The 57,671-nt window shown below is 48.6% G+C and carries 55 protein-coding genes, 1 pseudogene and 1 riboswitch (1 of these 57 running past the window's edge); of the genes and pseudogenes, 34 read left to right on the top strand and 22 right to left on the bottom strand.

The genetic code is table 11. The annotated features are described in order from the left end of the window. The 11 genes from cobD to CXK86_RS16110 all read left to right on the top strand — a co-directional run. On the top strand, positions 1 to 406 hold the final stretch of the coding sequence (gene cobD, locus CXK86_RS16160) for a threonine-phosphate decarboxylase CobD (RefSeq protein ID WP_076251572.1). It extends 746 nt beyond the left edge of the window; 406 of the gene's 1,152 nt are visible here — the last part of the coding sequence; the start codon falls outside the window, past its left edge; the stop codon is at positions 404 to 406. Further along, positions 403 to 1,233: an adenosylcobinamide amidohydrolase gene (locus CXK86_RS16155; protein WP_076251574.1), complete on the top strand. Its 831-nt coding sequence runs from the start codon at positions 403 to 405 to the stop codon at positions 1,231 to 1,233. The genes cobD and CXK86_RS16155 overlap by 4 nt, the downstream gene beginning before the upstream one ends. 44 nt (positions 1,234 to 1,277) lie before the next feature. After that, complete coding sequence (gene cbiB, locus CXK86_RS16150) at positions 1,278 to 2,258, top strand: adenosylcobinamide-phosphate synthase CbiB (protein WP_076251747.1); 981 nt, start codon at positions 1,278 to 1,280, stop codon at positions 2,256 to 2,258. Continuing rightward, on the top strand, positions 2,249 to 2,935 hold the full coding sequence (locus CXK86_RS16145) for a histidine phosphatase family protein (protein WP_083684496.1): 687 nt from the start codon (positions 2,249 to 2,251) through the stop codon (positions 2,933 to 2,935). Before cbiB ends, CXK86_RS16145 begins: the two co-directional genes overlap by 10 nt. Before the next feature lie 146 nt (positions 2,936 to 3,081). Then, positions 3,082 to 3,230: riboswitch (cobalamin riboswitch) on the top strand. Positions 3,231 to 3,642: 412 nt separating this feature from the next. Beyond that, a complete protein-coding gene (locus CXK86_RS16140; protein WP_047842049.1) occupies positions 3,643 to 4,641 on the top strand; it encodes an ABC transporter substrate-binding protein in 999 nt (332 codons plus the stop codon). Then, positions 4,638 to 5,684 (top strand): FecCD family ABC transporter permease, encoded by a 1,047-nt coding sequence (locus CXK86_RS16135; protein ID WP_076251575.1) that lies wholly within the window; start codon positions 4,638 to 4,640, stop codon positions 5,682 to 5,684. The genes CXK86_RS16140 and CXK86_RS16135 overlap by 4 nt, the downstream gene beginning before the upstream one ends. After that, complete coding sequence (locus CXK86_RS16130; RefSeq protein WP_076251577.1) at positions 5,681 to 6,493, top strand: ABC transporter ATP-binding protein; 813 nt, start codon at positions 5,681 to 5,683, stop codon at positions 6,491 to 6,493. The genes CXK86_RS16135 and CXK86_RS16130 overlap by 4 nt, the downstream gene beginning before the upstream one ends. A gap of 45 nt (positions 6,494 to 6,538) precedes the next feature. Further along, positions 6,539 to 7,660 carry a nicotinate-nucleotide--dimethylbenzimidazole phosphoribosyltransferase gene (cobT, locus tag CXK86_RS16125; RefSeq protein WP_076251752.1) on the top strand — a complete coding sequence of 374 codons (1,122 nt, stop codon included), beginning with the start codon at positions 6,539 to 6,541 and terminating at the stop codon, positions 7,658 to 7,660. Then, positions 7,657 to 8,217 (top strand): bifunctional adenosylcobinamide kinase/adenosylcobinamide-phosphate guanylyltransferase, encoded by a 561-nt coding sequence (cobU, locus tag CXK86_RS16120; RefSeq protein ID WP_076251579.1) that lies wholly within the window; start codon positions 7,657 to 7,659, stop codon positions 8,215 to 8,217. The genes cobT and cobU overlap by 4 nt, the downstream gene beginning before the upstream one ends. Next, positions 8,214 to 9,104 (top strand): adenosylcobinamide-GDP ribazoletransferase, encoded by an 891-nt coding sequence (cobS, locus tag CXK86_RS16115; RefSeq protein ID WP_076251581.1) that lies wholly within the window; start codon positions 8,214 to 8,216, stop codon positions 9,102 to 9,104. The genes cobU and cobS overlap by 4 nt, the downstream gene beginning before the upstream one ends. 126 nt (positions 9,105 to 9,230) lie before the next feature. Continuing rightward, positions 9,231 to 10,775: a cobyric acid synthase gene (locus CXK86_RS16110; protein ID WP_257467903.1), complete on the top strand. Its 1,545-nt coding sequence runs from the start codon at positions 9,231 to 9,233 to the stop codon at positions 10,773 to 10,775. 126 nt (positions 10,776 to 10,901) lie between these two features. On the opposite strand, the gene CXK86_RS16105 is transcribed toward CXK86_RS16110, so the two are convergent. Next, positions 10,902 to 12,602, bottom strand: coding sequence for a methyl-accepting chemotaxis protein (locus CXK86_RS16105; protein WP_076251586.1), 1,701 nt, complete (start codon positions 12,600 to 12,602; stop codon positions 10,902 to 10,904). Positions 12,603 to 12,954: 352 nt separating this feature from the next. Here CXK86_RS16105 and CXK86_RS16100 point away from each other — a divergent pair, with 352 nt between their 5' ends. The 3 genes from CXK86_RS16100 to CXK86_RS16090 all read left to right on the top strand — a co-directional run bounded on the left by CXK86_RS16100 (position 12,955) and on the right by CXK86_RS16090 (position 15,965). Further along, the gene (locus CXK86_RS16100) at positions 12,955 to 14,352 is read left to right on the top strand and encodes an L-cystine transporter (protein WP_076251589.1); all 1,398 of its coding nucleotides are present in this window, start codon (positions 12,955 to 12,957) and stop codon (positions 14,350 to 14,352) included. Positions 14,353 to 14,726: 374 nt separating this feature from the next. Continuing rightward, positions 14,727 to 15,410 (top strand): queuosine precursor transporter, encoded by a 684-nt coding sequence (locus CXK86_RS16095; RefSeq protein ID WP_076251591.1) that lies wholly within the window; start codon positions 14,727 to 14,729, stop codon positions 15,408 to 15,410. Positions 15,411 to 15,611: 201 nt separating this feature from the next. Continuing rightward, positions 15,612 to 15,965 carry a hypothetical protein gene (locus CXK86_RS16090; RefSeq protein ID WP_036610715.1) on the top strand — a complete coding sequence of 118 codons (354 nt, stop codon included), beginning with the start codon at positions 15,612 to 15,614 and terminating at the stop codon, positions 15,963 to 15,965. 291 nt (positions 15,966 to 16,256) lie between these two features. Here the strand turns inward: CXK86_RS16090 and CXK86_RS16085 are convergent, their stop codons facing one another. Then, complete coding sequence (locus tag CXK86_RS16085) at positions 16,257 to 17,345, bottom strand: M24 family metallopeptidase (RefSeq protein WP_076251593.1); 1,089 nt, start codon at positions 17,343 to 17,345, stop codon at positions 16,257 to 16,259. A gap of 262 nt (positions 17,346 to 17,607) precedes the next feature. Here CXK86_RS16085 and CXK86_RS16080 point away from each other — a divergent pair, with 262 nt between their 5' ends. Then, positions 17,608 to 18,828: a PQQ-dependent sugar dehydrogenase gene (locus CXK86_RS16080; RefSeq protein WP_076251595.1), complete on the top strand. Its 1,221-nt coding sequence runs from the start codon at positions 17,608 to 17,610 to the stop codon at positions 18,826 to 18,828. Between the two features lie 570 nt (positions 18,829 to 19,398). Here the strand turns inward: CXK86_RS16080 and CXK86_RS16075 are convergent. Then, on the bottom strand, positions 19,399 to 20,130 hold the full coding sequence (locus CXK86_RS16075) for an MBL fold metallo-hydrolase (protein WP_076251596.1): 732 nt from the start codon (positions 20,128 to 20,130) through the stop codon (positions 19,399 to 19,401). Between the two features lie 56 nt (positions 20,131 to 20,186). After that, positions 20,187 to 20,729, bottom strand: coding sequence for a hypothetical protein (locus tag CXK86_RS16070; RefSeq protein WP_036610708.1), 543 nt, complete (start codon positions 20,727 to 20,729; stop codon positions 20,187 to 20,189). Positions 20,730 to 20,833: 104 nt separating this feature from the next. Here CXK86_RS16070 and CXK86_RS16065 point away from each other — a divergent pair, with 104 nt between their 5' ends. Then, the gene (locus tag CXK86_RS16065) at positions 20,834 to 21,697 is read left to right on the top strand and encodes an SDR family oxidoreductase (protein ID WP_076251598.1); all 864 of its coding nucleotides are present in this window, start codon (positions 20,834 to 20,836) and stop codon (positions 21,695 to 21,697) included. 47 nt (positions 21,698 to 21,744) lie between these two features. Here the strand turns inward: CXK86_RS16065 and thrS are convergent, their stop codons facing one another. The 3 genes from thrS to CXK86_RS16050 form a co-directional block, all read right to left on the bottom strand. Beyond that, positions 21,745 to 23,745 (bottom strand): threonine--tRNA ligase, encoded by a 2,001-nt coding sequence (gene thrS / locus CXK86_RS16060; RefSeq protein ID WP_256720038.1) that lies wholly within the window; start codon positions 23,743 to 23,745, stop codon positions 21,745 to 21,747. A gap of 472 nt (positions 23,746 to 24,217) precedes the next feature. Then, positions 24,218 to 25,978 carry a sensor histidine kinase gene (locus CXK86_RS16055; RefSeq protein WP_076251600.1) on the bottom strand — a complete coding sequence of 587 codons (1,761 nt, stop codon included), beginning with the start codon at positions 25,976 to 25,978 and terminating at the stop codon, positions 24,218 to 24,220. After that, positions 25,975 to 26,736: a response regulator transcription factor gene (locus CXK86_RS16050; protein ID WP_076251601.1), complete on the bottom strand. Its 762-nt coding sequence runs from the start codon at positions 26,734 to 26,736 to the stop codon at positions 25,975 to 25,977. The genes CXK86_RS16055 and CXK86_RS16050 overlap by 4 nt, the downstream gene beginning before the upstream one ends. A 382-nt stretch (positions 26,737 to 27,118) precedes the next feature. Here CXK86_RS16050 and CXK86_RS16045 point away from each other — a divergent pair, with 382 nt between their 5' ends. Together CXK86_RS16045 and CXK86_RS16040 are read left to right on the top strand one after the other, a co-directional pair. Then, complete coding sequence (locus tag CXK86_RS16045; protein WP_179087874.1) at positions 27,119 to 28,219, top strand: M23 family metallopeptidase; 1,101 nt, start codon at positions 27,119 to 27,121, stop codon at positions 28,217 to 28,219. A gap of 132 nt (positions 28,220 to 28,351) precedes the next feature. After that, positions 28,352 to 28,855: a GNAT family N-acetyltransferase gene (locus tag CXK86_RS16040; RefSeq protein ID WP_036610704.1), complete on the top strand. Its 504-nt coding sequence runs from the start codon at positions 28,352 to 28,354 to the stop codon at positions 28,853 to 28,855. Between the two features lie 116 nt (positions 28,856 to 28,971). Here the strand turns inward: CXK86_RS16040 and CXK86_RS16035 are convergent, their stop codons facing one another. After that, positions 28,972 to 29,463: a DinB family protein gene (locus CXK86_RS16035; protein ID WP_076251602.1), complete on the bottom strand. Its 492-nt coding sequence runs from the start codon at positions 29,461 to 29,463 to the stop codon at positions 28,972 to 28,974. A 287-nt stretch (positions 29,464 to 29,750) separates the two neighbouring features. Between CXK86_RS16035 and CXK86_RS16030 the strand changes: the two genes are divergently transcribed. The 10 genes from CXK86_RS16030 to CXK86_RS15985 all read left to right on the top strand — a co-directional run bounded on the left by CXK86_RS16030 (position 29,751) and on the right by CXK86_RS15985 (position 39,705). Beyond that, positions 29,751 to 30,170, top strand: coding sequence for a hypothetical protein (locus CXK86_RS16030; RefSeq protein ID WP_076251604.1), 420 nt, complete (start codon positions 29,751 to 29,753; stop codon positions 30,168 to 30,170). Beyond that, on the top strand, positions 30,167 to 31,456 hold the full coding sequence (locus CXK86_RS16025) for an ammonium transporter (protein WP_036610695.1): 1,290 nt from the start codon (positions 30,167 to 30,169) through the stop codon (positions 31,454 to 31,456). Before CXK86_RS16030 ends, CXK86_RS16025 begins: the two co-directional genes overlap by 4 nt. Positions 31,457 to 31,797: 341 nt before the next feature. Beyond that, positions 31,798 to 32,730, top strand: coding sequence for a DUF1963 domain-containing protein (locus CXK86_RS16020; protein ID WP_101314090.1), 933 nt, complete (start codon positions 31,798 to 31,800; stop codon positions 32,728 to 32,730). 174 nt (positions 32,731 to 32,904) lie between these two features. Beyond that, a complete protein-coding gene (locus CXK86_RS16015) occupies positions 32,905 to 33,363 on the top strand; it encodes a DinB family protein (RefSeq protein ID WP_051449640.1) in 459 nt (152 codons plus the stop codon). Between the two features lie 107 nt (positions 33,364 to 33,470). Beyond that, positions 33,471 to 34,424 carry an aminoglycoside phosphotransferase family protein gene (locus tag CXK86_RS16010; RefSeq protein WP_101314089.1) on the top strand — a complete coding sequence of 318 codons (954 nt, stop codon included), beginning with the start codon at positions 33,471 to 33,473 and terminating at the stop codon, positions 34,422 to 34,424. Positions 34,425 to 34,453: 29 nt separating this feature from the next. Beyond that, positions 34,454 to 35,158: a response regulator transcription factor gene (locus CXK86_RS16005; protein ID WP_026081203.1), complete on the top strand. Its 705-nt coding sequence runs from the start codon at positions 34,454 to 34,456 to the stop codon at positions 35,156 to 35,158. Positions 35,159 to 35,213: 55 nt separating this feature from the next. Then, positions 35,214 to 36,347, top strand: a complete 1,134-nt coding sequence (locus tag CXK86_RS16000) for a sensor histidine kinase (protein WP_101314088.1) — start codon at positions 35,214 to 35,216, stop codon at positions 36,345 to 36,347. Between the two features lie 99 nt (positions 36,348 to 36,446). Then, entirely contained in the window at positions 36,447 to 37,187 is a 741-nt protein-coding gene (locus tag CXK86_RS15995) for a hypothetical protein (protein WP_101314087.1), read from the top strand. After that, positions 37,181 to 39,049, top strand: a complete 1,869-nt coding sequence (locus CXK86_RS15990) for a transglycosylase domain-containing protein (protein ID WP_101314086.1) — start codon at positions 37,181 to 37,183, stop codon at positions 39,047 to 39,049. Before CXK86_RS15995 ends, CXK86_RS15990 begins: the two co-directional genes overlap by 7 nt. Before the next feature lie 110 nt (positions 39,050 to 39,159). Then, positions 39,160 to 39,705, top strand: a complete 546-nt coding sequence (locus CXK86_RS15985; protein ID WP_051449641.1) for a DUF2569 domain-containing protein — start codon at positions 39,160 to 39,162, stop codon at positions 39,703 to 39,705. Positions 39,706 to 39,833: 128 nt separating this feature from the next. Here the strand turns inward: CXK86_RS15985 and CXK86_RS15980 are convergent, their stop codons facing one another. From CXK86_RS15980 to CXK86_RS15920, 13 genes and pseudogenes are all read right to left on the bottom strand, one after another. After that, positions 39,834 to 40,292 (bottom strand): threonine/serine exporter family protein, encoded by a 459-nt coding sequence (locus tag CXK86_RS15980; RefSeq protein WP_076251620.1) that lies wholly within the window; start codon positions 40,290 to 40,292, stop codon positions 39,834 to 39,836. 18 nt (positions 40,293 to 40,310) lie between these two features. Further along, positions 40,311 to 41,072 carry a threonine/serine exporter family protein gene (locus tag CXK86_RS15975; RefSeq protein ID WP_036669533.1) on the bottom strand — a complete coding sequence of 254 codons (762 nt, stop codon included), beginning with the start codon at positions 41,070 to 41,072 and terminating at the stop codon, positions 40,311 to 40,313. Between the two features lie 235 nt (positions 41,073 to 41,307). Continuing rightward, a complete protein-coding gene (locus CXK86_RS15970) occupies positions 41,308 to 41,613 on the bottom strand; it encodes a hypothetical protein (protein ID WP_036669286.1) in 306 nt (101 codons plus the stop codon). Positions 41,614 to 41,677: 64 nt separating this feature from the next. Beyond that, positions 41,678 to 42,721: a S66 family peptidase gene (locus tag CXK86_RS15965; RefSeq protein WP_076251622.1), complete on the bottom strand. Its 1,044-nt coding sequence runs from the start codon at positions 42,719 to 42,721 to the stop codon at positions 41,678 to 41,680. Between the two features lie 97 nt (positions 42,722 to 42,818). Next, positions 42,819 to 44,156: a DUF4179 domain-containing protein gene (locus CXK86_RS15960; protein ID WP_076251624.1), complete on the bottom strand. Its 1,338-nt coding sequence runs from the start codon at positions 44,154 to 44,156 to the stop codon at positions 42,819 to 42,821. Beyond that, complete coding sequence (locus CXK86_RS15955) at positions 44,153 to 44,668, bottom strand: sigma-70 family RNA polymerase sigma factor (RefSeq protein WP_256720040.1); 516 nt, start codon at positions 44,666 to 44,668, stop codon at positions 44,153 to 44,155. The genes CXK86_RS15960 and CXK86_RS15955 overlap by 4 nt, the downstream gene beginning before the upstream one ends. Before the next feature lie 217 nt (positions 44,669 to 44,885). Continuing rightward, positions 44,886 to 45,413, bottom strand: a complete 528-nt coding sequence (locus CXK86_RS15950) for an ankyrin repeat domain-containing protein (protein WP_076251628.1) — start codon at positions 45,411 to 45,413, stop codon at positions 44,886 to 44,888. A gap of 33 nt (positions 45,414 to 45,446) precedes the next feature. Continuing rightward, positions 45,447 to 45,902: an NUDIX domain-containing protein gene (locus CXK86_RS15945; RefSeq protein ID WP_036669535.1), complete on the bottom strand. Its 456-nt coding sequence runs from the start codon at positions 45,900 to 45,902 to the stop codon at positions 45,447 to 45,449. A gap of 159 nt (positions 45,903 to 46,061) precedes the next feature. Continuing rightward, positions 46,062 to 46,550, bottom strand: a pseudogene (locus CXK86_RS15940) (GNAT family N-acetyltransferase); the annotation flags it as partial. 148 nt (positions 46,551 to 46,698) lie between these two features. Further along, entirely contained in the window at positions 46,699 to 47,109 is a 411-nt protein-coding gene (gene flgB, locus CXK86_RS15935) for a flagellar basal body rod protein FlgB (protein WP_036610664.1), read from the bottom strand. A 183-nt stretch (positions 47,110 to 47,292) separates the two neighbouring features. Further along, on the bottom strand, positions 47,293 to 48,108 hold the full coding sequence (gene speD, locus CXK86_RS15930) for an adenosylmethionine decarboxylase (protein WP_036610662.1): 816 nt from the start codon (positions 48,106 to 48,108) through the stop codon (positions 47,293 to 47,295). Positions 48,109 to 48,265: 157 nt separating this feature from the next. Further along, positions 48,266 to 48,844: an SLOG family protein gene (locus CXK86_RS15925; RefSeq protein ID WP_076251630.1), complete on the bottom strand. Its 579-nt coding sequence runs from the start codon at positions 48,842 to 48,844 to the stop codon at positions 48,266 to 48,268. Positions 48,845 to 48,880: 36 nt separating this feature from the next. After that, the gene (locus tag CXK86_RS15920) at positions 48,881 to 50,029 is read right to left on the bottom strand and encodes an RluA family pseudouridine synthase (protein WP_101314085.1); all 1,149 of its coding nucleotides are present in this window, start codon (positions 50,027 to 50,029) and stop codon (positions 48,881 to 48,883) included. A gap of 190 nt (positions 50,030 to 50,219) precedes the next feature. Between CXK86_RS15920 and CXK86_RS15915 the strand changes: the two genes are divergently transcribed. After that, positions 50,220 to 50,627: a hypothetical protein gene (locus CXK86_RS15915; protein ID WP_076251631.1), complete on the top strand. Its 408-nt coding sequence runs from the start codon at positions 50,220 to 50,222 to the stop codon at positions 50,625 to 50,627. Between the two features lie 217 nt (positions 50,628 to 50,844). On the opposite strand, the gene CXK86_RS15910 is transcribed toward CXK86_RS15915, so the two are convergent. After that, positions 50,845 to 51,555 (bottom strand): GT-D fold domain-containing glycosyltransferase, encoded by a 711-nt coding sequence (locus CXK86_RS15910; protein ID WP_076251633.1) that lies wholly within the window; start codon positions 51,553 to 51,555, stop codon positions 50,845 to 50,847. A 312-nt stretch (positions 51,556 to 51,867) separates the two neighbouring features. Here CXK86_RS15910 and CXK86_RS15905 point away from each other — a divergent pair, with 312 nt between their 5' ends. From CXK86_RS15905 to CXK86_RS15885, 5 genes are all read left to right on the top strand, one after another. Next, complete coding sequence (locus CXK86_RS15905; protein WP_076251635.1) at positions 51,868 to 52,557, top strand: glycosyltransferase; 690 nt, start codon at positions 51,868 to 51,870, stop codon at positions 52,555 to 52,557. Between the two features lie 18 nt (positions 52,558 to 52,575). After that, a complete protein-coding gene (locus CXK86_RS15900; protein ID WP_101314084.1) occupies positions 52,576 to 53,565 on the top strand; it encodes an SDR family NAD(P)-dependent oxidoreductase in 990 nt (329 codons plus the stop codon). 75 nt (positions 53,566 to 53,640) lie between these two features. Further along, entirely contained in the window at positions 53,641 to 55,044 is a 1,404-nt protein-coding gene (locus CXK86_RS15895; protein WP_101314083.1) for a nucleotide sugar dehydrogenase, read from the top strand. Further along, a complete protein-coding gene (locus CXK86_RS15890; RefSeq protein WP_101314082.1) occupies positions 55,031 to 55,777 on the top strand; it encodes a class I SAM-dependent methyltransferase in 747 nt (248 codons plus the stop codon). Before CXK86_RS15895 ends, CXK86_RS15890 begins: the two co-directional genes overlap by 14 nt. A gap of 451 nt (positions 55,778 to 56,228) precedes the next feature. Further along, the gene (locus CXK86_RS15885) at positions 56,229 to 57,359 is read left to right on the top strand and encodes a glycosyltransferase family 2 protein (RefSeq protein WP_076251644.1); all 1,131 of its coding nucleotides are present in this window, start codon (positions 56,229 to 56,231) and stop codon (positions 57,357 to 57,359) included. Positions 57,360 to 57,671: the final 312 nt, after the last annotated feature.

The raw sequence follows: 57,671 nt of genomic DNA, 5'->3' as shown, positions 1-57,671 counted from the left end.
GAGTGTCAACGGTCTGGCGCTCATGGCAGGGGAAGCCTGTCTGCGCAGTGGAGAACGGTACGAACAGGAGACCATGTCACAGATCACGCGGGAACGGGGGCGTCTCATCGAAGGGCTGAAGGCGTACGGATGTACGGTGACACCGGGAGAGGCGAATTTTATTTTGGCACGTGTGCCGGCCCCTTGGACAGCGGCATCAATGCAGGAGGCGCTGGGCCGAAGAGGCATTCTGATTCGTAGCTGTGCCATGTATCCGGGGCTTGACAAAGGGCATGTACGTTTCGCGGTCAAGGATGCAGATGCCAATGCTACATTACTGGAAGGGCTGGGCAGCGTGCTGGAAACCAAGGGATATCCGAATGTCGATCAGACGAAAGATGAGGAACAGGGAGGGAAGCGGCAATGACACTCCCGTTTTATAACTACTTTACGAATGGAGAAACAGAAGAGAATGAATATGCTTCCTCTTCCTGGCCGGGACTGAAGATATCCGCACATGAACGACATATCAAAGCTCAGAGCCCAAGGTCTGCCCAAGCGCTGTCGAGTGCGGTATATGGCGGCGGGATGCTTGAACTGGATCGCATATTTAACATCTATGTGGACAGGCATTACCGCTGTGATGATCCGCCGCGTGATATCGAACAAGCGCTGAATGAATGGCATGAGCCACGCGATCAATGTGCCGGATTATTGACGGCCGTAAGGCTGGAGCATAGCTCCATTCAGGAATATACAAGTGAGGAATTTGGCCTTCTGTGCTGCACCACTGCGGGTGTATCAAATGCCGCACGAGCGGGATCGGAGAGAACGGTATTTGATGCGGCGGGAAATAAGACGATGTCTTCCGGCAGGAAGCGCTCTGCTCCTTCAGCACGGAATCTGACGATGCCATCCTATGTCCCGGGTACAATTAACATCATGCTCTGGTTGAATGGACGCATGACCACCGGGGCGATGGTGAATGCAGTACAGACGGCGGTGGAAGCCAAAGCGGCCGCGCTGGCGGATGCGGGTGTTCTGGATTCGGAGAACGGGTTGCCCGCTACCGGCACCACAACCGACGCCATTGTGATTGCGGTAGGTCAGGCAGTGGAGGAACCTCAGCCGATGATCACTTATGCCGGGACAGCGACTACGGCAGGGGCGGCGATTGGCAGATTGGTATACGACACGGTGACAGAGAGCCTTCGGGCCGGACTGTTATGGAAAGAGAGGGTCAGGAACAAATGACTTTTGAGCTGGAGCATCTATGGACCTGGCCGTTCTGGACAGGCATGGCGGGAGCCTGGATTATTATACTAGCGTACCTGTTGGACCGATGTATCGGAGATCCGCGCTGGATTCCCCACCCCGTGATTGGCATGGGAAAAGGCATCTCGGCGTTGGAGCGTGTTATTCGCTCGCGTGTGATCACAGATTCGGGACTGAAGAGAGCCGGGCTGTTGTTCCCGATGGTGATTGCGGGGGGGTCTTTTGCCATCACATGGGGACTCGTATATCTGCTTGGGCTAATCGACCCTGTCATTGCAACAGTAGCTGAAGTGGTGCTCATAGCAACGACCATTGCTTCAAAAGGACTGAAGGATGCAGGCATGGAAGTATATCGTCATCTGAAGCAGCAGGATTGGCCGGCGGCCAGACGTTCACTGGGCATGATTGTTGGACGTGATACGGCGCATCTGGATGAACCCGAGGTTGTGCGGGGAACGGTAGAGACAGTTGCCGAAAATATCGTTGATGCCATTGTATCGCCTTTATTCTATGCGCTCATTGGAGGAGCTCCACTAGCCATGGCTTATCGCGCCGTCAACACGTTGGATTCCATGGTCGGATATAAAAATGACAAGTATCTGCATCTTGGCTGGGCCTCGGCCCGTCTGGATGATGTGGCGAACTGGATACCTGCCCGGCTGACCGCGATTCTGTTAATCGTGGGTGCCTGGGTCATGAAGCTGGACGCCAAAGGAGCAGCACGCATGGTTGCACGGGATGCAAGACTACATCCAAGTCCGAATAGCGGTTTTCCCGAATCAGCGGTGGCTGGAGCACTGGGCATCCGGCTTGGCGGACATAACGTGTATCACGGCGTTGCTTCATTTCGTGCCTACATGGGTGAAGCCACACGGCCGATGGAAGCCGAGGATATTGTGCAAACGTCACGTCTGATGTTCTGGTCGGCAGGGGCTTTTGTGGTACTATGCGTGTTCATAACGCTGGGTGTGTGGCTGGCAGGAGGGACGTTGTTATGGCCGTAAATGAAGAGAATGCAGGCAATGAAGTACATAGGGATCAACCCGGGCCGCTGAAACGAAACATTCTGTGGGTCCGTCATGGGACAACGTTGTGGAATGTGGAAAAAAGATACCTGGGGCATACCGACATCGGTCTGCTGCCAAATGCCAAAGAAGAGCTGGCTCCGCTTCATGAACAATTGAGCGGTGTTTCGTGGAATGAGGTATATTGCAGTGATCTACTTCGCTGCCGACAGACGCTGGAACAGATTCTTCCTGATGCCATCGGACAGGTGAAGTTCGACTCGCGCCTGCGCGAGAATGATTTTGGACAGTGGGAAGGGCTGACGTATGAGCAACTCAAGGATAACCCTGAATACCGAAACTGGATTGATGCGCCGCAGGAGGTCACTCCGCCCGGAGGGGAGTCGTGGCAGGAGTTTACCGGACGGTTAGATTCCTTTCTTCGAGAGATGTTGTTGGAGGGGCGTTCTTCGATGCACGTTGATGAGGGGCGCGAGTCAACCATAGTTGTGGTTACGCATGGTGGTGTCATCCGGTATGCCTTGTCCCGTCTGATTGCCGGGCTTGGGTTCTGGGATACACATGTAGTACCGGGACAGGCGATTCAGGTTCAGCTTGATCAACAGGGGAATCAGTGGTTTGGCAGCAGAGTGACTTTTCCGCCGATCGGGTTGTAAGGATGTACAATATACCCTATAATCACAACAGAAGTGTGACTTCAGCATGGATACAGATACGCTGCAGGTGTGAAGCCTGAACGAGTATGTAGCATGCAGAAATTACACGACAATGGTTTACCATATCAGCGACCAAGGGTCCCGCGTGTGAAGGCTGTTTTCATGGCAAATTAGTATGAGTCATGAACACACAAGGGTGAAATGGGGAAGCCGGTGCAAATCCGGCACGGTCCCGCCACTGTAAAACAGGATGATTCCTGTAAGTCAGGTTACCTGCCCTGGACGTACAAACCGGTGTTCCTTCGAGGAAAGGACAGCGTTTCGGGCTATTCTATGCGCATGGACAACCCTTGGTTGAACATGTACAGATCGCCATATGCGAGACGTCATCCCTGATCCTGGACGTATGGATTGGGGATTTTTTATTGTTCATGTAAGATGAACCGAGACCAATTTTACACGAGGTCACTCCGATTGCAGTACCATCTTCCGATCGCTGTTATCCCCAGATTTTTTGATTCCCTTTTTTGAAAGGGAAAATCCGGTGATAAAGGCGAACACTTCGTTTCTTCAGATTGGTTCTGCACTCTCCGTTAGCGTGTAAATATTGCAGTTCAAACCTTACACAGGAACACCAAGGCATGGGGAGTAAGAGTTTGAGCACGATGCAAGAAAATAGTACAAATAGAGAAGGGGAGAATAACAGAATGAATTTCAAGAATTGGAAAAACGTAGCGTCCCTGCTAAGTGCAGCGGCACTCGCACTGGCTTTGGCCGGATGTGGCAATGCAACAACAAACGAGGGCACAGGTACTTCACAGCAACCGGCACAGGAGCAGTCCCAAGGCCAGGCGCAGACGGACCTCAAAACACAATATCCACTTACCGTTACGGATGCAACGGGTGAATCGTTCACCTTTGAAAAGGCACCGGCCAAAATCGTATCCGTGTCTCCGGCTGAGACGGAATCCCTGTTTGCCCTTGGTTTGGACGACCAGATCGTTGGTGTATCCGACTATGATGATTATCCGGAAGCGGCAACAACCAAAGCTAAAATGGGCGGTATCACCAAGCCCAATGAAGAGTCTATTATTGCAGCTGAAGCCGACATTGTCTTCACAGGTATCTCCATGAGCGAAGATGCAGTGAAGAAACTGCGTGAACTGGGCATTACCATTTTTAAAACGGATCCTAAATCCATTGACGATGTGATGAACAATATCGAAACCTTCGGTAAAATCACCGATCATCAGGAAAAAGCACAAGAAATCATCACACAGATGAAACAGGACGTGACGGATGTAACCGAAGCGGTGAAGGCAGTTAAACCGGAAGAGAAGAAAAAAGTATACGTTGAATTCTCCCCGGGCTGGACTGTGGGTAAAGGCGAATTCATGGATGAACTCATCACTGTAGCTGGTGGTAGCAATATTGCTTCGGACAAAGAGGGTTGGTATGAAATTAATGAAGAGAACGTGATTGCCTCCAACCCGGATGTGATCCTGTATGCCAACGATGTAATTGATGAAAACTCCAAAACACTGGATCAGATCATCAAGGCGCGCAGCGGCTGGGATCAAATTACGGCTGTGAAAAATGACGCGGTTATTGGCCTGGATGCCAACCTGCTGAGCCGTCCGGGTCCACGTGTAACTCAAGGGTTGAAAGAAGTAGCCAAAGCGATCTACCCTGACTTGTTCCAATGAGTAAAAAGCTGATCCTGTTCGGAACGACGGGCATGGTGCTGCTGGTGCTCACCGTGCTCATCTGCACGGGCATTGGTTCAGTAGCGTTGCCGATCCGGGATATTGCAGGCATCCTGATTCACAAAATTCCCTGGGTGGGCGATTGGATTACAGCGGATTGGAATAAGGCAGCCGAACAGATTATCTGGAAAGTCAGATTCCCACGTGTACTGCTTGCCGTGCTCGTGGGCGCATCGTTGGCAATTGCCGGTACGGGATTCCAGGGGGTTCTTCGGAACCCGCTGGCAGACCCGTTCACCCTGGGCGTATCATCCGGTGCTTCGGTGGGTGCAGCCTTTCTGATTTTCTTCGGATTGCAGTATGCACTGATCGGAATCTGGACGTTGCCACTGGTGGCGTTTTTGACGGGTGTAATCACGTTATGGTTTGTTATGGCACTGGCTCGTGAAGGGCGTAAAATACCTACACATAGCCTCATTCTGGCTGGTGTGGTCATGCAAAGTTTCCTGGGCGCAGTTGTTTCCTTCCTGTCGACCATGTCGAAACAGACGATTAATGAAATTATATACTGGACGATGGGAAGTCTGGCTCTGCGTGGGTGGTCGTATACGGCCATCCTTTTCCCGTATTTTCTGTTAGGGCTGGTCTTTCTCTGGAGCCGCGCACGCTCATTGAATGTGCTTGCACTGGGAGAACGTCAAGCGTCACATATCGGGATCGGAGTGGACAGGCTCAAGTTGTCGGTGCTGGCAGTTGGCACATTGTTGACTGCTGGGGCTGTCTCGGTATCGGGTGTCATCGGATTCGTTGGATTGGTGATCCCGCATATGTTGCGGCTGCTGGTGGGACCGGATTACCGACTGTTGGTACCTTTGTCTGCCATTGGTGGAGCGATCTTCATGGTGTGGGCCGATACCATTGCAAGGTCGTTGCTGGCACCAACTGAAATTCCGCTCGGTGTTGTCACCGCCTTTGTTGGTGCGCCGTTCTTTGCTTACCTGCTGAACCGGAACAAAAAGTTGCAGAAGGGGATGATGCCATGAATTCCAGTACCAGTTTCAACTCGACTTCACTTATCTCCATTAAGGGAGCAGGGAAGTCATATGGCAATCATCAGGCACTGCACAATGTAGACTGGCATGTTGGCGAAGGTGACTGGTGGGGAGTTGTCGGACCAAACGGCAGCGGCAAGTCCACCCTGATCCAGCTTATTGCCGGAACGGAACAGTTAAACGAAGGTCAGATCCGTATCGATGGTCGAGATATCGGCTCTTACAGCCGTAAGGACCTGTCACGCATGATCGCTGTATTGCAGCAGGATGGCTTGCCAGCCATCTCCTATCCTGTAAGAGACGTGGTGGAGATGGGGCGATATCCATACCAGAACTGGCTGGGGCGGGAAACGGGTGATGGGGCACTTGTAGTGGACAGGGTGCTTGAAGACCTGGGATTGACAGAACTGGCGGACAGACCGCTGGATGCACTCAGCGGCGGGCAACGTCAGCGGGTCGCACTAGCCAAAGTTATGGCTCAGGAGCCGCGGTTGCTGCTGCTGGACGAGCCGACCACGTTTCTGGATATTAAATATCAATTGCAGTTCATGGAATTGTTATCGGCATGGCGACAGAGAAATAACATTACGATTGTGGCTGTGCTGCATGATCTGAATCTGGCCGCGTTATTTTGCGATCACATTCTGGCGCTGCGTGAGGGCATGGCGGTTGGAAAGGGTACGCCTCATACATTGATCAACGATGAGAATATCCAGGATATATTTCGCGTCAAACCCGCGATTGTCTCTCATCCCGACCATGCCATACCTCAACTGCTGTTGCGGCGGGACATCGATTAAATGAAACGGGGCAACCCATATTTTGATGAAGGAAGTGCTGGTTGTATGAATAATGAACAGGTGTTGGAGCATTTAACAAGTAAGATTACTGCTCCTGACCAGGAAGTGGCGGCAGAAACCTCTGCGCACGTGGATTCGTTGACGAAGCCGCCGGGGAGTCTGGGCAAATTGGAAGAGCTGGTGATCCGTCTGGCAGGCATGACTGGCAATGCACGTCCGCGTTTTGATCACAGGGCGGTCATTGTCATGGCCGCAGATCACGGCGTAGTGGAAGAGGGCATCAGTGCTTTTCCTGCTGAAGTGACCCCGCAGATGGTCCTGAATTTCCTCGCTGGAGGTGCGGCGGTGAATGTGCTTGCCCGTCACGCCGGAGCAGATGTGATCTGTGTGGATATTGGTGTGAATGCCGATCTTGAACATCCGGACCTGCTTTCCCGTAAAATTCGTAAAGGCACGGCCAACATGGCCCGGGGTGCAGCGATGACCCGGGATGAGGCAGTCAGCGCTATCCTTGCAGGAGCCGAAGTTGTATCAGCAGAGGTGGCGAAGGGAACACAGCTGTTTGTCACCGGGGAGATGGGAATTGGCAACACCACCGCAAGTGCTGCGGTAATGAGCGCGTTAACCGGAGTTGCACCAGCTGCCGCTGTGGGGAGAGGTACAGGGATTGATGATGCAGGCTTGCAGCGCAAGGCTGCTGTAGTCAGCCGGGCGCTTAGCGTAAACGCACCAAACCCGGAAGATGCACTGGATGTTCTGTGCAAGGTGGGTGGACTGGAGATTGCCGGACTCACAGGGGTTATCCTCGCAGCAGCTGCTCATCATTGTCCGGTCGTTGTAGACGGGTTCATCTCTACCGCCGCAGCGCTGGTGGCGAGACAACTTGCACCTCTGAGTACAGCTTATATGATCGCTTCTCATACCTCACACGAAAATGGACATGAAGCGCTGCTGCGTGAACTGGACCTGAAAGCGATGCTGGATCTGGACATGCGTCTGGGTGAAGGCACGGGCGGCGTGCTTAGTCTTCATCTGATTGACGCAGCCTGTCTCATTCTGAATGAGATGGCAACCTTTGCAAGCGCGGGTGTCTCGGATGGAACAAGCCCTGCTCCAGATTCCGTTGCGTCGGTTGATTCATCCCTGCAAGGAGAGAGTTCACGATGAGTGTACTGGTGACAGGCGGCGCACGCAGTGGCAAAAGCTCCTTTGCCGAGCGTCTCTGCATGCAGCGTTCCTCGGAGGCGTGGTATGTGGCGACAGCTCAGGCGTACGATGATGAAATGCGTGAGCGTATCGCGATGCATCAGCATCAGCGGGAGGCATCAGGGTATCTGTGGCACACGATGGAGGAACCGATACATCTGCCTGCTTTGATAAGCCGCATGGGTGAAGGGCATACAGGGACTTCTGCACCCACCATTCTGGTGGATTGCCTGACGCTGTGGCTGACAAATGTTTTGTTAGCGCATGAGCATGACGAGAAGCAGGTGTTACAGGGACATTTGGACGCGTTGGTTGAAGCGATTCGAACCTATCCCGGTTTGCTTGTTTTGGTTACAAATGAAGTGGGAGATGGGATCGTACCGGAATATGCCCTTGGCAGGAAATATCGGGATTTGGCCGGTGTACTGAATCAGCGTATTGCGGCGATATGCGGTGAAGTGTTTCTGGTGACCGTAGGCATTGCGATTGAACTAAAAAGCAAGGAGTACCGCTTATGAAGGATGGCACGCCTGCTCCTCAGCGCAAACATGCGGCGGCAGCCGCTTTTCAATTTTTGTCCCGTTTCCCTGTCAAAATGCAAATCGATTTTGTCCCGCCATTGCTGCGGGAAAGTGTAGTCTTTTATCCGCTGGTCGGTGCTGCGATTGGTCTGTGTGTCTGGCTCGCGGGAGCCTTAAGTGGTGCAGTGCTTCCGGCCTTTCCGGCTGCCGTCCTGACCCTGACGTTATGGGTATGGCTCACCGGAGGGCTCCATCTTGACGGATGGATGGATACGGCGGATGGCTTGCTCAGTTATCGTACACGTGAGCGGATGCTGGAGATTATGAAGGACAGCCGTGTCGGGGCAATGGGCGTGATCGCCTGCGTGTTGCTTCTGATGATGAAGGCTGCGCTGATCGCCGATTTTATTGCCCGGGGCCAGTGGGTGTACGGTGCGCTGCTGATCCTGCCCATGATCTGGAGCCGCTGGTTCATGGTGTATGCAATGTCGGCCTGGCCGAATGCGCGCGAAGATGATGGACTTGCCGTATTGTTTAAAGGTCTGGGTGAGAGGAAGGAGGTCCAGCGTGCACGAAGTTCAGCTGTGGGCCTGACCTTGGTCGCAGGGGCACTTACGTTTGCCTCGGTGTGGCTTTTCAAGCCGGATATGGGGATTGCGGATGCGATGGTGAGTGGGCTGGGAACACTGCCATGGTGGCTATACCCGGTGACGGCAGTTATTATACTGCCTGTGGCGTGTTATTATATCGGCCGATTCGTGGCTGCCCGGATCAGTGAACGGCTCGGTGGTTTAACCGGGGATACGTATGGTGCCATGAATGAGCTGCTGGAGGCGGCTTTGTTGACCGTGCTGAGTGTGCTTCAAGGACTGTTCTGGCTGTAACTTTTGAAATATGAAGCAGTATGGAAAGTGTTACGCATGAGGTTGGGAGTAAGGTGATCTGGATATAACATGGAGACAGGGGGAGAGAGCGTGGAAGATAAGCCATCACAACCAGCGGCGGTACTGATGCTGCAAGGAACGGCTTCCGATGTGGGCAAAAGTGTCATCACAACGGCATTGTGCCGGATTTTTAAGCAGGATGGCTTCAAGCCTGCTCCGTTCAAGTCACAGAATATGGCATTGAATTCCTATGTGACGGAAGATGGCAAGGAGATTGGTCGGGCCCAGGGGGCACAGGCCGAAGCCTGTGGTATTGAGGCGACAACCGATATGAATCCAATCCTGATCAAGCCGGTGAGGGACATGCATTCGCAGATCGTGGTACATGGTGTACCTTTTGCCCAGATGAGTGCATCGGACTACCGTCAGCATTTCCTGCCTGAAGCAAAGCAGACGGTTATGGATGCGTTGAACCGGCTACGGGATACCTATGATATTGTGCTGATGGAAGGAGCGGGCAGTCCGGCCGAGATCAATCTGAAGGACCGGGATATCGTCAACATGAATCTGGCAGGCTGGGCCGATGCGCCGGTGATTCTGATCTCCGATATTGATCGGGGCGGAGTGTTTGCTTCCATTGTAGGTACGCTGGAGCTGCTGGAACCCCATGAGGTGGCGCGAGTCAAAGGGTTCATTATCAACAAGTTCCGCGGTGATCTGTCCCTGTTGCAACCAGGACTCGACTGGCTCGAAGAACGGACAGGCATTGCAGTATTAGGTGTTTTGCCTTACATAAGAGATATTCAGATTGAAGCAGAGGATTCGGTGGTGCTGGACTCCATGCGTCATGGTAAATCCGGCAAAACCGAGCTGGATCTGGTGGTAATCCGATATCCGCGAATTTCCAACTTTACAGACTTTGACGCACTTTCCCGTGAACCGGATGTGAATGTGCGTTACGTGACCTCGCCAGAGGAATTGGGTAGTCCGGATGCCATTCTTCTACCAGGTACGAAGGATACCATAGGTGACCTGGCATTTCTGCGTGAGTCTGGGCTGGAGCAGGCGATTGCGAGCCAGACCGAGCGTGATCATGTTCAGCTCGTAGGAATATGTGGCGGATACCAGATGCTGGGACGTCATCTGAAGGACCCGTTTGCTGTGGAGGCCAATCAGATCCAGGAAGCAAAAGGACTTGGCTGGCTCCCGCTATCGACAACATTTCTTCAGGAAAAGCAGACCGTCAGAGCTTCCGGACGGGTGCAGCCTGATCACCCGATTCGTCTGTATGGTGAGCAAGATGTAGCAGATGCTTCATTACCCATTAACGGATATGAGATTCATATGGGCGTTACGGAGTGTCACGAGCCTGAACGTGTAACCGCATTGTTTGAAATCTCGCATCCAGGTGGTCAACCTTTCCAAGAAGGCTGGGGCTCAGTAGATGGCAGCGTGTGGGGAACCTACCTGCATGGTTTGTTTGAAAGTGATCAATTCCGACGTTCGTGGCTGAATGCCTTGCGTGCAGGAAAGGGGCTGGCTCCACTTCAGGAGACGTATAGTGCGCATGAGCGTAAGGAGATGGAGTTCGATCGGGTAGCTGAATCGTTGCGTTCAGCATTGGATATGAAGCGTGTGTACGAGATTATGGGTGTTCAGGCACCCGAGTGAAACAACAATACCCCCATGTCGGACAAACCGTTCTATAGAAACGGAATGTTAGCGGCATGGGGGTATTGTATATCCTATGATTAAATGAGGTTTAAAACAGGTGATGATAGGTTAATGGTTAACCTGTTAGTTTATTTTGAAATTTTTCATAGCGGATTGCAGCTCTACAGCTTGTTCATGCAGATGACGAACTGTATTCGAATGTGAGTCCATCTCGCTGAGCTGCAGATCTGCTGTTGAAGCAATCTGTAACATGCTCTCACGGGATTTGGTCGTAATCTGTGCCGTTTCTTCAACGGATGCACTCACTTCTTCAGCACCAGCAGATACTTGTTGTGTAGAAGCCGAGACGGTCTGAATGGTCAGATTCACGTTCTGAATCAATTCATTCAGTTGCTGGAAGGCAGAGCCTGCTTGTTGAACGACCCTTGTGCCTGAACCAATCTCCTGGGTTACACGGTTCATGGCATCAACCGAGCGTTCAGCATCTTCACGAATGGTACCCAGATAATCCGAAATTTCTTCGGTGGCTGTCTTGGATTGCTCGGCAAGTTTGCGAACTTCTCCAGCAACAACAGCGAATCCGCGGCCATGCTCTCCGGCACGTGCTGCTTCGATGGAGGCATTGAGTGACAGCATGTTAATCTGTTTGGTGATTTCAAAAATCGAAGCAACAATGGTGCCGATGGCTACCGAACGTTCATTCATAGTTTCAACATATCGCAACGATTCGCTTGCTGTCTGGCCTACACGCTCCATCTGCTCAATGGCATTCTGAGCCAGTCGGTTACCGTTAACTGCCTCGTTGGCTGCTTCACCAATCTGGTCAGACACTTCAGCAGAAGAAGAAGCAATATGCATGATACCTTGCGTAATTTCTTCCATAGCTCTGGCGTTCTCGGATGCGCTTGACGCAATGCTGATGCTGCCTTTTTCTGCATCTTCTGCAGAGCGGCTGGAGTTTCGAACCATACCGGACATCGATTCAACCCGCTGAAGCAGGTCATTGGAGCCTGATACAACTTCATTGGACGTGGACAAGGCACGGCTAATCATTTCTTTCAGGTTATGCGTCATCGTCTGGAAGCTTGCGGCAAGCTGGGCAATTTCATCTTTACCTTTGATCTCTAGTTCAGCGGTCAGATCACCCTGGGATATTTGTTTGCTATGTTGGACGAGCTTGATGATTGGTTTGGTAACTCTTTTGATCATACTAGTGGAGATAAGCCAGCCGAGCACAAACACTAATGCTGTAATCCCAAGGCACAACCAGAAAATCTGGGTAATCTTGTCTTGAATGAACTGGGCATCCATGCTCACAGCCATAATCATGTTACTTCCTGCAATGGGGATAAAGGCTGCTTTATGTACACCAAAGGAATCGGAGTAGACCTCGCTGATTACCATTTCTTTGTTCTCAATAGCTGCATTCATTGCGGGTTCTACACTAATTTCATCCTGGGCTTTCATGTTTGAAGAAGGGTTGGCCACAACGACTTTGGCTGAGCCATCTTGAATAGCAACAACGTAAGCCGCATCCAAATTATGTTCTTTTGCTTTATCTGCCAGGTACGATTCCACGGTCATGGCAGCACCTTCAGAACCGGCTCCGCCACTCTGTACCTGTAGGATTTTGGATGCTGAAGTATTCTTGTATATATCCTGAATGGACGTGTTTAGGACTTTGTCAAACTGCGGTAGCACGTAGCTTTGAATAATATTCATCGATACGGCATAAAAACTAATACTGAACAACAGGGAAGCAACCAGCAGAACGAGGAACAAGGTGCCTCTGATTTTACCGGCAACGGTGCGATTACGAAACATATGATCATCCTTTCACGTCAAGTTCATTAACATTGTCGCTTTTCCGTAATCCTAAGACCTATCTACCAATGAAGAAAGACCTAAATTGAACATTGAGAAAACTTGGGAATAAGCGGATATACCTATATTACAAAATTAACCGGAGGTTGAATAGAACAATTTTCACGATTTGGTGTATTTTTTTCAGAAATAGATGAATCTGTTACATGCATATTACATAATATCAATTAATACCTACCAGAATAGTTTGTTATATGTTATATTGTAAAATGTCTTTGTCGGAAGTACAAAAGATAGAAGAGAAAACCGGATATTCTCCGGTTACACACATGCCTGAGGAGGATTTAAAGAAATGGATACTTTTCTAGTCATATTGAATGTAGTGGTTATACTTGCCTTACTTGGTATCCTCTACTGGATGCAGAAAAAGCATATCTCCTTTACGAAACGCGTATTTGCGGGTCTGGGACTGGGGGTTGTTTACGGGGTTATTCTTCAATTGGTGTACACATCAGGTTCTGATGTAGTTACGAAATCAGTCGATTGGTTCAATCTGGTCGGTTCAGGATATGTTCGTTTGTTGCAAATGGTCGTGATCCCATTGATCATGGTGTCGATCATTTCGGCCATTATGAATCTGAAGGGCAAACAAAATCTCGGCAAAATGAGTGTTTCCATTATTGCCATTCTGTTGATCACCACAGCGATTGCCGCAGGGGTCAGCATTGTGACCAGTCTGGGCTTCAACCTGACTTCCATTGAGATTCAAGGAGGAGACCGGGAGAATGCGCAGATTCAGAAGGTGGAGGAACGGCTTGTTGATGTGAAGGATCAGACCATCCCTCAGCAAGTGTTGGAATTCATTCCTTCGAATCCATTTGCAGATATGACAGGAGAACGTCGTACATCCACACTGGCGGTGGTTATCTTCTCCGCGTTTATCGGTGTAGCCGTTCTTGGACTGGATCGCAAAAAACCTCAGCAGGCGGAGACGTTCCGCGGTATGGTTAATGCGGTATACGCGGTGGTTATGCGAATTGTTACACTGGTGCTGAGGCTTACGCCTTACGGGATTTTAGCACTGATTACAAAGGTAACGGCGACAACCAATGCGGAAGAGATATTAAAGCTCATCAAATTCGTGATTGCATCTTATATCGCGCTGGCGATCATGTTTATTATTCACCTGATCATTATCTCGCTGTCTGGGTTCAACCCGATTACGTATTTGAAGAAGGTGCTGCCAACACTGGTATTTGCCTTTACATCCCGTTCAAGTGCAGCGGCGATCCCGCTGAATGTGGAGACTCAGACGAAGAAACTCGGCGTATCGGACGGCATTGCGAACCTGTCTGCAAGCTTTGGGGCTACGATTGGGCAAAACGGGTGCGCCGGGATCTATCCGGCCATGCTGGCGGTGATGATTGCTCCGACGGTCGGCATCGACCCGCTGAGCTGGGACTTCATTGTGACTTTGATCCTCGTAGTCATGATCAGTTCGTTTGGTGTGGCTGGCGTTGGCGGTGGGGCAACCTTCGCTTCCCTGATCGTATTGTCCACCATGAATCTGCCTGTGGCTCTGGTTGGACTGCTCATTTCCGTGGAGCCGCTGATCGACATGGGTCGTACAGCGCTTAACGTGAACGGGTCGATGACATCAGGACTCGTAACGAGCAGAATTTTGAAGGAAAACGATCGGGACACGTTTAACGATCAGAGTCGTGAGCTGGATTCTGCGGCTCAGGCTTAATACAGAATGGATTAGATAGAAGCTCACATTAAGATAGCTAGAGCCGTCTACAAATCAAGTGAGAAAAGCCGTCCTTCGGAGGAATCCGGAGGGCGGTTTTTTTTGCGGCAATCAAACTATGCTGTGCACAGTGGTGAAGCAGTCTTCTTTTTCTATACACGGTGCAAGGGGAATAGAGGTAGGAAAAACTAGTATGGTCGAGAGGGAAGCGGAGGAATATAGAAGGGGTCGTAGTCACTCAGGCACGCTTGGAGTTATTTAGTTCTGTTCATGGGACGAGAAATGTGATAGAGTATTCATGTTTTGGCCCTGAGCCAAACCGCGGTTCGTAACCATCCCGCGTAATCAAAACTAGGAAGGCAGTGTATGTATTTATGTTTAACTTAGGGTGGGGAGCAGTTTTTGTTCTCGTAACTTATGGATTTTTCCTGCTGTGTTACCGCTTGTTCGGTAAAAAAGGTCTCTATGCCTGGATTGGTGTGGCTACGGTTATAGCCAACATTCAGGTGACCAAAACGATAGATATCATGGGAATTGTACTGACGTTAGGCAACACGATGTATGTCAGCATGTACCTGACCAGTGACCTTCTTAATGAAAAATATGGACCAGGTGAGGCACGCAAGGCCGTATGGTTTGGATTCTTCACGCTCATCATGACAACGGTTCTGATGCAGATGGTGTTGTTCTTTGAACCGGCACCAACAGACTTTGCACAGGAATCTATGGCGAAGTTGTTCGGTCTGCTGCCACGTTTGGCACTCGGAAGTCTGACAGCGTACTTCATCAGTCAGTTCCTGGATGTACGATTGTACTCCTGGCTGCGCAAGGTGGCCCCAGGGCGCAATCAGTTGTGGATTCGCACCAACGGTAGTTCGATCATCAGTTCATTTGTGGATACACTGGTGTTCTGCACAATCGCGTTTGCGTTCATCTATCCTTGGGATGTTTGGCTGGAAATCTTCCTCACGACGTATATTATCAAATTTGTATTAACTGCGGTCGGAACGCCGTTTCTGTATGCTGCACGTAGCTTTAAGTTTAAGGATGAAGCTTAGACAATATTCAAAGAGTATCACTTGAAAAAAACCTCTGCGCGGTCAATTGTAATTCGGACTCTGCAAGGTTTTTTTTCATAGAAAAGACCCGAAACAAGAAAATCCTTTTTACATTTTTATGAAAAAGTTATAATATAAACGACCTGTCGTTATGAGCGTGTATCAATAGGAACGATCATTTCATACAAAGGGGAATCGCACATGTACTCTACACTGCGTTATACACTGGAAAGCAATGGCACAACCTACGAGAATGATAGCATTAATGCCTCGTTATTGGTGGAGTTGATCTCCAATCTGGAATTGCAGGAATTCGTAGTACTTGTACCTTCCGAGCTGGTGGAGGGAAGTATGTATATGCAGGCTGCTGCGCTTGAGGAACCAGGGCAGATGGTGGCGGAGATTCGTTTGCAGGAAGGCGAGGACGGTTTCCGACATTACAGCTGCAGAACAACAGATACGACTGGGATTATTCAATGGTTTCTGGATTACTGGGGGAAGCAACAGCTGCCACAGCTGGAGTCTTGGCAGGATATCACGCATGAGTTTGACTAATGGTAAATGAGTGAGCAGGAATAAAATTACGTAGAATGCAGACGGAGTAATTTAGGATATGCTTTGTATTAATTAAAATCCCGCAACCCATGATATTTATGGATTTGCGGGATTTTTGCGTTCGCGTGTGTACGTGCTACTTTTTCTGTATACAGGCCTGAGGCGTACGCGAAAGGAGTATATTATTTTGAAGATACGGTTCAGCACAGTTTTGTGCAGTTTAGTTCATGATGCATAATATCGGCTAAGCATTGATGTATCTGGGCTATTTTTGACATAGATCCAATTGGATTAGTCAGTAAGGATTTGCAGTTCTTTTGGATATGTCGTCAGAACTTCGATACCCGTCTCGGTCACAATTACATCATCTTCGATACGGACGCCGCCTGCTGCGGTATAGATGCCCGGTTCAATCGTGAATACGGTACCTTCATTCAGGATGTCCATATTCTCTCCATGAAGAGAAGGATACTCATGTACGTCGATACCCAATCCATGGCCTACTCTGTGCATGAAACGTTCGCCGTATCCCGCTTCTTCCGTGACCTGGCGTGCTGCACGATCCACTTCGGCGCAGGTAATGCCTGGTTTCACGATTTGGATAGCAGCTTCGTTTGCTGCGAGCACAGTGTTATAGATGGTTTTGAGTTCAGGAGAGATGTCACCAAAGGCGAATGTACGTGTGATATCCGAGGCATACCCTCCAGCATACACACCCATGTCAAACATCAACAGGTCACCATGTTGCAGTTTCCGTTCACCCGGTGTACCGTGTGGCAGACCTGTTTTGGGTCCCGTGAGCACCATGGTATCAAAGGAAGGACCATCGGCACCCAGCTTTTTCATCTGATACTCCATCTCTGCGACAAGTTCGATCTCGGTTACGCCTGTGCGAACATGAGAGAGTCCTTGACGCAATGTTTCTTCAATCAGATAAATGGCGTGGCGAATGCGGGCTACCTCATCCGGTGTTTTTTTCACACGTAATGTGCGAAGCAGGGGGCCAACATCTTCAAAGCTGGCAGCACCGAGAGCGGCGGTCAGTTGTTCATAACGTGCGACTGTTACGTATTCTTTTTCAAGACCTACCCGGCCCAAGCGCCCCTGATAACGATCAAACAAAGCGTATGGGTTATCGGTATCCGTGTGAGTGGCAATGTTGGATACCGAGGAAGCGGCAGCGGCAGCTTCTGCGTCCAGTGCGGGTACAATCAACAGGGGCTCTTCGCCGCTTGCGAGCACCAGACCGAGGAAGCGTTCATGCGGATTGCTCGCAAATCCAGTTAAATAGTAGATATGTTTTGGATCTGTGATCAGCATGGCGTCCAATCCTTGCCCGGACAGATCGGCTTCAAGACGAGATAAAGGGTTTTGATTCATAAGTGTAGTTGTCCACCTTTCCATTCATACTATCCTTCTATTATAAAAGATTATGATGGAATTCCAAACTGCGGTGATTTCATATCGTCGGAATACCTTGAATTCTCGGTTTAAGCGGCTGGTATGAAGGGTAATACAGGGCGAAACCGCTTAACAGATGAATAATAACACCACAACAATAGAGAGCAATCCATTAATAATACGTTGAAGCTTGACTTATTTATTTTATACAGAAGAACGAAATACGAAGGGAGATGTAATCATGAATAATCGAGTAACCGTTCCGCTGTATGCTTCATTATTAAGTGTGGCACTGTTAACCGCGTCATGTTCTTCAGGCGAACCTTCTACGGGAGGAACAGAGCAGACGTCTCAGGGACAGGGAACAGGTCAGGGACAGACGGCCAACGGAGGCAATACCGGTGCAAGTGGAAATGAGAGTGGAGCGCAGGGAGAGACGGTTATTCCGTATCAGGCTTCCGTACTGGTTGAAGGACTGAATGCACCATGGGAGATTGTGAGTGTGCCTGATGGTCGGATGTTTGTAACGGAACGCCCTGGTGCGATTCGGGTCATTGAGGATGGAAAACTAGCACCTGAACCACTGATTGATTTCTTAGCCCCGTTTAATGAAGAAGGTGAAGGAGGTGAAGGAGGTCTGTTGGGCCTTGCAGCTGATCCGGACTTTGAGGAGAACGGTTACTTGTATGCATACCACTCCTATCTGGAAGGCGACGATATTGCGAATCGGGTGTTACGCCTCAAGGTGAATGATGGCAAAGCGGTCATAGATCAAGAGTTGCTTGGTAACATTCCAGGCGGAACGAATCATAATGGTGGGAGGATCAAAATTGGCCCGGACAAGTTGCTCTATATCACGACAGGTGAGCGTTATGAACCGGAACTGTCACAGAACAAAGATAGCCTTGGAGGTAAAATATTGCGGATAGGTCTCGACGGATCGATCCCAGCAGACAACCCATGGCCGAATTCACCTGTATACAGTATGGGACACCGTAACGCACAGGGACTGGCATGGAATCCGGAAAACGGTTACCTCTATTCCACGGAGCATGGTCAGCGTAATCATGATGAGATCAACCGGATTGTGGCCGGAGAGAATTATGGCTGGCCCGAGGTAGAAGGAGACGACGATGACAATGGCGCATATCAGGCTCCGCTTGCACATAGTGGGAACGATACATGGGCGCCGTCTGGTGTAGCTTTTGTAGAAGAAGGACCTTGGGCTGGATCACTGATTGCTGCAAATCTGCGTGGAGAGCAGCTGCTGAAGGTCACTCTTTCGGAAGATGGCACACAGGTGGAGAAGGTGGAACCCATCTTCGAAGATGAATGGGGCCGGATTCGTAATGTGAGTGCTGGTGAGGACGGGAAGTTATATGTGCTTACGAACAATCGGGATGGACGAGGATCGCCACGTGATGGAGATGACAAGCTGATTGTACTAACTCCGGAGAGCTGAGTCGGGGTCAGGGGAGAGAAAATCAGTGTTGTAGGACAACGTCGAACCGAACTCGTCTCCCCGTAAGGTAGTGGATGGAGTAAGTTTAAAACGAACGGTTGCCGCTTATCTTGAGCCAAAGCCCTGAAGTGCTCTGAATCTGAATCGCTCTAAATAAAATTTTTCTAAAGAACCTGACGCACCTTAAATAGAGGTTTGGCGGCGTTCATAGAATTTAACGAACCTCAGCCACGCTATAATGCCAAAATTCACTCGAAACCTGCGGAAAAACCAATGAAATGAGTAACTAAGGTGTCTGGAGTTCGTTAGAAAAACTTGATACTCAAAATACTGCGTATAGGGTGTCTGAGATTCGTTACAAAACAACACCAGTGCAGTAGAGTAGTAGAAGTGCGTGGTTAACTAAAGGAGCTGTCCCCGTCAAGTTCATGACATTGGGACAGCTCCTTGATTGTAATGTATGTGTCATCCTAATCTTGAATGAGCTACAACGCACAATGCCGCACGAAGAGAAACAGCGTTAATAGGATGCGTTATCGTTCCAAAAAACTCACAGCTCCGCGTTCTTTACTACTCTGCGCTCTCCGCAAGTGTGGCAATACGCTGAGCCGGATCATTCATGTACTCTCCACCGTGATAACAGAGAACCTTATTGAGCTTAAGGTCGGTCAGTTTCTTCAGGCTTCGCAGCGCTTCAGGCATGTCCGGTGTCGCTTGTGGTGCAGGGCCAACCAGTTCATCATCGACCACACGAAGTTCATCGGCAACGAGCAGGAACTGTTGCTCCCCGAAATACAGGCAGATATGACCTGGTGTATGTCCCGGTGTATGAATGACCTGTGTACCACCTTGAAGGGGTAATATGTCCCCGTCTGCCAGCGCTCTGCTAATGTTCACTTCAGGGAGCTGCAAGAGCAGTTGATCTGCCAGTGCCAAAACGGGCGCGGGTAGCAGAGCACGACGTTCAGGCGTGAACTTGATCAAAGGTTTCTCACCTGTTAGATATGGAATCTCATCGGCATGTGCCCAGATTTCCAGATCAGGGATGGCATCCAGCAGAGCTCCCAAGTTACCGATATGATCGATGTCCTGATGAGTAATAATCACACGTTTGACGTCCGAGAGCTGTACGCCCTCTTGTTCCAATGCGGATTGAAGTTCTGCAAATTGTCCGATCATGCCTGTATCCACCAAGGTAACGCCATCTACATCACGAAGCATGACGGGGAATATGGGGCTGTTCCCGGAAGGTGTGGGAATCTGAAGATTTAGCACAGTAATCGAAGTTGTTGGATGGCTCATGGTTATTCGGACCGTAGTCCGGTACACCTCCTTATATTTTTTAGCGATGATTGTTGTTATTCAGGGCGATTATATTTCAAGTGTTTTCTATATTTTTTTACCGTATGGAGCAGTGCTTCGAACGTTTCTTCTTCATTACTGCCGTCCTTAACGATGGTGACAAATGAGAAATTATCATGAACAAGTTTGTTCCTCGTCTGAAACACCAGACTAAGGGCTTCAGCGAAGTTTTCTTTTTCGGGTTCCAGAGCAATGAACTCTTTACTCAGTTCGGCCTGAATAATCTCCATGTTGGAGCGTGCACGGTAGGCAGGAGTTTTCATCAGCTGAGTCGAATTAAACTTTTTCTGATATACGTCTCTGTACAGTTGATGTAACATTTGTTCAATAATGGCGCATAGTTCGATGACCAGTGAAGCATATCTTCGGTTTTTACGTTTTCGGGTGAGCTCACGTGTTTCTTCTTTGTCCAAAATACCGTATTTTTCATACAGCGTAGAATCAACGTTCTGCAAGATTTCCTGATATTCCTGTTCGAGTAGTGCGATTTCAAGTTTGGCTTGTTTTTTAACTTTTTTAAAATCCTCTTTGGTCAGCATACTTGTCCTCCCATGGAAACCGAGATGTGATCCTATCATTATCTCATATTGTCCGTCGTCGCGCCTCTAATTTCGGAACCTCAGGTTCAGAAGGGAAGTACCTCATGTCCAATCAGACAGCAATTGTAACAGGAGCTAACTCAGGTATGGGGTTGGCAACCACCATTGAACTTGCAAGGCAAGGATATCGCGTAATTATGGCATGCCGCAGTGAGAAGCGCGGACAGGAGGCTCTTCAGGAAGCTGTGCGTCAGTCCGGTTCTTCTGCGATTGAATTGATGCTGTGTGACCTGGGTTCACTCGAAAGTATACGCCAGTTTGCCGGCACATTCCGCGAGCGTCATGATCACCTTGACGTTCTGGTTAATAATGCGGGGGTAGTGATGGTTAAGCGGAAGGAAACCTCAGACGGGTTCGAACAGAGTATCGGCATTAACCATCTGGGACATTTCCTGCTGACCTTACTTTTGATAGAACCTCTGAAAGCTGCGAAGCAGGGACGGGTTGTGAACGTTTCGTCAGGTGCCTACAAGGCCGGCAAAATCCACTTCGAAGATCCACATCTGCACAAAGGTTATAATCCGATCAAAAGTTATGCTCAATCCAAACTGGCGAACGTGCTGTTCACTCGTGCACTGGCTAGCAAACTGTCAGGTACGTCTGTCACAGTGAACTGTCTACACCCTGGTGCGGTGGGAACGAGTATTGGCGTAGATCGCAATACCGGATTTGGCACACGCATTATGGCGTTTGCAGGTAAACTTCCATTCTTTCTGTCCCCTGAAGAAGGGGCGCGAACGGCTGTTTATCTGGCCACAAGCCCTGAAGTCGTCGGCATCACCGGTCGTTACTTCTATCAACAGAAAGAGCAGCAGCTGAAGGCACATGCCGTTGCCGATGCTTCAGCTGAGCGTTTCTGGACGTGGAGCGAAGAACAGGTGGGGCTAAGAGATGACGAGAAGTTGTAATTCAGCACAAGCTGATGAGTGACTCATGAATAGAGTCGTTACATATTTTATACTTTTGCCTTCACAGCTTGTTGAATCATTTCGATAACAGCTTCAATACGTTGGATGCCTTGATCTCCCTGACCGTATGCACGGACAGAGGCGGATGAGGCATTTTTCTCATTCTCACCAAGCACGAGCGAATAAGGCACTTTTTCCATCTGGGATTCACGGATTTTGTACCCGAGCTTCTCGCTACGAAGATCTGTTTCTACCCGAATGCCCGCAGCACGGAGTTGGCTCTGTACTTGGAGTGCATAGTCTTCGTAATGATCTGATACAGGCAACAGCTTCACTTGCACAGGTGCGAGCCAGAGTGGAAATGCTCCTGCATAGTGTTCAGTCAGGATGCCGATGAAACGATCGATGGAACCGTAGATGGCACGATGGATCACGACAGGACGGTGTTTCAGACTATCTTCGCCAATGTAAGTGAGGTCGAACTTCTCCGGCATTTGAAAATCAAGCTGGATTGTTCCGCACTGCCAGCTACGCTTCAGCGCATCGAGGATATGAAAGTCAATTTTCGGTCCATAAAAAGCACCGTCCCCTTCGTTAATGCGATACTCCACGCCCCGACGATCTAGTACATTTTGCAATGCGCGTTCCGCTTGATCCCACAGCTCTTCCGATCCCATGGAATCTTTCGGACGAGTGGACAATTCAATCTTATATTCGAATCCAAAGATATCGTACATACGTCCGATCAGTGAGATCGCCTGATTGATCTCGTCCTCGATCTGCTCTGGCATGACGTAGAGATGGGCATCATCCTGGCAGAATGTCCGCACACGCATCATGCCGTTCAGGGCACCTGAGAATTCATGACGGTGAACCTGACCAAATTCCATCATGCGAATTGGTAATTCGCGATAGGAATGAAGTGTATTTTTGAAGATCAGCATATGCCCAGGACAGTTCATCGGTTTCAGTGCAAAAGTGGCATCGTCCACTTCTGAGAAATACATATTGTCCTTGTAATGCTCCCAGTGACCGGATTGCTCCCACAGACGATTGTTCATCATAAGAGGAGTCCGAACTTCCTGATACCCTTCCTGCAATTGCAACTCACGGGAGAACTGCTCCAGTTCAGTGCGAACAGTCATACCTTTGGGCAGATAGAAGGGCATGCCGGGCGCTTCTTCGGAGAACATGAACAGTTCAAGCTCTTTGCCAAGTTTACGATGATCCCGTTTCTTTGCTTCTTCGAGCATGTGCAGATGTTCATCCAGTTGGGCTTTGTTCGGGAAAGCAGTGCCGTAGATACGTTGCAGCATCTTATTATCCGAGTTACCCCGCCAGTACGCACCAGCTACATTCAACAGCTTGAACGCTTTGATCCGACCAGTGGATGGAAGATGGGGACCGCGACACAGATCGAAGAACTCTCCTTGATCATAGATCGAAAGCTCGGCGTCCTCTGGCAAATCCCGAATGAGTTCAAGCTTGTAAGGGTCCTGGATTTCTCCGAAGATACGGAGGGCTTCCTCCCGGTTAACGACCCGGCGACTGATCTTATGATTTTCCTGAATGATTTTGTTCATTTCCCGTTCAATGGCAGCCAAATCACTGATGGACAAGGCATGCTCCAGATCAACATCGTAATAGAATCCATCTTCAATGACTGGGCCGATACCCAGTTTCACTTGTTCTGCACCGTAAATGCGTTTGAGCGCCTGTGCGAGCACATGTGCTGCGCTGTGACGATAACGATACAGACCTTCCGCACTTTCTAAAGTAACGATAACAAGTTCGCAATCTTGCTGGAGCACCCAATCGAGATCGACATTTTGAACATCTACAATACCGCCGATAGCCTGTTTCCCAAGACTTGTACTGATAGATGAGGCAACCGCACCTACAGTGATGCCTGCTTCGTAAGAACGTATCGCGCCACCTTGCAGATGGACCTCAATGGAATGACTGGATGGTTGAAGATCATTTGCTTGGTTGTTTATTTCGTTACCTGATTTGTTGCTTACTGAGTTACTGTTTTCTTGTTTGCTCATGTGAACCACTCTCCATTTCTTAAAATGAAAGCGCAAAAAACACCCGTCCCGGAAAAGGGACGAGTGCGCTTGGCTCGTGGTTCCACCCTAATTTTGGTTATGGTGCACCCTGCTCTCGGCCAGCCGCCGGAACAGAAAACATCATAACCCTCATTGGAATCCGTTATCGGGGATCAGGCGGTGAACTCTACTGGCAACAAGCCAAACATCCGAGGGAAGTTCGAAATGCTGAGGTTCGAGGTCACGGCTGCAGAGGGGTAATTCCGGTCCGTTCGCTGAAGAAGGTTTCACCAATCCCCTCTCTCTCTGGGCAGCACGCAAACGAAATCATGTCTCTGGTCATCGCCAAATATGTTAGATCAACTCATTCAAATTATTCTGAAATGTGTTGCATTCAATATTAATATATTGGAACAGGTGTTATTGAGTGTCGATTATATAGACTGAAAATGGAAAGGTCAAGCGGAACATTTTAATTGGTTTCGGACGGCCCATCCCATATTAAGCGAATGATCGTTCCTTCACCAGGGGTGGACTGTACCTCAATACGACCATTCATGGCTTCGATCAAACCTTTGGTTACCGCCATGCCCAGCCCTGATCCAACGTCCGATGTACCTGTATCTGTACCGCGATAGTATCGTTCAAATAACTTCCATACCATCTCGGAGTCCATGCCTCTTCCATTATCGGCAAACTGAATGCTGAATTCATCTGATTGCTTACCAGAATGCACACTGACAACCAGGATGGACTCGGGCGGATTATGAAGAAGGGCATTGGCGGTCAGATTATCCACAATTCGTTCAAACGACGGAATATGGACAAGTCCATACACAGGCACTTCGGAAGGTTGAAATAGGATGCGACCTTCCCCATATGCCGGATTCCGTTCTGCGCGCTGGATCAGATCACGGAGTAACGTATTTACGTCAGTCTCTTCCACCACAGGTTGATATCCACCACTGCGTAATCGATAGGTCATGGCAAGGTCGTTGACAAGCCTGTCCATATACATGGACTTATCGAGCATTATGCCTGCGAATTCCCTGACTTCCTCCGCGGTCCAGCTATACTTATCCGCCTCAAGCATATGAGCATATCCCTGAATGGAGGAGAGGGGGGTCTTCAGGTCATGTGTTATGCCAGCAATCCACTCCTCCCGCAGAGAATCGGTCTGTTTCCGAAGTTCTTCATCTTGCTTCAAAGTATGAGACAGGGCCTGCATGGAGCGAAGCACTTCAGCATACACGTTGTATTTTCGCTTCCACTTTCCGTTACGACGCTGACTGCGAGGCACTCCAAAGGCTCCGGTAGGTTCCTCGTAATGTCCTCGTTCCAGACGCTGTAACCATTGGAGCATATGCAGCATGGGTGAACCGAATCGGTTGGCATACCAGAAGGCAAGCAAAATGAGCAGAATGATGATGGATACAATCAATACAACCAATGCCGGTTCCAGAATAAAATTGTAGGGGTTCTGATCACTGTTCAACGCCGGATCAACAGGGATGCTAATCAGCCAAGTGGTTTCACTCTGTTCGTCGTACCACGTTGCAACAGACAGGCCAGATCGACTCGGATAGCGAACTTGCAGAACGAGTTCCTGAATGGTGTATTCGGTCGGTACGCCCATGGCTGGTTTGTTGAAGGAAGAAATTTCACGTCCTGACGGGTCCAATATTTGAAGATAAGCATTGGCAGTACGAAGGGCCTCCTGTTGGTTGGGCTGAAGATTAAGCTTCCCGTTGGTAAAAGCAAGATCTGAACGAATGTTATTCATTAAGGACTTGGCCGGGTTACGCTCACCATATAACAAGGTAAAATCCTTTCCGTTCTTCTCCCGGATCAGCATGGCGATCTGATAAGGGAACGGCTTCTGGCTTTCCCAGTATGCAATCAATTCCCCCGGTTTATAGTGAGTAGGAACATCGGCAGGTGTGTGATATTCATCAATGGCGTAACCTTGTTCATCCAGAACCTGGAGCCAGCCTTGATTTTTGTCCACTTGCTTCAGCAATTCGGGGTCATATCGGATGGTGTCATCCGGCATGATCTCTGCTGTACTAATCAATTGGTCCAGACCGTTAAGAGCAAAATCATCGATCAGATTCACTTCATTTACCTTTTGCACGACCCAGTAAGTGGCTACAGAACCAAGCAGGATGATAAGAACGACTGCACCGGCAAGCATCCCGATAAACCGGGTCATTAACCTGCGACGAATACTCATGGGCGTGACACATGTTCCGGCTGAATCAGTTTGTACCCCAGACCCCGGACGTTAACAAGAAACACCGGATTGGAAGGATCGGCTTCAATGCGCTCCCGAATGCGGTGAATATGAACCATCACGGTATTGTCATCACTAATGGCTTCCGAGCCCCAGACCCGCTCATATAGATCTGATTTGGTGAAAATTCGATTGGGATGTTTGCAGAAAAAGAGTAACAGTTGGAACACAAGTGCCGGACAAGATACGGACTCACTTTCAACACGAAGTTCACCAGCCCACTCCAGCACTTGAAACCGTCCAAAGTCGTACACGCCTTCCGATGTGCTGGGAGATGACGTATTTACGTTAGATGGGACATGATCCGAGATCGCTACGCTTTTAGATGGTAAATAACGCTTCAGTAATGATTTAATTCGAGCAACGACTTCCAGCGGATTAAAGGGTTTGGCGACATAATCGTCGCCACCAACGGCGAATCCGGTTAATTTGTCATAATCGGTTGTTTTGGCCGTTAGAAACAGGATGGGCGCATCGGTGACCTGCCGTAGAAAAGGACAGATTTCCAGTCCACTTTTGCCAGGAAGCATGATGTCGAGCACGATGCAATGATACGTCTTGTTGTTACATGCCTCGATGGCAGCTTCGCCTGTTGTAACGGTATCAATATCGAGAAACTGCTCTTTGAGCAGAACGGTTTTGAGCATATGCAGAATAGCCTGTTCATCATCCACAAGCAGTAATGAGACGTTATCCATAGTTTAAAAATGACCTCCTGATCCTTCCGTTGTGTGTATTGCTAATCATACCATCCAAGAAGGCTGTATAGCGTACGAGCTATCTTAACGGAATCTTAATTATACAACCTCAAAAGGCGTTGCAAGTTTAACTACATGTAAGATGGGGTTAGACGAAGGATAAGACTCATTCTGTACACTTAACTGGAAAGTATAACGATTAGGGCGTGTCTAAAAACTCCGAAGGGAGCAGATTTTGCCGAATTTTCGTTCCAAGCAAGGAAGTTTTCCGCAGGCGTGCCGGGGCACGTCAAGGGAAATTGACGCAGCAGGGGGCGAAAAGGCGGTAAAAGATGCACTTCAGCGAGTTTTGAGACGCGTCCTAGCAGAAGGGATGTTGAGAATGAACAGAGAAGGTCATCTGAAATCAGAACAAAATACACATTCAAAATTACAGAATAAAAAGGGCTGGAAGGTGCTTGCGATTACCCTTGGAGCTTGCGTGATATTGTCTGCTTGCGGCAACAGTAACTCCATTACTTCCGACCAGGCGGAGCAGCAGTCAGCCGAACAGGCGTCCAATAATGAAGCGAGCGAGAACTCCAATCAGGAGCAGAACTCAAGTTCAGAGGTGAGCGCGGTGGTTACACCGGACAATTTCATAGATACGCTGATGAACGGTTCAAAGGATGCAATCTATAATCAATTCTCTCCCGAATTGAAGGGGACGTTAACGCTTGAACAGTTCAAAACGACGGCCGATCCTTTTTTGGAGGGTGTTGAATCATGGGAGCAAGTGGTAGACGCCAAAATGAATCAAATATCTGAGGTGGCCTGGAAGGATCAGACTGGGACGAAAGGAATTCGAGCCTATTTTTCCGAAGAAAATCAAATTGAAGGTCTCTCGATCCAACCGCTGCAAGCTCATGAGGACACGGATGCCAAATTCACCAAAACGGAATTTCAATTGCCGATGAAGGGGGAATGGTACGTATTCTGGGGAGGCAATGATGCCTTGTCGAACTATCATTATGAGCATGAAACCCAGCGGTATGCGCTGGATATCGTTCGGACCAAAGAACAATCCAGTTATCAAGGTGATGCAACGGCAAACGAAAACTACTATGCTTTTGGTGAACCACTTTATGCAGCTGCCGATGGTACTGTCGTCGAGATCAAGAACGATATACCGGACAATGTGCCGGGTGTCATGAATCCGGAAGAACCGGCTGGTAACTATGTGGTAATCGACCATGGCAACAGTGAATACAGCATCACCGGGCACATCAAGAAAGGCAGTGTTTCGGTCAAAAAAGGAGATAAGCTCAAGCAGGGGGACCCTATCGGTGAGCTTGGTAATTCGGGAAATTCCAGTGAAGCTCATCTGCATTTCCAGGTATCGGATGGCCCGGATCTGTTCACATCTCGCTCAATTAACATTCGTTGGGCAGACCAGAGTCAGCAGTTCACTCGTGGGAACACAATACAGGGACTTCCAGAGTAATGATGGTGGCGTATCGCCCGCGGTATTGATGAGTAATTCTCTGTCAGAATGTTAGAGGTGACGAAAACTTCTCTTCTCCGTTATAATATCCTCTATGATAATAGAACGATCTGGAATGATGGAGGAATAGCGATGAAACTGGAAGATGTGCAGATTGAATATGCGCGCCTGGAGGACTTGCCGAGGATTGTGGAGATTTATAATTCTACTATTGAGGGCCGTATGGCAACAGCGGATTTGGAGCCAGTGACGGTGGAGCAACGTTTGCCTTGGTTCGAGGAACATACACCGGAACATCGTCCGCTTTGGGTGATGAAGCAGGCAGGACAGGTGGTAGCTTGGGCGAGTCTCAGCTCGTTCTATGGACGTCCTGCGTATAATGGAACGGTGGAAGTCAGTGTATACGTGGATCAGCAATGCCGCGGAATTGGGGCTGGTGGACGTTTGCTCGAAACGGTATTTGCGGCATGTCCTGCACTTGGAATTAAGACTATTCTTGGATTTGTCTTTGGGCATAACGAACCGAGTCTGGGGTTATTGCGCAAGCATGGTTTTGAACAATGGGGTTATTATCCCGAAGTGGCCGTGTTGGATGGTGTGAATAGAGATCTGGCGATTTTGGGCAAAAAAATATAAGTGTCGTTCTTATTCGTAACATAAGAACACTGAAAACCTCCAACCTAAATTAATAGGATTGGAGGTTTTTTTGTCGTTCGACTATATTCTATGCTATGTGAAAGTGTAGGTTGTGTTTACACGCCAAGCTGCTTTTTAATCTCTTGAATCTGTCCCAGATGACGTTCCTCATGATAACTTGTAAAGTCAATCCATTGGGTAAGATCCATCTCACCAAATACGGGATGAGGAAAGGACTTGCTGCGCAGCAGGTCAGGATCATGATCCAATGCAAAGTTGTTTAACGCTTGGTGAGATTCGTCCAGATCACTGCGGACGTCTGCAAGTGCTTCAGGCGCTGCTGGAGGCTGAAGATGGGGTGGTGCCTCGACGGAGCGGCTGCGGTCCAACGATAATTCATATGGTTTTTTGTCCACAGACACCGTCTGTTCCTTCTCGAGGGCCAGGCGGGCTTGTTTTCCAATAACATTTTCCATCAGATTCAGATGTCGTAGTACTTGCATAATACTCCATTGTTGGGGTGAAGGTTTTCGGTTCAATTGTTCTTCTTCGAGTCCAGAGACTGCTTCCCAGATTTGGTTGCGTATATTGTCATTACGAGTAAACATTGTGGAATCCTCTCCTTATATACAGGTTCTATGATGCGGGTAGTCTGTGTATGTTCATTACCCCAAATGTGGATGCTTATTCTATAAGCATTGAGAATGGAAAGAGTGAATGCGAACCTGGGCAACATTATCCTTTGTTAGATGTAATTCGTGGCAAATAAAAAAAAGCCGTTCTCCATGAACGGTTCATTTAAATCCATCCCAAGTCCAAAAAAAGATTGACGGGCTGACCCCGGCAAACTATAATCGGTACAAGTAACTTGATATGTAAGGAGTCCTGACATGATATGTTAGTAATCGACGAGGTGTATCACCATACAGCATTGCAAATATCATCGTCCGATTTATTGTACCTTATCGAACGGCTGAAGGTCAAAAAAGAAAATGAGATCCAAACGCTCAAGCAGAAGATCGAACAGTTCGAACAAAAGCGTCGAGCGGAAGAGATCGCTTATCAATCGTTGTCGCCCGTACGCAAATGGTTCGCGGGCCGCCCCGCATCCCATCATCAGGCGGTGGAGTATATGGTGCAGGTGAAGGAACGTTTTCGCAAGATGGAACAGATTCGCAGACGCATACGTGAATTAGATCAGATCTCAGAACGAATTAAGCATCCGGACAGCATTGAGCGGGACGAGATTGAGCTTGCGCCCGATACAATCCGTGAGCTCAGACAGCTTAGTGAAACGGAGGATGTACAAGCATGACTTTGGAGACGTTAAGCACCGGGATTGATACGGTCTGGGTCGTACTGAGTGCAGCGATGATTTTATTGATGGAGGGTGGATTCGCCCTGCTCGAGGCTGGCTTTGTGCGTTATAAAAATAGTGTGAACATTATTATGAAGGTTTTTGCTGACATTACGATTGGGACGTTACTGTTCTATGCGATCGGTTTTGGACTGATGTATGGTTCGGACGTTGGCGGTTTTGCGGGAGTAACGGGATTTTTCCTGAATGGGGATTTGTCTCACCTGGACGTGCCGGTATCTCTGGAGACATTCTGGTTGTTCCAGGCGGCCTTTACCATTGCCGTTATTTCCATCGTTTCGGGAGCGGTAGCCGAGCGGATCAACTTCCGTGCTTATCTTTTGTATATCATATTGATGACGGCAATCATCTATCCGATTGGTGGACACTGGGCATGGGGCGGCGGCTGGCTTAGTCAGCTGGGGATGCAGGACTTTGCCGGTTCGGCTGTCATCCATGCACTCGGCGGATTCTCGGCATTGGCGGCTGCGATTATCATCGGCCCGCGTAAAGGGAAGTACACGCCACTTGGCGTAAGTGCCATTGCACTCCCGAGCAATCTGCCACTGGCATCTGTAGGTGCATTTCTGTTATGGTTCGGCTGGTTTGGCTTCAATGCGGGTAGTACACTCAGCGCGACAGATGTAAGAATTGGTCACATTGCGATTGTCACGATGTTATCTGCGGCTTCGGGTGGTGCAGTTACGCTACTGTATACGTTATTCCGCTTCAATCGTTCAGATGCACCCTCGGTCATTAACGGTTCGCTTGCAGGACTGGTCGGTATTACGGCAGGCTGTGCTTTTGTTGGCGATGTAGCAGCGATATTCATTGGGGCAGTATCCGGCTTGTTGATGATGGCTGCCACTAACTGGCTGGACCGTCGACAGATTGATGATCCGGTTGGTGCTTTCCCGGTGCATGCTGCATCAGGAATGTGGGGCACGATTGCTGTGGGTCTGTTTGCCACGGATGGTGGATTATTCATGGGCGGCGGCTGGAGGTTGCTGGGTGTTCAGGCACTTGGCCTTACAGCCCTGGTCATCTGGGGATTCGCCATGACCTGGATCGGGCTGAAGTTGATTGGCAAAATTGTGCCTGTACGTTCGACAGAAGAAGAGGAAGATCTGGGTCTGGATATCAGCTATCATGGGGTGATGGCAGCCCATCAGGCCCATGAATTCCTGGACGGTGAGGAGCATATGCGTGCTTACCAGGAAAAGTCTTCTGATCCAAATCGTTAAATGGAATATAGGATAAGGAAGTAGACTGACAAGGAGTGTCAGTCTCTTTTTTCTATATAAATTGAACTACATATTTACACGAGAACGTAGAGGACAGAAAGAACCTGAAGAAGCGAAGAGTTCGCCTTTATCCCCGGATTTTTACCTTTGCAAAGGTGAATCTAAAAAATTCTGGGGATAACAGCGATTGGAAGGTTGTTCTGTCATCGGAGTGGTAAGTGTAAAATATTCTTAAGTTCAATTTATACAGAAGCAGGGAAAGACGTCCGGGCGGAAGAATATACAGGTGTGAACCTGAATATGTCTCAGCATAGGTGTATTGTCAAAAGGGGAGGATCTATATGATTAAGCCAGAACAATGTGAACGTCTGACCAGAAAAGCCCGTAAAACACTTGAGGAATATGGATTGGGAGTTGCTGCCGATCTGCTGTTGTCCTCAAGCCGCTGGGGAATTCGCCTCGATGTATCCACCCTGGACGAATATCGCAGAACAGGAAACTCACGTGTGGGTGGACATCCGGATTTGCCAAGTCGCATGGAATGGCCCGTAACAAAAGAAGGAGTTCCAATGACTTTCCTGGCCCAACTGAACCTGGTGGATTTGTCGCCGTATACGCCGAATGATGGACGCGGGACTTTGCCTGAACGTGGAATGTTATACTTTTTCATTGGCACGGATGAATCTGCTTGTCCCATTGAACATCGTGTGATTTTTGAGCCGAGTTCTCATAACCTGATAAGGCGAGAGCCTGAAGGTGATACCGCGCTGGATGGAGCCCCGTTTGTTGCACATTCGGTGACAGTGCTGCCTAATCTTGAGTTTCCTACATATGCATACATTGACGCCAACGCGCTGAATGAGCTCTCGCCGCTTCGGCTTGAGACCGAATCGGAAGTGAGTCTGTATGACCGTTACCTTGAATTCGAGTCGAGTTGGAATCATCCAAGTACGCTGAATTGGGGTGGGATGTTTGGATATCCTGACGGGCAGCATCCGGATGCCGAGCATCGTGCCTTGTTACAGATCGCACTCGGAGAAGAGTACGATTATAATGAGCATGAGTGTGAGAAGAAGCTGACCAAGCATTACGGCGGTGATGAGGATCGGACATGGCAGGAATTATCCGATACGCTGCTGCTGTTGAAGATAGATACCCATGATGCTATTGGTTTCCAATGGTGGGATTGCGGGGAACTGCAATTTTTCATTCGCAAGTCTGACTTGGAGGCTGGACGATTCGAGCAAACGTATTGTTCGTTATACTCAAGTTGAGCAAAGATTTGAAAACAAATAGGCAACAAAATGTCCTGAATCCCGTCTATATGAAGGAGGAAGGACTTTTTTTGTTCGTAGATTGATAGATTTGGGGTAAATATTAAGGAGGGATATCTTGGTTGATAACCGATCATATGTTCTGTATAATGGGATAAAAAGGAAGTGTGACTGTTGATTCAATCTGCGTTCAAACATATTGACGTGGCCGTAACATCGTTGATTGATATATGTGATCAGTTGTCGGAAGAAGATTTGGCTTTGACTCCAATTGAAGGTAAAAGGCCTGTTGGAGAACTACTAGCCCATCTGTCTGTGATCTGCCGAGCGGATGTTTATATTTCCGAAGGTGCATCGGAGGAAGAGATGGCTCAATTCTATGCAGAGAATCAGGTGCATTCGCTCGGTGAGATCAAGCAGGCTTTGATTGATAACCAGATGTATCTATACCAACGGTACAGGCAGTTTAACACGGAAGAGTTATTACATGTGACGGATTCGTACTGGGGAGCTTCCTATAGTCGGCTGGAGTGGTTACTTGAGATTATGGGGCATGTATATCATCACAGAGGACAATTGTATACGATGCTGACCCTGACGGGCAAAGAACCCGAGTCAGTACTTTTTAAATAGAAACGGATAGAATACATATAAGCATGTTATAGGAAATATCATGGGTTAAAGTGGGAATAGACCGACGATACTACACGCCATACGTGAAATAACGGAGGATTCGGGACGTGGAACAACACGATACATGGAATGCATCGATGGACAATACGTTGATTGACAGGTTAAAACAGATTCCTGAACTTGGTCAGGCCACGCGGATTGAACCTGTTATGAAGGGTTATTCAGCAGATACTAAATTCAAAATGTTTGTCCCTGGTCAAGGCCATGTGCTGGTGAGGGTGTATGATATTGTTGAGGAATGGATGAAGCAAAGGGAATATCAATATTTGCAGAGCATGCAACAATTAGGTGTACTGTGTCCAGCAACGTTGGGCACAGGTAGATTGGATGAGAAGAACGGATATATGATTTTTAGCTACATTGAAGGCGAAGATGCTTCCGAGAGATTGCCTCAGCTGAATGAACAGCAGCAGTGGGCGGTTGGCTTTGAAGCAGGAGCACAGCTACAGCTGATTCACCAGTTGCCGATGGAGGAACAGATCGAATCATGGTATATACGCAAGAGCACCAAGCATCAACGTTATGTGGAGCGCTATAAACAGTGCCCTATCGTGATGAAAGAGGATCATGTTATTCTAACGTTTATTGCAGACCATCTCGGTTGGATGAAAAATCGTCCAGATGGATTTCAGCATGATGACTTTCACCCGAGCAATCTTGTCGTTAAGCAGGATAAACTCGTAGGAGTGATTGATTTTAATCGTTATGATCAAGGTGATCCCATTCATGAATTTTTGAAGCTGGGTTTGTTTGCTTCGGAGATCAGTATTCCATATTCCATAGGTCAAATTCAGGGCTATTTCGATGGCAATGAACCGGATGAGTTATTCTGGAGATTGTATTCACTGTATACGGCTATGGCGCTGGTGTCTTCTGTGGTGTGGATTCAGCAGGTGAAGCCTGAAGAGACGCTTGAGATGATGGCCAAGATCGAGCGTGTCCGTGAAGATCACGATGATTTTCGCAGTTTCATCCCTCGGTGGTATACTTTGAACAGGTAAGGAATTATGGAAGGGAAAGGAATAATGCCGTGGCACAGCCAGCAACCATTCTGCTTGTGGATGATGAGCAGGAGATTATTAAACTGATGGAAATTTATTTTGGCAACGAGGGTTATCGGATTCTCACCGCGAATGATGGGCTTGAAGCACTGGAACAATTGAAAAAAGAGTCGATCGATCTCATTATTCTGGATGTCATGATGCCAAATATGGACGGAATCGAAGCTTGTATGAAAATTCGGGAAGAGCAGAAAATGCCGATTATTATGCTGTCCGCCAAAAGTATGGATATGGATAAAATCACAGGGCTAAGCATTGGTGCCGATGATTATGTGACCAAGCCGTTTAACCCGCTTGAACTTGTCGCACGGGCGAAATCCCAGCTGCGCAGGTATCATACCTTCAATGAAGGTCGGGAGAACAAAGAGCACGAGTGGGTTATTGATGATCTGGTCATTAATACCGATACACATGAAGTTTGGGTGGACGAGCAGCCGGTTCGTCTGACTCCGCGTGAATTTGCTGTTCTTGAATTACTGGCTCGTCACCAAGGTTCAGTACTTAGTATGGAACAGATCTATCGTCAGGTCTGGAAGGAAGAATTCATGGAGTCGAATAATACCGTCATGGTGCATATTCGCAAGATTCGTGAGAAGATTGAACTCGATAGCAAACATCCCAAGTTCATTCAGACCGTATGGGGTGTTGGTTACAAGATGATCAAACCGCAATAAACATGTTCATCCACAGGATGTCGTGTAACATGAACACATTCAGGGAGTTCCTACTATGAATTCAAAGTTGATTAATACAGTCCGATGGAAATTTATCTATGCATTTCTGCTGAGCGGTATATTAACTGCAGTTATTTTGTACGGAGGTAGTAAGGTGGGGCAGACCATCCTGGAAGCTCAGACGTATCCGGATTATTCCATTCCAGCCCAAGGGATCAGGTGGTTGGTGAATAATATCGGTTCGGTGCCTTTGATGATTGTGGTAGGCGTGCTTGGTTTTGTGCTGTTTTTTTTCCTGTTCTCACGCAAGGTGATGCGGGTCCTGGATGAAATTACGGCGGGGATTCAGGAGGTTGCCAAAGGAGAGTTATCCCATCGCATCGAAGTGAAAACCTCGGATGAATTCGGAGTCGTTGCTGCAAGCATTAATCAGATGGCTGAACAATTGCAGTTATCGCTTCAGGAAGAGCGTAATGCAGTTGCTGCCAAAAACGATCTGATTACGGGGATATCACATGATCTGAGAACACCACTCACTTCTATTCTGGGATTTCTGGAGTACATCGAGAAGGATCGCTACCAAGATGAGATTGAGATGCGCTATTACGTTAGCATTGCCTATGAGAAATCCTTGACCCTTCGCAAGTTAATTGATGACTTGTTCGAATATACGCGTGTGAGTGGCGGGAGCCTTCCGTTATCTCTGCAAGCGTTGAACCTGAATTCGTTTCTGATGCAGCTGGCTGAAGAGTTTGCTCCCATGCTGGAGGATGCTGGCATGACCTACAAGATCATCGGCGGGCAAGACCCACTATGGATACAGGCTACTCCGGGGGAGCTTGTAAGAGCATATGAGAATCTGTTCAGCAATGCCATTCGGTATGGTTCGCAAGGTAAACTAATGGAGATTGGGCTGGCCCTTGAAGGTAAAGAGGCTGTAGTCCGCATCAGTAATTATGGTGATCCGATTCCGGCACAAGATCTGCCACATCTATTTGATCGATTCTATCGGGTAGATAAATCCCGTTCCCGCGATACGGGAGGTACCGGTCTCGGCCTGGCGATTGCCAAATCGATGATTGAATTACATCGAGGAAGTATCGTTGCTTACAGTGAAAATGGCAGAACGGATTTTGTTACCCGTTTCCCTGTAACCGCTGCTTCACCAAGTAATTACTCAGAGGAATAAAAATTAAGAATTTGGTAAGAAGTTAGCCACTATCTCATTAAGAAATATTCGGTATTCTACCTCTATTACCATATTATTGTATAGAGGAGGATACCGAATATGAAGTCTCAATTTAGTACAGTAAGACTAAGATACATATACATTGGAGGAGCAAGCGCGTTACTGAGCGCAGCGCTCCTTTTTGTCGTTTATCACGTGCTACGGTTTGCCCACAATCACATCCTTCCAGATGCAGCATGGATAACGCGTATGATGAACTGGGGAATCAATCATATCGGAACAAAGCCGCTCTTTATCTTCATTGGAGGAGCCATGTTTGCGATCTTTTTCTGGATTCGATCCCAGAAGATTGCGGAAGATCTCAGTCAACTTGCACGCGGAACAGCCGAACTTGCATTGGGCCACAATCCTGGAAGAATTGATGTTCTAAGTGGTGGTGAACTACGACAAATTGCTGCCAATCTGAATGTAATTACGTTTCTCCTGCATGAGGAAGGGCTGAGCAGATCAGAACCGAAACATGAGAGAAGAGAGGTAGAGGGAGCGTCTATTCAGCATGAGCAACCCGGCCTTCAGCAACATAATGAAGAAGACAAGGAGAACACTCAAACTATTTCTACACAGGTTGACCTACCGATAAAACTTACTCTCTACGGTATTCAATCTTCTCTGGATGAGATTATCCAAGGGCGGTGTCAGGACGAGATGGAAGTTCAGCATTGGGTCAAGTTGGCGTATGAACAGACATTGCTGCTTCATCATGCTCTGGAGATTACACAACGAGATAGACAGGAACACGAAGTTTCAATTGAACGGGTACACAAGGAGCCTGAATGTTGAAACACGTGAGCAAGCGATGGATGTATTACGTTTTTGATGCCGCAGTGGTTGTAGTTTTGATATTGACCCTTTTCTATCTCTATCTGATTACTTATGGCGAAGGAATGCTTCGCAATCGTCCAGAGGCCATGCAGGTGGCCTCTTCAACCATTATTACGAATGCAGAGGGGACCGAAATTTCGAGGTTGCATACGCAGACCAAAGGGTATTCCGAATATGCTGAACTGAACGCTATGCCAGATTTATTAAAGATGGCTTTTTTGGCTACAGAAGATCGACGTTTCTACAACCATGATGGACTGGATTTCATCGGACTTGGCAGAGCCATTTTGCAAGACATCTTACATATGAATCTGAGTCAGGGAGGAAGCTCCATTACGCAGCAACTGGCAAGAAATCTGTATTTGAATGGGGATAAAACGTTGAGTCGAAAGGTGAATGAGATATCGATTGCGATGGCCCTGGAGAAGAAGTATAGCAAGGATGAAATTCTGGAAATGTATCTGAATCAGATCTACATGGGACACCAGCAGTATGGTGTAAAAGCGGCAGCCTGGCGGTATTTCGGAATTAAGGATATGCACCAATTGAAACTATGGCAGATTGCTACATTAGCTGGAATGCCTAAAGGTCCATCCATATACAATCCAGTAGATTATCCTGAACTTTCCAAACAAAGACGTGCCGTTATCCTTGGACTAATGCATGAACAGGGACTAATTACACGAAAGCAGGTGCTCCAAGCCCGTGATGTCGATTTCACGCCGCCTGAAACCGTATTGAATGCAACAACTTCACCGGGCTTGAGCGAGCCCGCATATGTGTCTGCCGTGGATGCTGTGATTCAGGAGGCTTCTCGGCTCACAGGTAAAAGTGAAGCAGAGATTCAATCGGCAGGTTGGGTTATTCAAACTGGGCTAGACGAACAGGCACAACTGGCGATGGAAGAAACATTTGCAGACGCTACCCGATTCCCCGATGATCGCCAAGACGAGCAGGTCCAGGCAAGTATGGTTATTATCGACCAGCACAACGGTGAAGTGAAAGCGATGATGGGTGGACGTAATCCTTTAAAAGGGGGCATCAACCGGGCGATTATGGATGCAAGGCAGCCAGGTTCATCTTTTAAACCGATTATTGCATATGGCCCTGCGTTGGAGTCGGGGAAGTTCAAGCCAGAGAGTATACTACCGGATAAACGCATGCAATATGGCAGCTATCAACCTTCCAATCTCGGTGGGCGTTACAGTGGTTCAATAGCCATGTCCCAAGCCTTGCAAAAGTCTATCAATGCCCCAGCCGTATGGCTACTTCATGAGACCGGACTGAACGATGCACATCAATTTGCGGCACGACTCGGTATTGAACTGGGGAAAGAAGATCTAAACCTCTCAATTGCCTTGGGAGGTGTGCATCAGGGAGTGTCGCCAATGAAGATGGCGCAGGCCTATACGGTGTTTGCGAATCATGGCAAATTGAATACAGCCCATCTGATACGCGAGATTACAGATTCACAAGGACGGACAATATTTGCTCATAAGTCGGAAAATAAGCAGGTAATCTCCTCCAGTACGGCGAATGCCATGACCAGAATGCTGCAAAATGTAGTCAGTCAGGGAACAGGAAGGCAGGCACAACTCGGTCAGCACAAGGTAGCAGGGAAAACGGGAACAACACAGGCTGCATTACCTGGTGTGGGAAGAGAGGCCAATCGGGATCTATGGTTTGTGGGCTATACGAGCAGCTGGACTGCGGCGGTCTGGATGGGATTTGATCATACGGATGAAGAACATTATATGAGGTCAGGAAGTGGTGTTGCAGCGGAGTTGTTCGCAACAGTGATGAGACGTGCTACCCAATAGAATGCAAGAGAGAGACCTTATTCCAGATGGTTCTTTCCTTCTCTTGGATAACACAGAAAATAGCTTCTAATGTATAATATGTGTCTTATCTATCGTAAACGGAGGCTGAAATGAACTATAAATATAGGGACTCGGAACTGGATACAAGCTCGCTGCAGCCTAAAAGTGGTATCAGACCGGAACGGCCTGGCATCTCCGGATTAGGCGGATGGCTTATATTAATTCAGATTGGCCTGTGGGTCACACTGGTGCTTCTTATTGCGGATATGTCGCAGGTAAATGTCATTATGGATCCGGTGAGATGGGAGGGTGTCCGTGGTGTTGATTCGGAACTTTATACTGAAGGGATACGCCCGCTCCTTTGGTTCGGAGTCATAAGCAGCGTCATGTTACTATTGCTCGTTATCGTGAATCTCGTACTGCTGCATAAGAAAAAAAGGCAATTTCCGTGCATGATGATTATTCTGTACATTGCAAATGTATTCATTGGAGTCGTGACATGGATCTTGATCGCACGAATTGAGATTCCGAGAGAGCAACATGTGCTCGATCCAACATCAGCATTTAATTTAACAATCCGATCGCTTCTGACATGTTGTATCTTTATCCCGTATTTCCTACGGTCGGTACGTGTGAAAAATACGTTTGTGAAGTAAATAGAATATTGATTGATCTGCTGCTCTATAATGCTCTATAAAAAACGACACGTAAGGCCCGTAGGTATACAAGATTTTATCCTGTATGCTAACGGGCCTTACGTGTGCTGAATATGTGAAAAGAACGATTATTTCGATGATGATTTTGCCCAAAGTGAGGCGGGAATTCGGCGTATCATCTGGTTTAATACCTCTGACAGCACGAGGCCTACGGCAATAGCGCCGGATAACATGAGTGCCTTGGCGGCCATCTCCATAGCGGCACTGTAGTCATTTTGCACAAAACTTCGCATCGCATTATACGCCAGTCCACCAGGAACCAGAGGGATGATGCCTGCGACGCTGAAGATGATAACGGGTGCGCGAAACATGCGAGAGAATACCTGGCTGATGACACCTACGGCTATGGTCGCTGCAAGTGTAGCAGGAACCGCATCCGCTGCATATTCAAGCACGATATAGATAATCCAGCCGATCATGCCGACAAATCCACCGTGGAGCAGCATGCGCCGTGGTGCGTTGAAGATGATCCCAAACGCGGCTGAGGCGACAAAACTGGTCAAGGCTTGTTCAATAAAATGGAGCATATCCTGCATTCCTCCGTCTTACATAAAAAGTGAAAATACAACTGCAATGCCTGTACCTATAGCAAAAGCAGTCAGAAATGCCTCGGCTCCCTTGGATAATCCGGAGACGAGATGTCCGGCCATCAGGTCGCGTACAGCATTGGTAATCAGCAACCCCGGAACCAGCGGCATAACCGAACCAATAATGATTTTGTCCCGTTCATGACCCACTCCCATATAGATCAGGAGAAAAGCGAGTAAGCCAATAACAAAGGATGCCGTAAGCTCGGCAAAGAATTTGACCCGCACCAACCTGTGAAAGGCAATAACGGCTGCATAACCTATGCCCCCGCAGATTAACGCCGGAAGAAAGTCGCTCCAGCCCCCGCCAAACATAATGGTAAAACAACCACTGGATAACGCTGCGGCCGTAAGCTGCACAGCCGTTGAATAGGAGGAGGGCTTTCCTTCGATCTGTATCAACAGATCATGGGCTTCCTGAGCGGATAGCTCACCTTGTCCGATGCGACGGGAGACCGCATTCACCTCGGACACCTTGTCCAGATCCGTCGTACGCTCGGAGATACGAATGAGCTTGGCAGGTTCGGTTGCATCAACAGAGAAGAAGATGCCTGTCGGAACAACGTAACTGTGCGAATGGGGTAAGCCCAGCGCAGCTGCCATACGTTTCATCGTATCTTCCACACGGTAGGTTTCACCACCGCTTTGTAGCATGATTTTGCCTGCGAGCAGACAGATGGCAATCACGCGTGATTGTTCAGTAGGATTGCTGCCAATCATACCCGTCTCGGCTTGTGATACGGGTGATGAATCATGACGTATGTATTCCAACCGGATCAAGCTCCGTTTCATATGAGATATGGGGTGGTGCGACACCATTGTATCATATTTCACACGCTCGCAAGGAATCATACCGCACCATCGCCAAGACGATAAAAAAGCCTCGTTCCCAAGACTTGAAGATCTCAGGAGCGAAGCTTCTTGGAACAGGTTCGGATATAGAAGTACAATACCACTACATCAACAGTGTGATAACCAACAATTCATACAGCACAAGCGGCAAAATCGTTGGTCCAAACAAAGCGCGCGGTTCAGGATATCCATGCATCGGGGTAACCTGGAGATACAAAATTCCCCGGTCTGCACTGATGACGACACCTTCCCACACTTGCCCATCGATATTCTGGACTTGTACCTTCTTGCCTATATGCTGCCGAGCTGTATGATGAAGCATATTCCGCACATTTTGCACGGATTGAAGCATCGGTTGATTGGCTTGATACACGACACGTGTGGATGGCGTGGATGTGGATTCAGACATGATGCACAACCCTTCCTCAAAATAAGTTCTTACTTCAAGGTATGCATCTGCCTATAAAAGGTGATTACACAAACGCCATCTCAAGGCTCCCGCGTCCATTTTCATAAGCGACTTTGCCCAATGCTCCATTCACAAAGGTGAGCTGCGGCGGAACATGGCCGAGATCCACATCGTACAGTACAGGGACATCCAGACCCCCAAGTGCAGAGGATAGGGCATCGGTAAAATTAAAATCGGCTGTATCGGAATAACCCGCAGGTCGTCCAATCATGAAACCTTTCACACCTGCAAACCAGCCAGCCTGTTTCATCTGCCACAGATGACGGTAGATATCCCCCGCATTCATCTCACAGCTCTCCAGATACCAGATGGTACCTTCGACTGCACAGTATTGCTCCAGATAGGATGCAACAGGTGCATATGGCGTGCCAATCAGACTGGAGATTGTATCCATACAGCCACCGATCAGCCGACCGGAGAACGACACAGCGGTATCTGCATCTTCCGAGTGGCCGAGCTGTTTCCATTGCGAAGGTGTATCCAGGTTAAATCCAGGCAATTCCGGTTTCCATGCCGATTGATAATGTGTGGAAGACGATTGTGTGATCTGTCCGCCGTATTTGGTCTGTAACACATCAATCCAGCGCGCAGTCACGGGATCGAGGGCGTTTGATCTTAGATCAACATAGTTGGTGCCATGTGCTGATGCTGTTCCGGTGATCAGGGTATAGGCGAACAGGAACGTACTTATATCCGAATATCCCATGACCCATTTGGGCGGTAATGTTTTCAAAGCTTTCCAATCCAGCAGGGGGAGGATATCCATCAGAAATTCCCCGCCCCATGGAGGGATAATGGCTTGAATATTTGGATTGCGGAAAAACTCATTCATCTCTTCGGCGCGTTCCTCTTTGGAGGCACTCACACATTTGGTGTTGTGGCGGAGCGATGGGCTTTCCAGCACGCCAAAACCAAGGCGCTCCATATTACGTTTGCTCTCCTCAAGATAATGGTATAGGGATTCGCCTACACCGCTGGAGGGTGCTGCTACACCGATGGTATTTCCCGGAGCGAGTGGCTGCGGATAACGGATGGAACGTTGATTCATATCTAAAGACACCTTCCCTATGAACATCATTGCTCGTAATAATGAATGTTTCCATTATATAGAATATTTGCGATAATCACAGCCTACTGGTAGAAAATTAAGGATTAACAGGGATGTCCAATGAGAAGGGAGACTTTACTTTCATCGGATAGGTGGAGATGTTCATTTTCACTTCCCCTTTTAATTTGGCTCCATTTTTGATAGTAGAAGAAACAATCGTATGACTGTCATCCGTTCCCTCTCCACTACTCCAACTGGAGCCAGGGACTTCATATGACTTCCCTGTACTGTCTGTAACTTTCCTGAAAGTTAGAACGAACCCACCGTCCATCCTGCCAGCAACGGAGAAGTCAATAATTAGATCTTTGCCTTCGACCTTGCTGCCTACCATCTTCAATCCAGGTGGTCCACCTGTAATCTGGCGTGACTTCAGATCAAGGGAAAGATCCAGATTCTTTTTATCCAATCCCGAGAAGCCAGATCCCTGCAAGGTCAGCTTTTTCGGTATGGAGAAGTACATGCTTTCGAAGTAAATGGAGCGTTCATCTCCACCTGTCGAGGTATCTGTTCTCCACGCGCGACCTTGTTCGTCGACCAGTTGAAGATCGCTGAGCCCAAATACCTTTTTGGTATTCTTTGGATCAAAATTCACATCAAGTACAAGACGGGTTGGATACATAGTAGCCTGTTTCACATCAATACGCTGTCCATCCACTGTTAACGTCTGATTCACAGGAATGACCTTTTTCATGCCTTTGGTAAGATTCTTGTCTACCGGGAACGTTATTTTCCACTTTTCTGCACGCGTTGTATCTCTGGCCTTAAACACGACGCTCAGCTCTTCAGGAGGAGAGGTTCCATCCGTGAAGATCACGTCTATCATATTCTCATTCACATTCTCGTCTGGTGAAGGTGTTGGATAAGCGTGAGTAAACGCAACTGGAAGATCATTACCGTTCTCATCGAGCAGATCAATATCATAGTTGAATTTCTCGGGATCTTTCATGCCTTTCATCGTGTAAAAAATAACCATACGTGACTCGTCTGTGATAATGCCATCAACGGTCAAGGAAGTACCATCATGCTCGTCGGTGACACCGATCTTCTGCAAGAGAGACTGATCGATCGCCATCATTAATCCTTTGTCCTGGCGAATCATGCTCACAATGCCTTCCATGCCAGGCAATTGCTCCACAAAGGACGCAAAGGCGGGAGAGACACGGATACATCCGGTAAATAGCAGGATCAGGGCAGCTGCTGAGATGGAGCTCATATACCAACGCAGTCTGGACTTTCGCTTACGGGCAGCCTGGCGGATTCCGGACTGCACAGCCTGATAGGCGGCGGAATCGGGCACAGGCATTGTTTCGTACTCCGTCTTTCGAGCATTCAGACGTTCTTCCAATGTGTCGAATGAGTTTTGTTCATCCGTCATGAGGATACATCTCCCTTCGTTTCAAGTTGATCACGGAGCTGTCCGAGTGCCCGATGTAATCGGGATTTTACGGTTCCCGTCGGGATTTCGAGAATATCGGCAACTTCAGTTAAGGAGAAACCTTCGAAATAACTCAGGATAATAATCTGTTTGCAATCCCGGTCAAGGGTGGATACGGCCGCAGCAAGATCGGGGTCCGCAGGACGATCCCAGCTGCTGGATTCATGAATCTCGGTGACGGGACTGAACCGACTTTTGCGTTTGCGTTCGTCCGCACAGTAGTTGAGCAGAATGCGGATGAGCCAAGTGCCAAAGTAGGAGGGCTCTTTTAATTTTTTGAGTTTATGGAAGGCCCTGAACGTTGATTCCTGAATCGCTTCGAGCGCATCACCTTCGTTATGCAGGTAGGCATAGGCGATACGGTACAGTTGGCTCTGATGTAATTCCATTAAGGCTGTAAAAGCCTCGGCATCCCCTTTTTGTGCGGCGATGGTGAGCTGAAGAGGGGTCACATGGCTCCTCCTTTCATGGATATGTTGAGTATTAGACCGCATAAGGCACCAAACGGTTCTTATTTTCTTAGAAAATATGTATATACCTGATTTCTATATAGTTGAACTACGTATTTGAATGAGAACATACAGGACAACAAATAACCGTCAGACTTTCTCTTTGTACTCCAAAAAGAGTCTTGACGGTTATTCGCGTATTGCTTACGTTATCCAATCATTATTGCTGATGCGCTGTAATGGCTGCTCGTAGATATGAAGCTGTAGACGTGTTACCACGTTCAAGTGAAATATCCAGTGCGGTCTGGCCCGCTGAGTTCAGCACGTTTGGATCAGCTCCATGCTGAAGTAACATCTCGATAAGTTCGATCTGATCCGTATGAAATGCTGCGGAGTGCAACGCATATTGTCCATCGCTGTCCAGAATACCCGTGGATGCCCCATGTTCGAGCAAAAGTTGGATAACTTCTGGTGAACGTTCTCCCGCAAGCGCGGCATGTAGTGCAGTATTGGACGGGATAAAGGAAATCTTGGAATGAGAAAGGTTGTTAACATCTGCTCCATGCTCCAGAAGAAGACGAACTACTTCTGCTTGTCCATAATGAGAGGCATATCCCAGCGGAGTTAACCCATCCTGATTTTCAATATTGGTGAGTTCCGGGTGAGAAGCGAGCAATAATTGCAGGTTGGCCACATCTCCAGACTGTGCAGCCTGAAATAGTTGATTAATCTGTTCTGCATGATTCATAAGGAATACCTCCATCTGATGAGATATTAGAATTTACAGGGATTCATTATACAGCTTCTTCACAGCTTCCAGCCCCGGTACCGCAAAGCAGGCGAGTGGAGAGGGCAGATCATTCAATGGGAACCAGCCGATCTCACCGATGGCTCCGCCTTCTTCCAGATTACGAGCATGACCGCCAATCACCTTGGTGGAATAGAGCACGGATATCCAATGTTCCTTCTGTTGTGGCTGGATCGTCTCCGCCGTGCAGAGCAGACTGTCAATGGCGATATCCAGATTCACTTCCTCCTTGATTTCACGGATGACGGCAGTCTCCAGTGATTCGTAGGGATCGACTTTCCCGCCGGGAATACTCCAGGTGTGCTGCTCGGGCTGGCGATTCCGCCAGGCGAGAAGCACTTCGCCCCGTTCATTGAGGATGACCGCACCTACGCCGATACGAGGTGAAATTTCAGATTCACCTTTTGGAACAGAACTTAATTCCGACATTGACAGCGCAGCTTGTTCGTTCCCATTACGTTGTGAAAAACCACCCGCGTCCATTTCCCCAGATTGAGGAGTGTGAGTAGACTGGAATGACAATGGAAGCCCAGACTGCGCCGACCATTCTTCGGCAAGGATACTCATCGAGATCAGGTCATAATGCATGCCATCCCGCAAAACTGCAGAACGCTGGCGACCCTCTTCCCGAAATCCGACTTTTAGGTACGCACGTCTAGCCGCTTCATTGTATTCAATGACTTCCAGCGCAATCCGGTTCAGGTTCAATTCGTGGAAGCCATATCGAAGAATCAGAGCCAGAGCGTCGCTTCCGTAGCCTTTACCTCGATCATTTTCTTCGCCGATACCAATGGCCAGACGAGCCGACCGATTGTTCCATTCAATTCGGTAGAGGGCTGTGAATCCAATGAATCGGTTACCCTCCAGTGTACGCAATGCAAATTCAAATCCGTTGTCTCGGCGGACAGACGAAGAACCCGTTTCATCCGGCGTTAACGGGATCGCGATATCGGTATCCATGTTGCGCAAATATTCATAATCATCTGTGAAGCGGGAGAGACGCATGCAATCTTCCGGGCATGGGGCCGCTAATCTGACTTTGGAACCTTGAAAACCATTTAAATGACGTGGAGACATGTTGCACCTCTTTTATACGATATGAAATCATTCGTTTCTTCCCATTATACTACGAACAGGAGAGGATACCGAAAAATGGCACCAAACGAGCTACACTCAGGGAAAAACAACAAAAAAAAGCAGCCGTTTCGGGCTGCTTGTACATTCATTATTTCAGATCATTCAATAAATTCTTCATTTTTTTGTAATGTCCACTGACCCGATCAACCATGTAGTTATACATGAGCTGATTCTCCGAAAGATTCGCCATTTCCTTGTCAATGTCAACGTTATTGTTGTTATTGTTCATGGCTGTTTCGTTGTTCTCGACAATTCGGTACTGTACGATGGAAGAATTGGGATCACTGATAGGAAAGTGTTTGTCATGAGTCCGCTTCATGGCGAGCTGATCTGTTTTGCCATTTTCAACGATACGTCTCAGCTCTTCCTGAAATTCTACCGTTTTCTTTTTGTAGTTGGGCGTGTCTGCATTGGCAATGTTATTGGTAATGGCATTGTGTTGTGCAGTAAGCGCTTGTAACAGTGATTCGTTACGTCTTGTCGTATTCGTTTCGATCACGGGCTCAGTCTCCTTCACTGTAGATTGTACAGTTACTTCTATAATAAGAAATTAAGTTGCACACTGTCAACATAACAAAGAAAAAGACAAGCACATGCCGGAGGCCCCCCGATAAGAAGAACCCTGCCTTCATGAAATCTTGTCTTAGATTTTGCCCTAATGGATCAGCGTTGAACAACCTCTTTAAGAGGGACGATTAATATTTTTGCCGTAATAGATTTCGTCCATCTCCAGCTTCAGCCATTCTGTAATCTCCTGTTGTTCCTTCTTGCTGAGCTTATCCTTGGTGTACCCAAACAGATAATTGTCGAGATCAAATTCCCTCAGTTTACATTTGGTATGAAAAATATTCTCCTGATAGACGTTCACGTCAATCATGTCAAAGCTACTCTTGATCTCATCCGGAATATAATTCTGAATCGAGCCGATCTCATGGTCAATGAACAGCTTGCGTCCGCTCGTATCCCGCGTAAAACCACGGACCCTGTAATCCATCGTCATAATGTCCGTATCAAAGGAGTGGATCAGATAATTCAGTGCCTTAAGCGGTGAGATCTCACCACAGGTGGAGACATCAATATCCGCACGGAAGGTACTGATACCTTCACTAGGATGAAATTCAGGGTAGGTGTGCACAGTGATATGGCTTTTATCCAGCTGCATGACAACGTTATCGGGCAGAGGGCCGGGAGATTCATCAAGTGATTCTTCGGGGATCTCCACGATTGGACCCTCCGAGACAAGCATCGTAACACTCGCACCTTGAGGCACGTAATCCTGCTGAGCGACATTCAGCACGTGGGCTCCGATGATATCGGAGACGTTGTTCAGAATTTTGCTCAGCCGTGCGGCGTTATACTGTTCATCAATATATTCAATGTAAGCTTCGCGTTCGTCTTTGGTTTTGGTATAACAAATATCGTACATATTAAAGCTGAGCGACTTGGTCAGGTTGTTAAATCCATGCAGTTGAATGCGCTGCTCTGGCGTAATTGTCATGGTTGCAGTTCCCCTTATCCCATACGACATATCATCGCAGTTATAATACTACTTATACCCAACCTGCCTCGAAAAAAAACATATGTACGTCATTCGAAATACGATTTTCCTCTGATCACAGCTATGCATGAAAGGACTTCAGATAATCTACATTTTTTCAGAATGAAGAATCGTCGAAGTCCGCAATATCGTTCATGCGCTCATCCTCAGCTACAGATTGAATATCCTCTGAAGTGACACTGATGATTGTATAGTCCGCGTTCTGCTGTTTCTTCACGGCTTTTTCCTTCACAAAACGGGGACTGCCTTCGCCGGCATCTTCGTCATAGACGAGTAGAAGACCGTCGCTTTTACGCAGCAACAGGTCATCCCGTGCAGTGAACTGCCACGGCCCGATATAAGGTTGATTGCTAATCGCACCGTAATAGTCCACACCCGAGAGGATGGAACGGTAATACTCCTGCTTGTCTTCTTTCCATTGCTCCTCCGGGTTCTGAAAGGCAGTGATGATCGACAGTTTCAGATGTGGGTACGTCTTCTTCAGATCAATCACCACTTCGCAGGCCCACAGGTCCACACCGTATTGTCCCGGCGTCAGCACCCATTCCAAACCATCCTCGACAAGGGGAGTGAGGCGGGAAGAGATGGCTTTTTTGATAAAAGGAATACCTTCATGCTTCTGTCCAAAAATCTGCAATTCATGTGCCCGGTAACCGGTGATTAACAGGTTTTTCAGTGTCCGTTCCTCCTTTCAGGCATGATCAAGGTAAAGTTATTTCGCGGGTGGAGTTTCTGCACGGAACGGATACAGGAATGGCTTCGGAATATCCGTTTCGAATGACATTAACTCATCCGTTGTGGGATGGATAAACGAGAGTATACGTGCATGAAGTCCGAGACGGCCAAGGTCTCTTGTGCGTGCACCGTATTTTCTGTCACCAGCAATCGGATGTCCGAGATCTTCCATATGCACACGAATCTGATTTTTACGCCCTGTCTCCAGACGCACTTCCAGCAAGGAGAACTCACGGTTCGATTTCAGACGTTTGTAATGTGTGATGGCATGTTGTCCATCATTCGGACGAGAGCTGGAGTACATTTTCAGCGTTTTGGTTTCCTTCAGCCAGGAAGAGATGGTGCCTTCTTCTTTGGCTACCGAACCTTCAACAAGGGCAACGTAGACGCGGTCTTGCACATTTTCCTTCCAGTTGTTTTGCAGTTTCTGCTGTACCTCTTCACTTTTGGCGAACATCATCACACCCGATGTATCCCGATCCAGACGATGGACAACAAAGATCCGGTTGAGCGGATTGGTGCGGCGCACATGCTCTGTCAGTTGGCGATAAGCCGTCAGGTCATCTGTCTTGTCAGCGGCAATGGACAATAGTCCGGCTTCCTTGCGGATCACAATGATATCATCGTCTTCATGCAAAATGTTAATACCCGTCAAGGATGGAGCAGCAACTGCACCTTCTTTTCGAATGTAGACAATCTGACCTGGCGTCAGCGCTTCATTAAACTTGGTTACAACCTTCTGATCCACGGATACCTGTCCACGACCCAGAATGGACTTCACTGCGTTCCGTCCTGATTTCAGATGCTGCAACAGGAAGTTCAACAGTTCATCCGGTTCAGTTACTTTGTACTGGCGTGGTGGTTCCTGCTTGCGATAGTAGGAATTGCCTGGTCGTTTGGATGCGCTGGCATTTTTGGGTTTGTTGCCTCCAGCTTTCTTGGGTGCACCCGATGATTTCGCGGTTATTGGCTTCTTATTCTCCTCCGTATTGCGTGATGCGGGAGCACCTGATGTTTTGGCAGATGAGAAGTTGGACTTGCCGGAACGTGCTGAAGATGAACCTGCATAAGATTTCCCCTTGGCCGAGGCCGATGTCTTGCTGGTTGGACGTTTGCGTTTATTCATGAATAGTAATCTCCTTCTGAACAGCCTGTACCGCTTGTGTGCATACGATCCGTTCATTTTCGTTATGCAGTTCAATATACCATTAACAGTCGACAAATAAAAATAGGTTCATACAATCTGCTATACATCCAATCATAAGAGTAGTGAGATTCATAGGATAGGGTATCCCATAGCATTGGAGGTGTTACTCATGGGCGTGTTTCTCGATATGAGAACTTCGATGAACTCGGCAACCGTAGGACAGCCCGGTTTGTCACTGTCAGAATCCCCGACAGCTTTTGGCACCATTGGTCTACAGACGCAGGGTGTGGTGAATCCCATTATTACGTTGAACGGGACAGTAGGTGTTACGGGAGAACTGGGAGATACCTTTGTTGTGGAGCTTGTGCGGGGTTTTTTATATGATCCTTTCTATATCATCTACCGTGCTGAAGGTACGATTGGACAGAACGGAGGTGCCGAATTCCATTCGTTCACAGCTCAGGATCTGTCTGCACCACCAGCATTGGAAAGTGTGTATACTTCGTTCATCTCGGGGGTGTCCACAGCAGTAAGAACCGGGCCGGAGATGTTATACGGTATTGCAGCCACCGTTTAGTAGTGAAAGGCGAAATATAACAGGCAGAGTGCTTCGTCATCACTTCTGTTGACGGCAGAGTTCGCTTCATACCCCAGATACGCAAGACAATGCAACGATAGGTTTCGACTAGCGCTCAGCAAGAAACCCCCGGCTCAAGAAGTCGGGGGTTTTTGCCGTACAAGCAACTGCACGTTTCAATACAAATCACGAAACTAAAGTTTGAAACTGTCCAGGATCAGTTGGCACGGCCTTTCAGAATGATGTTGTTGGCTTTGCCAAAGTCAATGGCCACTTTGCCTGCAAGTGCAGCTGTTCGCTCCGCAAGGATAACCGCGTTGACGCCACAGGAGAAGAGAGCGACATCGAAGGTATGTTGATTATTCTGAATCCAGTGCAGCGTTTCATCCATTTGATCATAGCTGTCGAAGGGCAGGGCAGTCACAATGTTCAGATTATACGGATCACGTTCGAGCATGGCACGCAGAGCCTCAATTTCACGAGTAACGAGTAACACACGCTTGCCTGCAAGCATCTGCCAGAAACGCGGGTTCTGCGCCAGTTCCCGATTAACACAGGCGTGACAAGTCATCGGAGGAGAGATGCCAAAGTGTGCAAATACCATGTCGGTCAGGGGTCTTTTAAGATAATCGGGAGCATTGATGGTGCTGTCACCACGAGGAAGAATGCCCACGATATCGGCACGTTGCAAGGAAGCGGCGACTTCATCCCGTAGTTTCGGGTTGGGAAGACGAAGTCCCTTTTGCCCTAAGTTGGCTTTCTTAGCCCAACGCTCCTGAAGGACCTGTTCCGTGGGCCATACGGTTTCTTGAGACATGACGATATTCTCGCCATCACCGACTCTTACAAGAGACAGCGGTCGGTGTTCCAGAAGTGCCGCTTCGAGCTGATCAAGCACACCTTCCATTTCAAGATAGATCGAATTCATTTGATGGGTTGCCTCCTTTGAAAATTGAACTGTTCTATTCTATGTTGCGAATACCGTAACGATATGTACGTTCGACCCAAAGGGCGCCATCTTCGGTTGTATATCAATCTATTTATATGAAAGTTAGTACATCTGTCGGTACCGCTTCTATCAACGTTTCATACGATATAGAGTGCTGGATTCACAAGCGAGATGTGGCTTGAAAGCGATCAGATAGATAGAAGATGGTCTTCGTAGGAAGACGGCATCAAAACTATGAAAACAGTCTGTATCCGGTAAACGGAACTTGCAGCGTTCATGAGGAGGAATGTTATGTCCAGGAAAGTTGTGATTGAGATTAACTTTAACAATTACGGGATGGACCCACAGCGATTAACGCGGGAATGGCTGGAGCGTCGGATGGGCATCTTCCGCACGTTCACATTGCATTGCCTGAAGGCGCAGACGAATCAGGATTTCCTCACAGTGGTGAAGTTGTCCAAGGAATCCGGGGAATTAATGCAGGAGATTCTGGCGGGTCAGGAGCCGCTTCCCTCCAATATTCGTTTTGGAACCAATATGGAGAGTGTGCGTGCCATTTTGGCGTTTGCCAATGGTTCGGAGCAACTCTATATTGCCCGTCTGGATTCGGATGATTTATACCATAAAACCTTTGTTCAACAGCTCTACGATATTCAACCACAGCAGCAGACGATGGCATTGATTAACCAGAACGGATATCTGTGGGACAGTGTGAATAACGAGATGGCCCCAGCGTTTCACCGTTCTCCACAGTTCTATGTCTACTTATATAAGACAGCCGAATACGCAGCAGGATACCGGGTCAAGCTTCCGGGCAGAGGTACACATGGCAATGTCATTGAACTGCCGCACGAGCTGCTTGCTCCGCGCAATTATGTCAACATCGTGCATTCGAGCAATACTTCAACCAAAAAGGTACCGCCCAAAGACCGGTTAAGCCGGGATGAGATGGCACAGGTACTACGCGAATTCATGATCTGATCAGGGAGGGATTCATCCATGATTCAAGGACAAACGATTCTGATCACTGGAGGAACGGGCTCCTGGGGTCAAAAGCTGACTGAGGTACTGCTGGAGCAGGACCCGGCTGAGATTCGCCTTCTGTCACGTAATGAATACGCCCAGATTGCGATGCAGCGAGAGTTCAACCATGATCCGCGTCTGCGATTCATCATTGGGGATATCCGCGATTATCGGGCAGTGGAAGATGCATGCAGAGGTGTGGATGTGCTCTTCCACCTGGCTGCGCTGAAGCATGTTCCGGTCTGCGAGGACCAGCCAGATGAAGCGTTCAAGACCAATGTGATCGGGACGCAGAACATTATTCGGGCTGCGATCCGTATGCAGGTTGCCAAAGTCATCGATGTGTCCACCGATAAGGCGGTAGATCCGATTAACGTATATGGCATGACAAAGGCCTTGGGTGAAAAAATGATGATCCGTGCCAACTGGCTAAGTGAAGGTACCCGGTTTGTCTGCATCCGTGGGGGCAATGTGCTTGGAACCAGCGGTAGCGTCGTGCCTCTGTTCCGTCGTCAGATCGATGAAGGCAAAAGCCCGACCATTACGGACAAAGGCATGACCCGTTTTTTTCTGACGCGTACCGAAGCTATACATTTACTGCTTAAGGCGGCTGAGGCGGCCGTGGGCGGAGAGACTTTTGTGATGAAAATGAAAGCTTGCAAGATGACGGAACTTGCATCCGTCATGTTGGAACAGGCAGGTCGTCCATCCTTCGATTATAAGGTGACGGGAATACGTCCAGGCGAGAAATTACATGAAGTGCTGATCTCGCCCTTTGAAGCGCCGCGTACGTACCAATACGATGCGCAGTATTATGTCATCCTGCCGGAGCACAAGGACAAGAGCCTGACGGATCAGTACAGCAGTCTGCCACGTGTGAACTTCTCCGAGTATCGCTCGGACAGTGCCATGATGAACAAACCAGCGATTGCCCGGTTTTTGCGTGAAGGTGGCTATATCGATTAGGGTGTATCTCAAAACTCGTTCGGAGTTTTCAGATACGCCCACCGAGGGGAGGCGGAGCGTTTGGAGGTGGTAGGAATGGAAGAAAATCATCAGCACAACCAGCACGAAGGTAATGAAGAGTTACAGCAACGTACCCTAATACAACATATTAATGACCGCTCCCTAAAAGCTGTTGTCATTGGTCTAGGCTATGTTGGTTTACCGATGGCTGTAGAGATAGCACAGGCCGGTTATCAAGTCCACGGGATTGACATCGATACTTCCAAGGTAGCCAAGCTGAACGCCGGGCATTCGTATGTCATAGGTATAGAAGATGATGTTGTGCAGTCGCTTATACAGGCTGGATTATTCACGGCAAGCACCGATTATGCAGCGGTGGCACAGGCCAATGTAATTGTAATCTGTGTGCCCACTCCGCTGACTGCCGAGCATCAACCGGATATCTCGTATATCTCGGCCGCGGTGGATGGCATGACTCCGTATTTGCAGGAAGGCAGCCTGGTTATATTGGAAAGCACGACCTATCCGGGCACAACGGAGGAACGTGTGAAACAACCGATTGAAGCGGCAAACGGCTGGCGAGCTGGAGAACAGTTCTACGTCTGTTATTCTCCAGAGCGGGTAGATCCGGGCAGTGTGCATTATGGTGTGAAAAATACCCCGAAGATTATTGGCGGTTCGACACCCGCATGTCTGAATTATGGTAACCAGTTCTACGGCTCGTTCCTCAACGAAGTTGTTCCGGTTAGTTCAACAACGGTAGCGGAGACGGCAAAGCTGTTCGAAAATACATTTCGCAGTGTCAACATTGCACTCGTGAATGAGCTGACCCCGGCCTGTGAACAGATGGGTGTAAACATCTGGGAGGTGCTGAATGCGGCGGCGACCAAGCCGTTTGGTTATATGCCATTCTATCCCGGTCCCGGCATCGGAGGGCACTGTATCCCAATCGATCCGATCTATCTGTCCTGGGCTGCAAACCGTCAGGGATCGGAGCTGCAATTCATCCAGCTGGCGGATGCAACTAATCGGCAAATGCCAGAGAGAGTGGTGAAACGTGCCGCGGAGCTGCTGGAGCAGAATGGTGTATCTGTGCGGGGAGCACGTGTTGTACTGGCGGGTATGGCTTATAAAAAAGATATTGACGACTTGCGCGAATCGCCAGCATTGGATGTTTTTCGGCTGCTGAGCGCAGCGGGTGCAGATGTTGTTTTCACCGATCCAATGGTGCCTATCTTCCGCAAGGATGACGGTACATTGCTTCAATCCCGGCCGGCTACGCCGGAATTGTGGACAGGAGCTGACCTGGTGATCATCACCACGGATCATTCGGCATTCGATTATCAGGAGATGGCAGACCATGCAAAGCTGATTTTTGATACACGCAATGCAACGGCCGGATGCCACGGGGGGAATATTGTGGTGCTGGGTCAGCCGGTTCACCGAGTGAAAACGGGAGAAACCTATGGCGAATCATGATAGAGTGAGTGAACGCTACTACGGCGAGATTAATTCGGAAGATTCTCATGAAGCGACGAGAACGCGTATCCACTGGATGTGCCGTGAGGCGACAGGCAGACGCATTCTGGATGTCGGGTGCAGTCAGGGCATTACATCCATTCTGCTGGCACGTGAAGGATTTCGTGTGACAGGGATTGATCTGGAAGAAGAAAGTGTTCGATATGCGCAAGCTGAGCTTGCCAAAGAGTCTAGGCCAGTTAGGAACAATGTGGATTTTAGAATGCTGGATATTACGCAATGGAAAGTAAGGACTACCTTTGATACTGTGCTGCTTGGAGAAGTGCTGGAGCATTTTGCTCATCCGGAGACGTTGTTGATCCAGATTCATCGGCTGTTGCAAGAAGATGGGACGTTGGTTGTGACTGTGCCGTATGGGTATCACCCGTTCTATGACCACAAGCAGACCTTCTATGCGGGAAGTCTGGCGATGACCCTGATGCCGTATTTTGAAGTCTTGAAACTCGAAGTTCATCATAAATATCTATGTTGCGTGGCCCGCAAACGGCGGAGTTCACAACTGCATATGTCGCCGACTTTGGATCAATTGATGGAGTGGATGGAACTGGATCATGTACATTTTGCCGAGGTGGAACATCAGCACCTCCGCGTAATGAAGCAGCGCAAGAAGGCACTGGACAGTGCGGTGGAGCAGGTGAAACGCCTTCGCCGTCAGGAGAGTGGGGAAGGGTAGCAGTGAAGGTAGGGACAGTGGCAAGGGCAGGGGTATTCTAACGAATCTCACACGTCTTATTTTGATGAATTAGACGAGATGAGAAATGTAACGAATCTCAGCGGCGCTATTTCATCTGAAAGCTGCGATAAACGACGAATGGATGCCTATACTGCGAGAATAGCGGGTCTCAGATTCGTTACATTTACCAACTGGCTGAAATACACCGAATAGCGTCGCCTCAGTTCGTTAGCCACAGTGAAGATGAAATAAATTCTTTATTGAACTTTGAGATTTGGGAGAATGAGTGTGAAAGCAGCCTCTTGTAGTGGTAGCGCTGATTCTTGGTTTACAAGTTAATCGTAAGTTTGAAGAGAAAATTGGAGTGGCTTAGTACCAGTACCTGGTCAATGAAAGAACAAACCCGTTATGACATTTCGCAATACGCGTACGACAGGAAGGGGCTCAAAACGTGATCACCATCAGTCTGTGCATGATTGTGAAGAACGAGGAACGCACGCTGGCGCGCTGTCTGGACTCGGTTGCCGGCATCGCGGACGAGATCGTCATTGTGGATACCGGTTCATCGGATCGCACGATGGACATCGCTGCGCAGTATACCGACCAGGTCTACACATATGAATGGACGGAAGACTTTGCCGCAGCGCGGAATGAGTCATTCGCCAAGGCCACGCAGGAGTATATCCTGTGGCTGGATGCGGATGATGTGCTGCTGCCCGCGGAACGGGCGAAGCTGGAGGTGTTGAAGCAGCAGCTTCCGTCCGGGGGGAAGACGGAAGCTGTGATCTTGAACTACACGCTGGCCGAGGGAGCGGAGGGAAGTCCACTTGTGACGGACCGACGCCTTCGCCTGGTCAAGCGGGATGCCGGGTGCCGCTGGCATGGCCGGCTGCACGAGCAGCTTAGCTTTCCGCGGGGCGAGGTCATTACGGCAGATATTGCCGTCACGCATCGCCGCGAAGCGGGACATCATTCGGCGCGAAACGTGCGCATTCTGCGCAAATGGATCGCCGAAGAGGGCGTAGCCCAAGGTCGCCTGCTGTTTTATTATGCAGGCGAATGTTATGACCGCCAGCGTTATGCGGCGGCGGCACTCGGTTACGCGAAGCTGCTGGAGCAGCCAAGCGGTTACCGCGAGGATCGCCTGATTGCCTGCGCGCGGTTAGCGGAATGTTATGAACGACTGGGTGAGCCGGGCCGTAAGCTCGGCGCATTGCTGCAGTCGTTCCAGTATGATCTGCCACATGCCGATTTCTGCTGCGCTATTGCGGCCTGTTTCCATGAACGGCAGGAACCCGTCTCGGCGATCTACTGGTATATGCAGGCGGTGGACGTGAGCAGCCGCGATCCGGGTCTGCGCCCGGTGCCTATGGCTTGCCGTACATGGCTGCCACATGCTCGTTTATCCCTTTGTTATGCCCATCTGGGCAACTGGGAGCAGGCACTCATGCATAACACCAAAGCCCGTGAGTACTTGCCCAACGATCCCGGGTTGCTTGCCAATCGCCAGAAGCTCGAAGTTGTGGTACGCAAAGAGATGAAGGAGCGGGAAGAACGTGGTGAAGTGTCACCGCGTAAGTAGGGAGACGAACTGGGACAGATGAGGACAGAAGGGTTTGACGCGGGATTAGGAAATAGGGGGAAATAAATTGAAGTAGAAGTGAAATAACAACAAAAACTAATTCGTTGCTGGTAGGATGCGATAGGGCGGATCAGTGAAAATAAGGGTTGAGTGGAAATAGAGTGTAAGGCACAATTGCGAGCAGAAGCAGAAGCAGAAGCAGAAGCAGAAGCAGAAGCAGAAGCAGAAGCAGAAGCAGAAGCAGAAGCAGAAGCAGAAGCAGAAGCAGAAGCAGAAGCAGAAGCAGAAGCAGAAGCAGAAGCAGAAGCAGAA

The organism is Paenibacillus sp. BGI2013 (assembly GCF_002843485.1).
GTDB classification, from domain to species: Bacteria; Bacillota; Bacilli; order Paenibacillales; family Paenibacillaceae; genus Paenibacillus; species Paenibacillus amylolyticus.
The sequence above is the reverse complement of the archived record's forward strand: the minus strand, read 5'-3'. Positions and strand labels throughout refer to the sequence as shown.

Excerpts from the sequence above, each read along its gene's own strand:
- CXK86_RS16155 (WP_076251574.1), top strand. The coding sequence starts at position 403 with ATGACACTCCCGTTTTATAACTACTTTACGAATGGAGAAACAGAAGAG.
- cbiB (WP_076251747.1), top strand. The coding sequence starts at position 1,278 with ATGGCGGGAGCCTGGATTATTATACTAGCGTACCTGTTGGACCGATGT.
- CXK86_RS16145 (WP_083684496.1), top strand. The coding sequence starts at position 2,249 with ATGGCCGTAAATGAAGAGAATGCAGGCAATGAAGTACATAGGGATCAA.
- CXK86_RS16140 (WP_047842049.1), top strand. The coding sequence starts at position 3,643 with ATGAATTTCAAGAATTGGAAAAACGTAGCGTCCCTGCTAAGTGCAGCG.
- CXK86_RS16135 (WP_076251575.1), top strand. The coding sequence starts at position 4,638 with ATGAGTAAAAAGCTGATCCTGTTCGGAACGACGGGCATGGTGCTGCTG.
- CXK86_RS16130 (WP_076251577.1), top strand. The coding sequence starts at position 5,681 with ATGAATTCCAGTACCAGTTTCAACTCGACTTCACTTATCTCCATTAAG.
- cobT (WP_076251752.1), top strand. The coding sequence starts at position 6,539 with ATGAATAATGAACAGGTGTTGGAGCATTTAACAAGTAAGATTACTGCT.
- cobU (WP_076251579.1), top strand. The coding sequence starts at position 7,657 with ATGAGTGTACTGGTGACAGGCGGCGCACGCAGTGGCAAAAGCTCCTTT.
- cobS (WP_076251581.1), top strand. The coding sequence starts at position 8,214 with ATGAAGGATGGCACGCCTGCTCCTCAGCGCAAACATGCGGCGGCAGCC.
- CXK86_RS16110 (WP_257467903.1), top strand. The coding sequence starts at position 9,231 with ATGCTGCAAGGAACGGCTTCCGATGTGGGCAAAAGTGTCATCACAACG.
- CXK86_RS16105 (WP_076251586.1), bottom strand. The coding sequence starts at position 12,602 with ATGTTTCGTAATCGCACCGTTGCCGGTAAAATCAGAGGCACCTTGTTC.
- CXK86_RS16100 (WP_076251589.1), top strand. The coding sequence starts at position 12,955 with ATGGATACTTTTCTAGTCATATTGAATGTAGTGGTTATACTTGCCTTA.
- CXK86_RS16095 (WP_076251591.1), top strand. The coding sequence starts at position 14,727 with ATGTTTAACTTAGGGTGGGGAGCAGTTTTTGTTCTCGTAACTTATGGA.
- CXK86_RS16090 (WP_036610715.1), top strand. The coding sequence starts at position 15,612 with ATGTACTCTACACTGCGTTATACACTGGAAAGCAATGGCACAACCTAC.
- CXK86_RS16085 (WP_076251593.1), bottom strand. The coding sequence starts at position 17,345 with ATGAATCAAAACCCTTTATCTCGTCTTGAAGCCGATCTGTCCGGGCAA.
- CXK86_RS16080 (WP_076251595.1), top strand. The coding sequence starts at position 17,608 with ATGAATAATCGAGTAACCGTTCCGCTGTATGCTTCATTATTAAGTGTG.
- CXK86_RS16075 (WP_076251596.1), bottom strand. The coding sequence starts at position 20,130 with ATGAGCCATCCAACAACTTCGATTACTGTGCTAAATCTTCAGATTCCC.
- CXK86_RS16070 (WP_036610708.1), bottom strand. The coding sequence starts at position 20,729 with ATGCTGACCAAAGAGGATTTTAAAAAAGTTAAAAAACAAGCCAAACTT.
- CXK86_RS16065 (WP_076251598.1), top strand. The coding sequence starts at position 20,834 with ATGTCCAATCAGACAGCAATTGTAACAGGAGCTAACTCAGGTATGGGG.
- thrS (WP_256720038.1), bottom strand. The coding sequence starts at position 23,745 with ATGAGCAAACAAGAAAACAGTAACTCAGTAAGCAACAAATCAGGTAAC.
- CXK86_RS16055 (WP_076251600.1), bottom strand. The coding sequence starts at position 25,978 with ATGAGTATTCGTCGCAGGTTAATGACCCGGTTTATCGGGATGCTTGCC.
- CXK86_RS16050 (WP_076251601.1), bottom strand. The coding sequence starts at position 26,736 with ATGGATAACGTCTCATTACTGCTTGTGGATGATGAACAGGCTATTCTG.
- CXK86_RS16045 (WP_179087874.1), top strand. The coding sequence starts at position 27,119 with ATGAACAGAGAAGGTCATCTGAAATCAGAACAAAATACACATTCAAAA.
- CXK86_RS16040 (WP_036610704.1), top strand. The coding sequence starts at position 28,352 with ATGAAACTGGAAGATGTGCAGATTGAATATGCGCGCCTGGAGGACTTG.
- CXK86_RS16035 (WP_076251602.1), bottom strand. The coding sequence starts at position 29,463 with ATGTTTACTCGTAATGACAATATACGCAACCAAATCTGGGAAGCAGTC.
- CXK86_RS16030 (WP_076251604.1), top strand. The coding sequence starts at position 29,751 with ATGTTAGTAATCGACGAGGTGTATCACCATACAGCATTGCAAATATCA.
- CXK86_RS16025 (WP_036610695.1), top strand. The coding sequence starts at position 30,167 with ATGACTTTGGAGACGTTAAGCACCGGGATTGATACGGTCTGGGTCGTA.
- CXK86_RS16020 (WP_101314090.1), top strand. The coding sequence starts at position 31,798 with ATGATTAAGCCAGAACAATGTGAACGTCTGACCAGAAAAGCCCGTAAA.
- CXK86_RS16000 (WP_101314088.1), top strand. The coding sequence starts at position 35,214 with ATGAATTCAAAGTTGATTAATACAGTCCGATGGAAATTTATCTATGCA.
- CXK86_RS15995 (WP_101314087.1), top strand. The coding sequence starts at position 36,447 with ATGAAGTCTCAATTTAGTACAGTAAGACTAAGATACATATACATTGGA.
- CXK86_RS15990 (WP_101314086.1), top strand. The coding sequence starts at position 37,181 with ATGTTGAAACACGTGAGCAAGCGATGGATGTATTACGTTTTTGATGCC.
- CXK86_RS15985 (WP_051449641.1), top strand. The coding sequence starts at position 39,160 with ATGAACTATAAATATAGGGACTCGGAACTGGATACAAGCTCGCTGCAG.
- CXK86_RS15980 (WP_076251620.1), bottom strand. The coding sequence starts at position 40,292 with ATGCTCCATTTTATTGAACAAGCCTTGACCAGTTTTGTCGCCTCAGCC.
- CXK86_RS15975 (WP_036669533.1), bottom strand. The coding sequence starts at position 41,072 with ATGATTGGCAGCAATCCTACTGAACAATCACGCGTGATTGCCATCTGT.
- CXK86_RS15970 (WP_036669286.1), bottom strand. The coding sequence starts at position 41,613 with ATGTCTGAATCCACATCCACGCCATCCACACGTGTCGTGTATCAAGCC.
- CXK86_RS15965 (WP_076251622.1), bottom strand. The coding sequence starts at position 42,721 with ATGAATCAACGTTCCATCCGTTATCCGCAGCCACTCGCTCCGGGAAAT.
- CXK86_RS15960 (WP_076251624.1), bottom strand. The coding sequence starts at position 44,156 with ATGACGGATGAACAAAACTCATTCGACACATTGGAAGAACGTCTGAAT.
- CXK86_RS15950 (WP_076251628.1), bottom strand. The coding sequence starts at position 45,413 with ATGAATCATGCAGAACAGATTAATCAACTATTTCAGGCTGCACAGTCT.
- CXK86_RS15945 (WP_036669535.1), bottom strand. The coding sequence starts at position 45,902 with ATGTCGGAATTAAGTTCTGTTCCAAAAGGTGAATCTGAAATTTCACCT.
- speD (WP_036610662.1), bottom strand. The coding sequence starts at position 48,108 with ATGACAATTACGCCAGAGCAGCGCATTCAACTGCATGGATTTAACAAC.
- CXK86_RS15920 (WP_101314085.1), bottom strand. The coding sequence starts at position 50,029 with ATGAATAAACGCAAACGTCCAACCAGCAAGACATCGGCCTCGGCCAAG.
- CXK86_RS15915 (WP_076251631.1), top strand. The coding sequence starts at position 50,220 with ATGGGCGTGTTTCTCGATATGAGAACTTCGATGAACTCGGCAACCGTA.
- CXK86_RS15910 (WP_076251633.1), bottom strand. The coding sequence starts at position 51,555 with ATGAATTCGATCTATCTTGAAATGGAAGGTGTGCTTGATCAGCTCGAA.
- CXK86_RS15905 (WP_076251635.1), top strand. The coding sequence starts at position 51,868 with ATGTCCAGGAAAGTTGTGATTGAGATTAACTTTAACAATTACGGGATG.
- CXK86_RS15900 (WP_101314084.1), top strand. The coding sequence starts at position 52,576 with ATGATTCAAGGACAAACGATTCTGATCACTGGAGGAACGGGCTCCTGG.
- CXK86_RS15895 (WP_101314083.1), top strand. The coding sequence starts at position 53,641 with ATGGAAGAAAATCATCAGCACAACCAGCACGAAGGTAATGAAGAGTTA.
- CXK86_RS15890 (WP_101314082.1), top strand. The coding sequence starts at position 55,031 with ATGGCGAATCATGATAGAGTGAGTGAACGCTACTACGGCGAGATTAAT.